Source organism: Sphingobium sp. WTD-1 (assembly GCF_030128825.1).
GTDB lineage: Bacteria > Pseudomonadota > Alphaproteobacteria > Sphingomonadales > Sphingomonadaceae > Sphingobium.
Map to the genome: position 1 here is coordinate 398,381 of NZ_CP119128.1, position 51,605 is coordinate 449,985.

At 63.6% G+C, this 51,605-nt stretch carries 56 protein-coding genes (1 of these 56 cut by a window edge); 24 read left to right on the forward strand and 32 right to left on the reverse strand.

Annotated elements, in window-relative coordinates; genetic code table 11:
* Both ampC and N6H05_RS27120 read right to left on the reverse strand, forming a co-directional pair.
* A protein-coding gene (gene ampC, locus N6H05_RS27115; protein WP_048709300.1) for a class C beta-lactamase crosses the window boundary here: on the reverse strand, positions 1–1,115 show its 5' portion. It extends 49 nt beyond the left edge of the window; the window shows 1,115 of its 1,164 coding nt (coding positions 1–1,115); the start codon lies at positions 1,113–1,115; its stop codon lies beyond the left edge, outside the window.
* Positions 1,116–1,408: 293 nt separating this feature from the next.
* Positions 1,409–2,041 carry a type B-3 chloramphenicol O-acetyltransferase CatB3 gene (locus N6H05_RS27120; RefSeq protein WP_000186237.1) on the reverse strand — a complete coding sequence of 211 codons (633 nt, stop codon included), beginning with the start codon at positions 2,039–2,041 and terminating at the stop codon, positions 1,409–1,411.
* A gap of 183 nt (positions 2,042–2,224) precedes the next feature.
* Between N6H05_RS27120 and N6H05_RS27125 the strand changes: the two genes are divergently transcribed.
* Together N6H05_RS27125 and N6H05_RS27130 are read left to right on the forward strand one after the other, a co-directional pair.
* A complete protein-coding gene (locus N6H05_RS27125) occupies positions 2,225–2,476 on the forward strand; it encodes a type II toxin-antitoxin system Phd/YefM family antitoxin (protein ID WP_032492621.1) in 252 nt (83 codons plus the stop codon).
* Positions 2,473–2,727, forward strand: a complete 255-nt coding sequence (locus tag N6H05_RS27130; protein ID WP_032492620.1) for a Txe/YoeB family addiction module toxin — start codon at positions 2,473–2,475, stop codon at positions 2,725–2,727. The genes N6H05_RS27125 and N6H05_RS27130 overlap by 4 nt, the downstream gene beginning before the upstream one ends.
* 72 nt (positions 2,728–2,799) lie before the next feature.
* Here N6H05_RS27130 and aac(6')-Ib read toward each other — a convergent pair whose 3' ends face one another.
* Positions 2,800–3,354: an AAC(6')-Ib family aminoglycoside 6'-N-acetyltransferase gene (aac(6')-Ib, locus tag N6H05_RS27135; RefSeq protein ID WP_012695458.1), complete on the reverse strand. Its 555-nt coding sequence runs from the start codon at positions 3,352–3,354 to the stop codon at positions 2,800–2,802.
* 128 nt (positions 3,355–3,482) lie between these two features.
* Entirely contained in the window at positions 3,483–3,719 is a 237-nt protein-coding gene (locus N6H05_RS27140; RefSeq protein WP_024167031.1) for a trimethoprim-resistant dihydrofolate reductase DfrB4, read from the reverse strand.
* A 203-nt stretch (positions 3,720–3,922) separates the two neighbouring features.
* On the opposite strand from N6H05_RS27140, the gene intI1 reads away from it, so the two are divergent.
* The 3 genes from intI1 (at position 3,923) to N6H05_RS27155 (ending at position 8,741) form a co-directional block, all read left to right on the forward strand.
* Complete coding sequence (intI1, locus tag N6H05_RS27145) at positions 3,923–4,936, forward strand: class 1 integron integrase IntI1 (protein WP_000845048.1); 1,014 nt, start codon at positions 3,923–3,925, stop codon at positions 4,934–4,936.
* A gap of 297 nt (positions 4,937–5,233) precedes the next feature.
* Positions 5,234–8,125: a Tn3 family transposase gene (locus N6H05_RS27150; protein ID WP_016746447.1), complete on the forward strand. Its 2,892-nt coding sequence runs from the start codon at positions 5,234–5,236 to the stop codon at positions 8,123–8,125.
* Positions 8,126–8,174: 49 nt separating this feature from the next.
* Positions 8,175–8,741, forward strand: coding sequence for a DUF6118 family protein (locus tag N6H05_RS27155; protein ID WP_007016080.1), 567 nt, complete (start codon positions 8,175–8,177; stop codon positions 8,739–8,741).
* 3 nt (positions 8,742–8,744) lie between these two features.
* On the opposite strand, the gene lgt is transcribed toward N6H05_RS27155, so the two are convergent.
* From lgt to N6H05_RS27190, 7 genes are read right to left on the reverse strand one after another with little or no spacing between them, the layout of a single operon-like run.
* Positions 8,745–9,620 carry a prolipoprotein diacylglyceryl transferase gene (gene lgt, locus N6H05_RS27160; protein ID WP_007016079.1) on the reverse strand — a complete coding sequence of 292 codons (876 nt, stop codon included), beginning with the start codon at positions 9,618–9,620 and terminating at the stop codon, positions 8,745–8,747.
* Between the two features lie 46 nt (positions 9,621–9,666).
* On the reverse strand, positions 9,667–10,053 hold the full coding sequence (locus N6H05_RS27165) for a rhodanese-like domain-containing protein (RefSeq protein ID WP_004213269.1): 387 nt from the start codon (positions 10,051–10,053) through the stop codon (positions 9,667–9,669).
* 36 nt (positions 10,054–10,089) lie between these two features.
* Positions 10,090–10,839: an MBL fold metallo-hydrolase gene (locus N6H05_RS27170; RefSeq protein WP_007016078.1), complete on the reverse strand. Its 750-nt coding sequence runs from the start codon at positions 10,837–10,839 to the stop codon at positions 10,090–10,092.
* A gap of 19 nt (positions 10,840–10,858) precedes the next feature.
* Positions 10,859–11,638: a sulfite exporter TauE/SafE family protein gene (locus N6H05_RS27175; RefSeq protein ID WP_004213267.1), complete on the reverse strand. Its 780-nt coding sequence runs from the start codon at positions 11,636–11,638 to the stop codon at positions 10,859–10,861.
* On the reverse strand, positions 11,635–12,078 hold the full coding sequence (locus N6H05_RS27180; protein ID WP_004213266.1) for a DUF6691 family protein: 444 nt from the start codon (positions 12,076–12,078) through the stop codon (positions 11,635–11,637). Before N6H05_RS27180 ends, N6H05_RS27175 begins: the two co-directional genes overlap by 4 nt.
* A 3-nt stretch (positions 12,079–12,081) precedes the next feature.
* Positions 12,082–12,507, reverse strand: coding sequence for a YeeE/YedE family protein (locus N6H05_RS27185; protein WP_004213265.1), 426 nt, complete (start codon positions 12,505–12,507; stop codon positions 12,082–12,084).
* 2 nt (positions 12,508–12,509) lie between these two features.
* Positions 12,510–12,830 (reverse strand): ArsR/SmtB family transcription factor, encoded by a 321-nt coding sequence (locus N6H05_RS27190; protein WP_007016076.1) that lies wholly within the window; start codon positions 12,828–12,830, stop codon positions 12,510–12,512.
* Positions 12,831–13,054: 224 nt separating this feature from the next.
* On the opposite strand from N6H05_RS27190, the gene N6H05_RS27195 reads away from it, so the two are divergent.
* Together N6H05_RS27195 and N6H05_RS27200 are read left to right on the forward strand one after the other, a co-directional pair.
* Positions 13,055–14,527: a multicopper oxidase family protein gene (locus N6H05_RS27195; RefSeq protein ID WP_007016074.1), complete on the forward strand. Its 1,473-nt coding sequence runs from the start codon at positions 13,055–13,057 to the stop codon at positions 14,525–14,527.
* 27 nt (positions 14,528–14,554) lie between these two features.
* Positions 14,555–15,139: a DsrE family protein gene (locus N6H05_RS27200; protein ID WP_004213260.1), complete on the forward strand. Its 585-nt coding sequence runs from the start codon at positions 14,555–14,557 to the stop codon at positions 15,137–15,139.
* Between the two features lie 16 nt (positions 15,140–15,155).
* On the opposite strand, the gene N6H05_RS27205 is transcribed toward N6H05_RS27200, so the two are convergent.
* Both N6H05_RS27205 and N6H05_RS27210 read right to left on the reverse strand, forming a co-directional pair.
* A complete protein-coding gene (locus N6H05_RS27205; RefSeq protein ID WP_004213258.1) occupies positions 15,156–15,377 on the reverse strand; it encodes a GDCCVxC domain-containing (seleno)protein in 222 nt (73 codons plus the stop codon).
* Complete coding sequence (locus N6H05_RS27210) at positions 15,377–15,793, reverse strand: mercuric transporter MerT family protein (protein WP_004213257.1); 417 nt, start codon at positions 15,791–15,793, stop codon at positions 15,377–15,379. The genes N6H05_RS27205 and N6H05_RS27210 overlap by 1 nt, the downstream gene beginning before the upstream one ends.
* 63 nt (positions 15,794–15,856) lie before the next feature.
* On the opposite strand from N6H05_RS27210, the gene N6H05_RS27215 reads away from it, so the two are divergent.
* Together N6H05_RS27215 and N6H05_RS27220 are read left to right on the forward strand one after the other, a co-directional pair.
* A complete protein-coding gene (locus tag N6H05_RS27215; RefSeq protein ID WP_021224446.1) occupies positions 15,857–16,273 on the forward strand; it encodes a MerR family transcriptional regulator in 417 nt (138 codons plus the stop codon).
* A 94-nt stretch (positions 16,274–16,367) separates the two neighbouring features.
* Entirely contained in the window at positions 16,368–17,792 is a 1,425-nt protein-coding gene (locus N6H05_RS27220) for a transposase (RefSeq protein ID WP_021224445.1), read from the forward strand.
* Between the two features lie 6 nt (positions 17,793–17,798).
* On the opposite strand, the gene N6H05_RS27225 is transcribed toward N6H05_RS27220, so the two are convergent.
* Positions 17,799–18,365 carry a recombinase family protein gene (locus tag N6H05_RS27225; protein ID WP_004212894.1) on the reverse strand — a complete coding sequence of 189 codons (567 nt, stop codon included), beginning with the start codon at positions 18,363–18,365 and terminating at the stop codon, positions 17,799–17,801.
* A 199-nt stretch (positions 18,366–18,564) separates the two neighbouring features.
* On the opposite strand from N6H05_RS27225, the gene N6H05_RS27230 reads away from it, so the two are divergent.
* From N6H05_RS27230 to N6H05_RS27265, 8 genes are all read left to right on the forward strand, one after another.
* Positions 18,565–18,963: a DUF305 domain-containing protein gene (locus N6H05_RS27230; protein ID WP_420878317.1), complete on the forward strand. Its 399-nt coding sequence runs from the start codon at positions 18,565–18,567 to the stop codon at positions 18,961–18,963.
* Position 18,964: 1 nt separating this feature from the next.
* The gene (locus N6H05_RS27235) at positions 18,965–20,404 is read left to right on the forward strand and encodes a YncE family protein (RefSeq protein WP_021224443.1); all 1,440 of its coding nucleotides are present in this window, start codon (positions 18,965–18,967) and stop codon (positions 20,402–20,404) included.
* A 1-nt stretch (position 20,405) separates the two neighbouring features.
* Positions 20,406–20,915, forward strand: coding sequence for an RNA polymerase sigma factor (locus N6H05_RS27240; protein ID WP_021224442.1), 510 nt, complete (start codon positions 20,406–20,408; stop codon positions 20,913–20,915).
* Positions 20,912–21,682 carry an anti-sigma factor family protein gene (locus N6H05_RS27245; protein ID WP_021224441.1) on the forward strand — a complete coding sequence of 257 codons (771 nt, stop codon included), beginning with the start codon at positions 20,912–20,914 and terminating at the stop codon, positions 21,680–21,682. The genes N6H05_RS27240 and N6H05_RS27245 overlap by 4 nt, the downstream gene beginning before the upstream one ends.
* A gap of 337 nt (positions 21,683–22,019) precedes the next feature.
* Positions 22,020–22,892 (forward strand): LysR family transcriptional regulator, encoded by an 873-nt coding sequence (locus tag N6H05_RS27250; RefSeq protein WP_021224438.1) that lies wholly within the window; start codon positions 22,020–22,022, stop codon positions 22,890–22,892.
* Positions 22,889–24,040 carry a TDT family transporter gene (locus tag N6H05_RS27255; protein WP_021224437.1) on the forward strand — a complete coding sequence of 384 codons (1,152 nt, stop codon included), beginning with the start codon at positions 22,889–22,891 and terminating at the stop codon, positions 24,038–24,040. The genes N6H05_RS27250 and N6H05_RS27255 overlap by 4 nt, the downstream gene beginning before the upstream one ends.
* Before the next feature lie 89 nt (positions 24,041–24,129).
* Positions 24,130–25,365, forward strand: a complete 1,236-nt coding sequence (locus N6H05_RS27260; RefSeq protein WP_021224436.1) for a molybdopterin-dependent oxidoreductase — start codon at positions 24,130–24,132, stop codon at positions 25,363–25,365.
* A 12-nt stretch (positions 25,366–25,377) separates the two neighbouring features.
* Complete coding sequence (locus tag N6H05_RS27265) at positions 25,378–25,860, forward strand: c-type cytochrome (protein WP_021224435.1); 483 nt, start codon at positions 25,378–25,380, stop codon at positions 25,858–25,860.
* Between the two features lie 130 nt (positions 25,861–25,990).
* Here N6H05_RS27265 and N6H05_RS27270 read toward each other — a convergent pair whose 3' ends face one another.
* The 12 genes from N6H05_RS27270 to N6H05_RS27325 all read right to left on the reverse strand — a co-directional run bounded on the left by N6H05_RS27270 (position 25,991) and on the right by N6H05_RS27325 (position 39,889).
* Positions 25,991–28,492 (reverse strand): heavy metal translocating P-type ATPase, encoded by a 2,502-nt coding sequence (locus tag N6H05_RS27270; protein ID WP_004212886.1) that lies wholly within the window; start codon positions 28,490–28,492, stop codon positions 25,991–25,993.
* Positions 28,489–29,097 carry a cation efflux transmembrane domain-containing protein gene (locus N6H05_RS27275; RefSeq protein ID WP_004212885.1) on the reverse strand — a complete coding sequence of 203 codons (609 nt, stop codon included), beginning with the start codon at positions 29,095–29,097 and terminating at the stop codon, positions 28,489–28,491. Before N6H05_RS27275 ends, N6H05_RS27270 begins: the two co-directional genes overlap by 4 nt.
* Positions 29,094–29,780 carry a ZIP family metal transporter gene (locus tag N6H05_RS27280; protein ID WP_004212882.1) on the reverse strand — a complete coding sequence of 229 codons (687 nt, stop codon included), beginning with the start codon at positions 29,778–29,780 and terminating at the stop codon, positions 29,094–29,096. The genes N6H05_RS27275 and N6H05_RS27280 overlap by 4 nt, the downstream gene beginning before the upstream one ends.
* 3 nt (positions 29,781–29,783) lie before the next feature.
* Positions 29,784–30,197, reverse strand: coding sequence for a hypothetical protein (locus N6H05_RS27285; RefSeq protein ID WP_004212881.1), 414 nt, complete (start codon positions 30,195–30,197; stop codon positions 29,784–29,786).
* Between the two features lie 47 nt (positions 30,198–30,244).
* Complete coding sequence (locus N6H05_RS27290; protein ID WP_009824022.1) at positions 30,245–30,622, reverse strand: hypothetical protein; 378 nt, start codon at positions 30,620–30,622, stop codon at positions 30,245–30,247.
* A complete protein-coding gene (locus N6H05_RS27295) occupies positions 30,619–31,107 on the reverse strand; it encodes an SRPBCC domain-containing protein (protein ID WP_013849881.1) in 489 nt (162 codons plus the stop codon). The genes N6H05_RS27290 and N6H05_RS27295 overlap by 4 nt, the downstream gene beginning before the upstream one ends.
* 53 nt (positions 31,108–31,160) lie before the next feature.
* Positions 31,161–34,406 carry an efflux RND transporter permease subunit gene (locus N6H05_RS27300; RefSeq protein WP_004212878.1) on the reverse strand — a complete coding sequence of 1,082 codons (3,246 nt, stop codon included), beginning with the start codon at positions 34,404–34,406 and terminating at the stop codon, positions 31,161–31,163.
* A gap of 3 nt (positions 34,407–34,409) precedes the next feature.
* Positions 34,410–35,588 carry an efflux RND transporter periplasmic adaptor subunit gene (locus N6H05_RS27305; protein WP_004212877.1) on the reverse strand — a complete coding sequence of 393 codons (1,179 nt, stop codon included), beginning with the start codon at positions 35,586–35,588 and terminating at the stop codon, positions 34,410–34,412.
* The gene (locus N6H05_RS27310) at positions 35,588–36,865 is read right to left on the reverse strand and encodes a TolC family protein (RefSeq protein WP_004212875.1); all 1,278 of its coding nucleotides are present in this window, start codon (positions 36,863–36,865) and stop codon (positions 35,588–35,590) included. The genes N6H05_RS27305 and N6H05_RS27310 overlap by 1 nt, the downstream gene beginning before the upstream one ends.
* Positions 36,866–36,925: 60 nt before the next feature.
* The gene (locus N6H05_RS27315) at positions 36,926–37,222 is read right to left on the reverse strand and encodes a hypothetical protein (protein WP_007406840.1); all 297 of its coding nucleotides are present in this window, start codon (positions 37,220–37,222) and stop codon (positions 36,926–36,928) included.
* A 73-nt stretch (positions 37,223–37,295) separates the two neighbouring features.
* Entirely contained in the window at positions 37,296–39,263 is a 1,968-nt protein-coding gene (locus N6H05_RS27320) for a cytochrome c/FTR1 family iron permease (protein WP_004212871.1), read from the reverse strand.
* Positions 39,263–39,889 carry a cation efflux transmembrane domain-containing protein gene (locus N6H05_RS27325; RefSeq protein ID WP_004212870.1) on the reverse strand — a complete coding sequence of 209 codons (627 nt, stop codon included), beginning with the start codon at positions 39,887–39,889 and terminating at the stop codon, positions 39,263–39,265. Before N6H05_RS27325 ends, N6H05_RS27320 begins: the two co-directional genes overlap by 1 nt.
* A 75-nt stretch (positions 39,890–39,964) precedes the next feature.
* Here N6H05_RS27325 and N6H05_RS27330 point away from each other — a divergent pair, with 75 nt between their 5' ends.
* Positions 39,965–40,384: a MerR family transcriptional regulator gene (locus tag N6H05_RS27330; protein ID WP_007406847.1), complete on the forward strand. Its 420-nt coding sequence runs from the start codon at positions 39,965–39,967 to the stop codon at positions 40,382–40,384.
* On the opposite strand, the gene N6H05_RS27335 is transcribed toward N6H05_RS27330, so the two are convergent.
* Positions 40,378–41,580: an aspartyl protease family protein gene (locus tag N6H05_RS27335; protein ID WP_013039112.1), complete on the reverse strand. Its 1,203-nt coding sequence runs from the start codon at positions 41,578–41,580 to the stop codon at positions 40,378–40,380. The genes N6H05_RS27330 and N6H05_RS27335 overlap by 7 nt on opposite strands.
* 289 nt (positions 41,581–41,869) lie before the next feature.
* The gene (locus N6H05_RS27340; RefSeq protein WP_021224432.1) at positions 41,870–42,442 is read right to left on the reverse strand and encodes a recombinase family protein; all 573 of its coding nucleotides are present in this window, start codon (positions 42,440–42,442) and stop codon (positions 41,870–41,872) included.
* A 191-nt stretch (positions 42,443–42,633) separates the two neighbouring features.
* Here N6H05_RS27340 and N6H05_RS27345 point away from each other — a divergent pair, with 191 nt between their 5' ends.
* From N6H05_RS27345 to N6H05_RS27355, 3 genes are read left to right on the forward strand one after another with little or no spacing between them, the layout of a single operon-like run.
* Positions 42,634–43,164 (forward strand): helix-turn-helix domain-containing protein, encoded by a 531-nt coding sequence (locus N6H05_RS27345; protein WP_226018256.1) that lies wholly within the window; start codon positions 42,634–42,636, stop codon positions 43,162–43,164.
* Positions 43,149–44,033, forward strand: a complete 885-nt coding sequence (locus N6H05_RS27350; RefSeq protein WP_226018257.1) for a TnsB C-terminal domain-containing protein — start codon at positions 43,149–43,151, stop codon at positions 44,031–44,033. The genes N6H05_RS27345 and N6H05_RS27350 overlap by 16 nt, the downstream gene beginning before the upstream one ends.
* Positions 43,960–44,838 carry an AAA family ATPase gene (locus N6H05_RS27355; protein ID WP_009824028.1) on the forward strand — a complete coding sequence of 293 codons (879 nt, stop codon included), beginning with the start codon at positions 43,960–43,962 and terminating at the stop codon, positions 44,836–44,838. The genes N6H05_RS27350 and N6H05_RS27355 overlap by 74 nt, the downstream gene beginning before the upstream one ends.
* Before the next feature lie 314 nt (positions 44,839–45,152).
* Here N6H05_RS27355 and N6H05_RS27360 read toward each other — a convergent pair whose 3' ends face one another.
* Positions 45,153–46,391, reverse strand: coding sequence for a site-specific integrase (locus N6H05_RS27360; RefSeq protein ID WP_039335349.1), 1,239 nt, complete (start codon positions 46,389–46,391; stop codon positions 45,153–45,155).
* Positions 46,392–46,537: 146 nt separating this feature from the next.
* On the opposite strand from N6H05_RS27360, the gene N6H05_RS27365 reads away from it, so the two are divergent.
* From N6H05_RS27365 to N6H05_RS27375, 3 genes are all read left to right on the forward strand, one after another.
* Positions 46,538–47,704, forward strand: a complete 1,167-nt coding sequence (locus N6H05_RS27365; RefSeq protein ID WP_284114386.1) for a hypothetical protein — start codon at positions 46,538–46,540, stop codon at positions 47,702–47,704.
* Positions 47,705–47,800: 96 nt separating this feature from the next.
* A complete protein-coding gene (locus tag N6H05_RS27370) occupies positions 47,801–48,199 on the forward strand; it encodes an antitoxin Xre-like helix-turn-helix domain-containing protein (RefSeq protein ID WP_017183655.1) in 399 nt (132 codons plus the stop codon).
* Complete coding sequence (locus N6H05_RS27375) at positions 48,199–48,882, forward strand: RES family NAD+ phosphorylase (protein ID WP_284114387.1); 684 nt, start codon at positions 48,199–48,201, stop codon at positions 48,880–48,882. Before N6H05_RS27370 ends, N6H05_RS27375 begins: the two co-directional genes overlap by 1 nt.
* A gap of 44 nt (positions 48,883–48,926) precedes the next feature.
* On the opposite strand, the gene N6H05_RS27380 is transcribed toward N6H05_RS27375, so the two are convergent.
* The 3 genes from N6H05_RS27380 to N6H05_RS27390 form a co-directional block, all read right to left on the reverse strand.
* A complete protein-coding gene (locus tag N6H05_RS27380; RefSeq protein ID WP_017183653.1) occupies positions 48,927–49,277 on the reverse strand; it encodes a hypothetical protein in 351 nt (116 codons plus the stop codon).
* Between the two features lie 64 nt (positions 49,278–49,341).
* On the reverse strand, positions 49,342–50,355 hold the full coding sequence (locus tag N6H05_RS27385) for a ParB/RepB/Spo0J family partition protein (protein WP_284114506.1): 1,014 nt from the start codon (positions 50,353–50,355) through the stop codon (positions 49,342–49,344).
* A gap of 47 nt (positions 50,356–50,402) precedes the next feature.
* On the reverse strand, positions 50,403–51,605 hold the full coding sequence (locus N6H05_RS27390; RefSeq protein WP_103000448.1) for an AAA family ATPase: 1,203 nt from the start codon (positions 51,603–51,605) through the stop codon (positions 50,403–50,405).

Here is a 51,605-nt window from a genome sequence, read left to right on the forward strand (position 1 = left end):
CGTTCAGCATTGGGGTAGTTTTTATTGGCCAGCAACACAACCCCGAAGCGCTTTTCAGGCACAAACGCAACATAAGCACCGAAGCCGTTGGTAGCACCAGTCTTGTTAACCCACACATTGCTGTTAGGTGTGGCTGCAGGAACCTTAGCGCTTACTGGGGTTGGATTCAGGATAAGTTTGGGAGCATTGCCTTCTTGCAGCATAGGCAAGTCAACAGGCATTGCATACTCCTCCCAGATGAGGTCTTGAGTCATCTGGCCTACGCTGAAATAGCTCTTGCGGGTATTGTTTAAAGCCGATTGCAGCATGCTATCCAAGGGCAACATGCCCATGTTGGCCTTCACAAAGGTGATCAGGTCAGTAGCCGTGGTTTTGATGCCGTAGGCTTCACTGTCCAACATGCCTGGATTGACACGCACAGGCTTCTTATCGTTGTTGTAGCCCCAAGCGTAGCTGGACATCTTCTGTGCAGGGATGCTCAGATAAGTGCTAGTCAAACCGAGGGGCTGGAAAATGGTTTGAGTCATGGCGGTGCTGAAATCTTGCCCCAAACTTTTCGCCGTTATCCACCCTAAAGCACCGATGCTTGGGTTTGCATAAGTACGCATCGTGCCGGTTTTGTACGCAGGCTTCCAGGTGCGGAGGTATTCCAGAAGCTGCTCCCGAGTTTGGACTTCATCAGGCACCTGCAGAGGAATGCCGCCAACGGTGTGCGTTCCAAGATGGAAAAGCTGCAAGTTACCGAAGTCCGTACCAGACAACTCAGGCAAATACTTTGCTGCTGTATCGGTCAGTTTCAGCTTCCCAGTGGCTTCTGCGTGCGTCGCCAGTGTGGCTGTGAAGGTCTTACTGATAGAGCCAATCTCAAAAATCGTCTCGTCAGTTACCGGTGTTTGTTTCTCAACATCTGACACGCCATAGTTTAAGACATAAGTCTTGTCCCCCAATACCAATGCCACAGCCATACCAGGAATCTGGTTCTTTTCCATGGCAGGCAGCACGGCTGCAGAGATGGCTTTCATTGCTTCAGCACTGGAAATTTCAGCAGCATTGACAGCCGAGCCAAGACCAAAGACAGCGGCTGTCAGAAGGACAGTAAACAGACGGTTTTTCAATTTTTACCTTACGGGTGAAGGAGGAAAGCCAACGCTGGCACTTGCGATGCAATTGAGTGCTGTAGCGCTACGAGCTGGGGATTCTAAAAAATTTGATAGCAAATTGGCTCGGCATCGCGGAGCGATGAGTGACTGCTTCTGGCCGGACTGAGACTCTCACTTGTGATGCGGCACGGCCGACCGCCCCCGAGCGTCTCGACCCGACCCAGAGCAGCCGTAGAGCTTTTGGGAAAGCTGTCGTTCAACGCCTGAAATAAGCCGTGCCGCGAAGCGGCATCGGCTTGATTGAATTGTTAGACGGCAAACTCGAGCCAATACTTGTGCAGGCCAACAATATTAGACGAGCACAGCATGGGCATTGCCGCTTTGATCTTCTCCAGTGACCAATTCCACCACTCCATCTCCAGAAGCAATGAAATTTCCTCATCGGTGAAGCGTTTCTTAATCTTCTTAGCGGGATTGCCGCCAACGATAGCGTAAGGCTCCACATCTTTTGTCACCAACGAGCGGCTGCCTATCACCGCACCGTGCCCGATCTTGATTCCGGGCATGACCATTGCCTCAGAGCCGATCCAAACGTCATTGCCAATGACAGTATTACCTGCTTTTTGGAAGGCATCGAGTGCGCTTGAGAATGCAGGTTCTTCCTGCATATAAAAGAACGGGAAAGATGATGCCCAGTCGTACCGATGCCCCTGATTGCCAGCCATGATAAAGGAAGCCCCACTCCCGATAGAGCAGAAACTACCGATGATCAACTTATCAACGTCATCACGGTCCGGAAACAGATACCGTGCGCAGTCATCGAATGAGTGCCCATGATAGTAGCCAGAGTAATAGCTGTACCGCCCAACTTTGATATTGGGGTTCTTCACTTGCTCAGAAAGCAGCTTGCCTTTGAAGGGGCTATCAAAGTAGTTGGTCATAAGAGATCCCGCGGTCTGTGACTTTGCCGTCTAACGTTTGAAATAAGGGGCGCCGAGCGCCAGCGAGGGGAGCCAAAAGCTTGCTTTTGGCCGTCCCGACTTGATTGAAGGGTTGGGCGTTTTTTTGCCTCGCCTTCGAGTTGCTCTTGTTGTACAATTTTCTGTACATGTACGGAGGATGTTATGGACGCTATCACTTACACACACGCCCGCGCCAACCTGGCTGGAACCATGGATCGTGTTTGCAACGATCATGAGCCGGTGATCATCACACGTAACGGCGACCAATCGGTTGTGATTCTCTCGCTGGAAGATTTCCAGGCGCTGGAAGAAACTGCGTATCTGCTGCGCAGCCCCGCCAACGCCAAGCGGCTTTTCAAGTCGATCGAGCAACTTGAAGCGGGCCGAGGACAGGCGCGGGAGTTGGCCGAATGAGATTAATTTTTTCCGATGATGCATGGGAAGATTATCTGTTCTGGCAAAAACAAGACCGCCGCATGGTTGATCGAATTAACAAGCTAATTAAAGAAACCACCCGAGAGCCTTTCTCTGGAGTGGGCAAGCCAGAGCCATTAAAACATGCTTTGGCCGGTTATTGGTCTCGTCGAATTACGGATGAGCACCGAATGGTTTACAAAGTGGCGGATGATGCCCTTTGGATCGTTCAACTCAAGTACCACTACTGAAAAGACGCCCAACGTTTGACATGAGGGGCGGCCAAGGGCGCCAGCCCTTGGACGTCCCCCTCGATGGAAGGGTTAGGCATCACTGCGTGTTCGCTCGAATGCCTGGCGTGTTTGAACCATGTACACGGCTGGACCATCTGGGGTGGTTACGGTACCTTGCCTCTCAAACCCCGCTTTCTCGTAGCATCGGATCGCTCGCAAGTTGCTCGGCGACGGGTCCGTTTGGATCTTGGTGACCTCGGGATCATTGAACAGCAACTCAACCAGAGCTCGAACCAGCTTGGTTCCCAAGCCTTTGCCCAGTTGTGATGCATTCGCCAGTGACTGGTCTATTCCGCGTACTCCTGGATCGGTTTCTTCTTCCCACCATCCGTCCCCGCTTCCAAGAGCAACGTACGACTGGGCATACCCAATCGGCTCTCCATTCAGCATTGCAATGTATGGAGTGACGGACTCTTGCGCTAAAACGCTTGGCAAGTACTGTTCCTGTACGTCAGCAAGTGTCGGGCGTGCTTCTTCTCCGCCCCACCACTCGACGATATGAGATCGATTTAGCCACTCATAGAGCATCGCAAGGTCATGCTCAGTCATGAGGCGCAGTGTGACGGAATCGGTGCTGTTGGTCACGATGCTGTACTTTGTGATGCCTAACGAATTAGCTCAGCGGGCGGCGAAGCCATCCGCTGGAGCGACTAGTTGGGCTGTGGACGGTGCCGCATGATTTGGCCGTCAGGCGGTGCATTTCAACCGTGACTTCAGGCCACCCGTTCAAGCGCAGTCATGGGATAAATCTGGACTGAGCCTGGGTGAGATTCGGACTCGACGGCGTAGCCTTCAGGGGTAAGTGTTGTGCAGTACCACCCGACAATGCGCCCCTGCCAAGCAGCGCCAGACTTCTTGCGTACGCGATCCCCCAAGGCAAACGTGGCGTTTGATGGGAATGCGAACCGGCCAGCAGCTGAAGTACTGACCTCATTTTTTCCTTCATTCATTTCAAACCTCTTTTTAATGTTTTAGGTTATCGCCAGCTCGGCAACTTGATACTCTGGTGAAGCCCAACTTTGTTTTAGGGCGACTGCCCTGCTGCGTAACATCGTTGCTGCTCCATAACATCAAACATCGACCCACGGCGTAACGCGCTTGCTGCTTGGATGCCCGAGGCATAGACTGTACAAAAAAACAGTCATAACAAGCCATGAAAACCGCCACTGCGCCGTTACCACCGCTGCGTTCGGTCAAGGTTCTGGACCAGTTGCGTGAGCGCATACGCTACTTGCATTACAGTTTACGAACCGAACAGGCTTATGTCCACTGGGTTCGTGCCTTCATCCGTTTCCACGGTGTGCGTCACCCGGCAACCTTGGGCAGCAGCGAAGTCGAGGCATTTCTGTCCTGGCTGGCGAACGAGCGCAAGGTTTCGGTCTCCACGCATCGTCAGGCATTGGCGGCCTTGCTGTTCTTCTACGGCAAGGTGCTGTGCACGGATCTGCCCTGGCTTCAGGAGATCGGAAGACCTCGGCCGTCGCGGCGCTTGCCGGTGGTGCTGACCCCGGATGAAGTGGTTCGCATCCTCGGTTTTCTGGAAGGCGAGCATCGTTTGTTCGCCCAGCTTCTGTATGGAACGGGCATGCGGATCAGTGAGGGTTTGCAACTGCGGGTCAAGGATCTGGATTTCGATCACGGCACGATCATCGTGCGGGAGGGCAAGGGCTCCAAGGATCGGGCCTTGATGTTACCCGAGAGCTTGGCACCCAGCCTGCGCGAGCAGCTGTCGCGTGCACGGGCATGGTGGCTGAAGGACCAGGCCGAGGGCCGCAGCGGCGTTGCGCTTCCCGACGCCCTTGAGCGGAAGTATCCGCGCGCCGGGCATTCCTGGCCGTGGTTCTGGGTTTTTGCGCAGCACACGCATTCGACCGATCCACGGAGCGGTGTCGTGCGTCGCCATCACATGTATGACCAGACCTTTCAGCGCGCCTTCAAACGTGCCGTAGAACAAGCAGGCATCACGAAGCCCGCCACACCGCACACCCTCCGCCACTCGTTCGCGACGGCCTTGCTCCGCAGCGGTTACGACATTCGAACCGTGCAGGATCTGCTCGGCCATTCCGACGTCTCTACGACGATGATTTACACGCATGTGCTGAAAGTTGGCGGTGCCGGAGTGCGCTCACCGCTTGATGCGCTGCCGCCCCTCACTAGTGAGAGGTAGGGCAGCGCAAGTCAATCCTGGCGGATTCACTACCCCTGCGCGAAGGCCATCGGTGCCGCATCGAACGGCCGGTTGCGGAAAGTCCTCCCTGCGTCCGCTGATGGCCGGCAGCAGCCCGTCGTTGCCTGATGGATCCAACCCCTCCGCTGCTATAGTGCAGTCGGCTTCTGACGTTCAGTGCAGCCGTCTTCTGAAAACGACAGAACATGAGCACATAAGATTGGGCTATTGTGTATCTTAACCAGCATCTCAATCAAGCTATCTCAAACCGTAGCTCGGAAAGAATAAGGAGCATGTATGCCGCGTCGCGTGACCCTGACCGATCGACAGCGCGAGGCGCTGCTTCACTTGCCGGTCGATCAAGGTGAGCTGCTGCGGCACTATACCCTCAGCGATGAGGATCTCGGGCATATCCGCCAGCGCCGGCGCGCCCACAATCGTTTTGGCTTCGCGCTGCAACTGTGCGTCCTGCGCTACCCGGGCCGGGTGCTCGCTCCTGGCGAGTTGATCCCGGCGCAGGTATCGGATTTCATCGCGGCCCAGCTCGGCCTGACCAGCGACGATCTACTCCTCTATGCCGCGCGCGAGGAGACCCGGCACGAGCATCTGGCGGACCTTCGCCGAATCTACGGCTATCGCTCCTTTTCGGGGCGGGGCGCACGGGATTTGCGCGAATGGATCGCTCGGGAAGCCGAGGCGGCGACATCGAATGAGGATCTTGCCCGTCGCTTCGTTGCGGAGTGTCGCCGCACCCGCACGATCCTTCCCGGCTCCTCGACGATCGAGCGCCTTTGCGCCGATGCGCTGGTTGAGGCCGAGCGCCGGATCGAGGATCTTATCGCCCATCGCATCACGCCAACCCTGAGCGAGAATTTGGCTCACCTGTTGGAGGATACGGTGGATGGTCGCGTCACGCGCTTCGTATGGCTGCGACAGTTCGAGGTTGGCGCAAATTCAGCAGCCGCTAACCGGCTGATGGATCGACTGGAATATCTTCAAAGGTTCGATCTTCCGGCGGATTTGCTGGACGGCGTGCCGGCGCATCGTGTGACCCGGCTTCGCCGGCAGGGCGAGCGCTATTACGCCGACGGCATGCGTGATCTGCCCGAAGACAGGCGGCTTGCGATCCTCGCTGTCTGCACCCTGGAATGGCGGTCATCGCTGGCCGATGTCATCGTGGAGACCCACGATCGCATCGTAGGCCGTCTCTATCGGGCCTCCGAACGCCTTTGCAACACCAGGATCGCCGACGAAAAGGCGGCCGTTCGGGACACGCTGAAGTCCTTTGCCGAAATCGGTGGTGCTTTGCTTGGAGCGCAGGACGATGGCACGGCCCTGGACGGGATAATCGCCACCGGGCCTGGCTGGGAACGGTTCAGAACCCTTGTCGCCACGGCCTCCGCGCTGACCAACGTGCTCGCGGCCGACCCGCTCAGCCGTGTGCTGGACGGCTATCACCGTTTCCGCCTCTACGCGCCCAGGATGCTGCGCCTGCTCGACATGCAGGCGGCGCCGATCGCCACGCCTCTTCTGGCGGCCGTTGCGATGCTGCGTAACGGGATCAAGGTCGATCCGCCGGTGGATTTTCTACGTCCCAACTCGAAATGGCATCGTCATCTTCGCGCTGAGCCCAGCGGCGACCACCGGCTTTGGGAAATCGCGGTGCTGTTCCACATCCGCGACGCCTTCCGGTCCGGTGACATATGGTTGGCGGGATCGCGCCGCTATGGCGACCTCAAGCAGCTTCTGGTCCCGCCACAGGCGATAGAGCAGACCGCGCGGCTCGCCGTGCCGCTGCGGCCCGGCGAATGGCTGGCCGAGCGCAGGGCTCGACTGGATACACGGCTGAAGGAGTTTGGCCGCGCGGCGCGAACCGGCACGATCCCAGGCGGCATCATCGAGAACGGCAAGCTGCACATCGACAAGCTGAGGGCCGACACGCCCGAAGGGGCCGAGGATCTCGTGCTCGATCTCTATCAACAGCTCCCGCCCGCGAGGATCACCGATCTGTTGCTGGAAGTCGATGAGCGAACCGGATTTTCCGAGGCGTTCACGCATCTGCGCACCGGCGCGCCCTGCAGCGACCGGATCGGCCTGATGAACGTGTTGCTGGCGGAAGGCGTCAATCTCGGTTTGCGCAAGATGGCGGCGGCGACCAACACGCACAGCTTCTGGGAATTGCTGCGGATCGCGCGCTGGCATGTCGAAGGCAGCGCCTATGATCGGGCGCTCGCCATGATCGTGGAGGCCCACGCCGCCCTGCCCATGGCCGCCTTCTGGGGACAAGGGCAATCGGCATCCAGCGACGGGCAGTTCTTCCTTGCTACCGAGCAGGGCGAGGCGATGAATCTGATCAACGCGAAATATGGCAACGTCCCGGGCCTCAAGGGATACAGCCATGTGTCCGATCAATATGCGCCGTTCGCAACCCAGGTGATCCCGGCAACGGTCAGCGAGGCTCCCTATATCCTGGACGGGCTGCTCATGAATGACGCGGGCCGCCGCGTTCGCCAGCATTTTGCCGACACGGGCGGCTTCACCGATCATGTGTTCGCCGCCTGCGCCTTGCTCGGCTACAGGTTCGCCCCCCGTATCCGCGATCTCCCTCAGAAAAGACTCTATGCCTTCACGCCCAACGCGACGCCGGCCAATGTGCGAGCGCTGGTCGGAGGTAAGATCAATGAACCGCTCATCGAGCGCAACTGGCCCGACATCCTGCGCATCATGGCGACGATCGCAGCGGGGATCGTCGCCCCCAGCCAGATTCTTCGCAAGCTCGCCTCTTACCCGCGCCAGAATGAGCTGGCCCTCGCATTGCGAGAGGTGGGCCGCATCGAGCGAACCCTGTTCATGATCGACTGGATTCTTGATGCCGGCCTCCAGCGCCAGGCTCAGATCGGCCTCAACAAGGGTGAGGCCCACCACGCCCTAAAGCGCGCCATCAGCTTCCACCGCCGAGGTGAAATCCGGGATCGATCCGGCGAAGGCCAGCACTATCGCATCGCCGGAATGAACCTGCTCGCCGCCATCATCATATTCTGGAACACCATGAAGCTCGGCGAGGTCGTCAATACCCGGGCCGCCAGCGGTACCCATATCGCGCCTGATCTACTCGCCCACGTCTCGCCGTTGGGATGGGAACACATCAATCTAACCGGGGAATATCGCTGGCCCAAATCCTTAGCGTAGGATTCCGCCCCCTCCCGCAAACGCCCCCTATAGCGAGACGCTGGCGGGCATGGTGCAGAAGATCGACGCCACCTTGCAGCGCGCCGACGCGCTGGTGACGGCAGCCAGGGACGGAGCAACGCCGCGTCACGTTGTTGACCGGATCGTAGCGGCAGGCGGTGACGCCCGCGCCGAGGACCGGCGGACGATCGCGACCGCAGCCGCAGAGCTGAAGGATGCAACTCGGGCGCTTCAGGGCGTCACCGCATCGGCGCGGCGGGGCTACGAGCAGAACCGCTGGTTGATGTGGACGGCGATCGGCGGAGTGGTGCTCGGCATGGTGCTTTGGGCGGCGTTCGCCGGCGTCGTCGCGCGTGCCGTGCCGGCGAGCTGGCAATGGCCGGAAAAGATGGCGGCGCGAGCGCTCGACCTGTCAATGTGGGAAGGCGGGCAGCGGATGATGCAGGCTGCCTCGCCCACCGCGTTCCGCGCGATCATAGCGGCCGACAGGATGGTGTTGGCCAATCGCGAAACGATCGAAGGGTGCAGCAAGGCCGCAGCCCGAACGCGCGAGACGGTGCGATGCACAATCAAAGTTGGTGCTAGCCTTGAGGAGCAGCAGGATAGCGACCGCTAGTTCCTATTCACTGCAACTCGATTTTGGCATGATTGCTGGCTCACTTTTTACTGATTTGCCCTGCTGGTTGCGCGAGCCGGCGCGCCAAGCTGCGACTATCAAATAGATACCTGCGGCAATCATCGGCACGGTGAGCCACTGACCCATATGAAGCCCTGTTCTGGCTGTGAAGCCGACAAGCTGGGCATCCGGCTCCCGGAAGAATTCGACAATGAAGCGAGCGAGCCCATAGCCAAGAAGGAACACGCCGACGAGCATGCCAGGGCGACGTCGGGCGTTGGTAAACCAGAAAAGGCACGCGAGCACGGCAAACAAGACCAGTCCTTCCAGCCCGGCTTCGTAGAGCTGGCTCGGGTGACGCGCGAGGCCATCGCGACTTCCGGGGAACACAATCGCCCAAGGCACATCGGTGGGCTTTCCCCAAAGCTCACCATTCACGAAATTAGCGAGGCGGCCGAAGAACAGGCCGATCGGCACGGTGCAGGCGACATAATCATGGACCCGCAGCCATTCGAGGCCGTGTCGTCGCGCGAACAGGATCAGCGCGAGCGAGACGCCAGCTGCACCCCCGTGGAACGACATGCCGCCGTCCCACAGCTTGAGGATTTGCAGGGGGTCGAAGATCATCTCAGGACCGTAAAAGATCACATAGCCGAGACGGCCACCGAGGATAACGCCCAACGTCGCGTAGAACACGAGATCGTCGGCTTGTGCGCGGTTCATCGGGGCCGCTGGTTGGGCCAGCAGCCGCAGCAGATACCACCACCCGGCAATGATGCCGGCGATATAGGCCAGCGAGTACCAGCGGATGTCGAGCGGGCCTATGGAGATGGCTATCGGGCTCAATCCGAGGCTGGCGAATGCGATATGGCTATCCAAGGATTGTATCCTGCCTGCGAGAAGCGGCGCTCGAGCGCGCCATGGGTTATTCCGGTGCGATTGAAGCGCCGGCATCCTTGAGCGCCGCAAACCCGCCGGGGACGTGGGCGACATTCTCCACGCCCATCTCCTTGAGTGATTTTGCGGCCAGCGCCGAGCGGGCGCCGGACCCACAATAGAGCACCAACCGCGATCCACTGGCGAGTTTGGCATTGTGGGTGGGGCTTTCAGGATCGACCTGGAATTCCAGAAGGCCACGCGGGACATGCACCGCACCAGCCACCAGCCCCGATTTTGCGACTTCCCCTGGCTCGCGGATGTCAACGAACTGGACCTTGGGATTGCCGACAAGTTTGGCTGCATCGTCAGGCGCGATAGTTTCGACAATCGCATTCGCTTCGGAAACGAGTTGTTTCGAGGTGCGTGTTGGCATCGACTTTCTCCTGTAAATGAACCTGTATCGGATGGCTCAGCCCTGCTCGGACTTGCCGCCTATCTGGCGCAGCATTTCCGGCAAATCTGTCGGGCAATCACCGCAAAGCTTGTTTGCCGGAACGGCAACGTCGATCTTCTTTGGGTAGGGAAGATCGAGAGCGGCCATGATCGCGACGAATTCCTGAACGGTCTTGCCCGCAAGGCGCGGGTTCCGTTCACGCTCCTGCGCCACTGTCGTGATGTGGCGATGATTGTAGTCGTGAGCCGGGTAGATCAGACCATCGCCCGGCAGCGTGAAAATCTTCTGCGTGACGGAGTGATAAAGGGTGGCGGCGTCACCGTTTTGGAAGTCGGTGCGGCCACAGCCGTCGATTAGCAGGGCGTCGCCGGTGAAGGCGCGAAGACCATCGGGCTGCTCAACCAGGTAGGTATGGTGGGCGTCGGTGTGCCCCGGCGTAAACAGCGGCTGAAGCTTGAGCGCGCCGACAGTCAAAGGCTGGTCCTCGGCGACCCCCACGTCAGCACAGGGAAGGCCGTCCATGGCGGGGTACGCGATCTTGGAGCCGGTAAGGCTGCGCAGATAGCAGGCCGATGTGACGTGGTCCGCATGCACATGCGTCTCCAACGTATAAGCCAGTTCGAGATCCAGTTCCTGAAGCGCGGCAAGGTCGCGTTCGATCGTTTCGAGGACAGGATCGATCAGGACGGCTTTGCGCGTCTCCGGGCAACCGAGGAGGTAGGTGTAGGTCGAGGACTCCGGCTCGAACAACTGACGAAAGATCATGATCGGTCTCCAATGGTGTCTAGCCGCCGATCCCGCCCAGGCTGCGGAACAGCATGTAGGCGGCCACGGCCAGCAGGACGAAAGCGAAGATGCGGGTGAGCAAGCCCTTATGATCGGCGAGCCGGATGGCGGTTTGCATGCCGGCGACGCCGCCAGCGACCCCGCCAGCGATGAAGAAGCCGGCCACGCGCCAATCCACGAGTCCTGACAGGGCATAGTTGAGGGCTGTCGCCGATCCGAACGTTCCCACCGAAAACAGCGACGATCCGACCGCGTTGAGGATGGGCATGCCGCTGCCGAGCATGATGCCGGGCACAATCAGGAAGCCGCCGCCGATGCCGAAGAACCCTGACAGGAGGCCGGCGAGAAGGCCGATCGCCACGAGCCGCACAGCGATGGGGCGCGTGATCCGCACGCCCGGGTCGCCGCCGCCGGATTTGCCGCGCAGCATGGAAACCCCCACCACGATCATCACGCCTGCGAACAGCACCAGGAGATGCTGACCCGCCACCATCTTGCCCAGGGTGGAGCCGATCAGGGCGCCTATGACGCCCGATGCCCCGAAGACGAGGGCGCAGGGCCACTTCACGGTTCCGGCCCGGGCGTGCTGGATCAGGTTGGCGAAGGCATTGGCGGCCACCGCCAGCGCGCTCGTGCCGATCGCGACGTGCGGGTCCTTCATGCCCACGACATACAGCAGCAACGGCAGGGCAAGGATCGAGCCGCCGCCGCCGATCACCCCGAGGGTAAAGCCGACGACGACACCGGATATGAGCGTGAGGATGTCGACCGGCGTCATGGGTTTGCCCCGGGCCTGGCTGCGCGATAACGTTCCTGAAGGGCGAAGACGCCCATGCCCGCCAGCATCGCCACGACGAACACCAGCGCCGCCGGCGCTCCGAGGCTCAGGGCGACCAGGGCCGGACCAGGGCAGTAGCCGACGAGGCCCCATCCGACGCCGAACAAAGCCGCGCCCGAGAGAAGCTTCTTGTCCAGGGACCGGGACGATGGCCCATTGAACGCCGGTGCGAAAAGCGGAGCATCGCGCCTTCGGCCGAGTGCAAATCCCAACGCTGAAACCATGACGGCCGAGGCCAGCACCAAGGCAAGGCTCGGGTCCCACGACGGCGCGGCGACATCAAGAAACGCCAGAACCTTGCTGGGGGCTATCATGGCGGAGACGATCAGGCCGAAGCCGAAAATGAGCCCCGAGGCGAGCGCGATGAGCAGCTTCCTCATTGCTCAGAGTCCGATGACGTGTCGGGCGACGTACACAGTCGCGGCCGCTGTGATGAGGAAGACGCCTGTCGCGGCGAGCGAGCGGGGCGAGAGCCTCGCTATTCCGCAGACGCCATGCCCGCTGGTGCAACCACTCCCGAGCCGAGTCCCAAATCCCACCAGAAGGCCGGCTGCGATCACGACGGCGACTGGGGCCGGCGACGTGAGGTCCGGTAGCAGGCCGCCCGCCGCCCGGTAGAGCAAGGGCGCGGCGAGCAGGCCGACCAGGAATGTTGCGCGCCAGGCCATCTCGCCGCGGACAGGCGCAAGCACCCCGCCGACGATGCCGCTGATTCCAGCGATGCGCCCATTGGCGATCCACAGGAAGGAAGCCGAGAGGCCGATTAGCGCGCCGCCCACGATGGCCGAGAATGGGGTGAAACCCTCCATCGTCAGGATTCTCTGCTCTCAGCTTCGTCACCGGCGCAAAAGAGTGCGTAGAGTTCCGTCAGGATCGGCAGCACGCGCTCGGACGTGATGCGGTAGAATATCGTCGTTTTCTCCCGCCGTGTTCCGACCAGGCCTTCGTCGCGCAGCGTGGCCAGATGGCGGGACAAATTCGACTGTGTCAGTCCGAGGCGTTCGCCCAGATCGGTTACCGACAACTCCCCGCCGAGCAGGCTGCACAGGATCATCAGACGGTGCCGGCTCGCAAGCGAACGGAGGAACGCTTCCGCTTCGCCGGCCTTTTCCTCCAGAAGCTCCGGAGACATTTTAACGAGGGAAGGTGGCACAGTTGCTCCAAACATCTTATATGTAGCATATATGATGGAGTGGTGTTCGATCAAGCGCCAGCTAGGAGGTTCCCCCCGTGAGCTACTATTTCGCCAAGCCATCGAGGCTCCTTCGAAGCGCCGGAGTGCGAGGTAACCCCATGCTGATCGACCAGGCTGTCCGTATCGCTTCCGAGCTGCGCTGCACGCTGGGACAGATTTAGATGCTCGATCGACGTTCGCTGTTGGCTGGCGGAGCGGCATTGTTCGCAACCACCGCTTGCTCGCGCTCCACGCCGGGCCTCGGCGGGGGAGGTGCAAACCCGCTTCCGATGCCGCCGCTGTTGGACGCACGGCCTGGCCGCTCATTCGCGCTACGGGTCCAGTCCGGAACGACTTCATTTTATCCAGGCCGGCCGAGTGACACGCTCGGGTATAATGGCAGCTATCTCGGACCGACGATCAGGGTGCGCCGTGGCGACGACGTGGCGGCTGTCGTGACCAACGGGCTCAACGCGGACACGACTGTGCATTGGCACGGGCTTCTGATCCCCGGAGAGCTGGATGGCGGCCCCCATCAGATCATCGCGCCGGGCGCGACCTGGCGGCCCACGCTCCCGATCCGGCAGCCCGCAGCGACCCTCCTTTATCACTCACACGTCCATGGGTTGACGGCCGAGCAAGTCTATTCGGGCCTGGCTGGGGCGTTGCTGGTAACCGACGACGAAGAGCAGGGCCTGGGGCTCCCGTCAGAATATGGCGTGGACGATCTGCCCCTGCTCATCCAGGATCGCCAGTTCGAAAATGGTCGCCTTGTCATGCCAGGCGGCATGATGGTCGCCATGCAGGGCCGGCGCGGCGACACGATCCTTGTGAACGGCGCGGTGAATCCGCTGGCGGCGGTGCCAAATCGGTTGGTTCGCCTGCGGCTCGTCAACGCATCGAACGCGCGGATTTATGAGCTGTCGTTTTCCGATCGGCGGAGCTTTCACTGGATCGGAACCGAAGGGGGGCTGCTCGAACACGCAGTGGCATTGGAAGCCATAACCTTGGCGCCGGGCCAACGTGCCGAGCTTCTCGTGGACTTCACGGACGGTAGGTCCGCCTCGCTGGTGACGGCGGCTGATACCAACAGCTCGATGATGGGCGGCATGGGTATGATGGGGCGTGGCGCCCGAAGGACCGATGCCGCGGCACCAGCGACCGTGCTGCGGTTTGAACCACGGCCGTTGGGACAGGCTCGTGCCAGCGGCGTCGTGCCGACCCTTCTGGCATCACGAACTGGGCCCGACGCCAGCAAGGCGGTGCGCCGTCGCCGTCTGAGCCTCAACATGGGCATGGGCGGCATGATGGGCTCAGGAAGCGGCGGTGGCGGCCTTACGATCAATGGCAAGCCATTCGACATGAATCGCATCGATGAGACGGTGAAGCTAGGCTCCACCGAAATATGGGAGGTGTCTGGCGAAATGATGCGCCACCCGATCCATATTCACGGCGTCCACTTTGATGTTCTCACCCGCGGTGGCGGGCAGCCCGATGTTCTCGACCAGGGGCCGCGCGACACGGTCCTCGTCAAGGAACCGGTGGAGCTTCTCATCCGATTTGATCAGCCGGCCAAGAGCGCTCCCTTCATGTATCACTGCCATATCCTTGAACATGAGGATAATGGAATGATGGGCCAGTTCAGTGTTGCGTAGGCGTAGGCTCCCACTTCTGGAGAGTTTATGCAGCGCCTACCGTCCAACAGGAGAGCAAGGTTGCCAAAAAGAGCTTTCGCCACATTTCTGCTCGCGGCAACGATGCTGACCGGCGGCACCTCGCTAGCTGCACAGGATAATCTGGTTTATCCCGTAATACCGGGATTTGGCGGGATCGTGGCCGTGCCCAGTGCTGCCGAGCGGCCCGATCCCAAGCTTCGCTACCGCGTCTTGTTCAATGTCACCAAGGCCGCAAGCTCTCCCGACAAAGTGAATCCCAGCCTTGAGAAGGTCGCGCGCTTCGTGAACCTGCTAGGCGCGGACAAGGTCCATCCGGCTGGTGACATCGCCGTCATCATTCATGGTCCCGCGACCCCGCTCGTCCTGCAGAACGCGCCATATGCGGCGCGTATGAAGGTAGCGGCCAACCCGAACGCTGCGCTGATTGCCGCTCTCCAGAAAGCCGGTGTTTCAATCCGCGTTTGCAGTCAGGCCATGGTCGGAAATGAGATCATGCCGAACCAAGTGGCTTCGGGCGTTGAGATCGATGATTCGGCGCTTACAACCTTGGCGAATCTACAAATCCGGGGTTACGCGCTCATCCCGGATTGAAAGGTGCGATACCCCCTCACCCGCAGCAGCCCGCCACGGTCCCGTTCGCCTTCGCCTCCTGAATCGGAGGGCATGGGACATCGCCGAACGAGCAGAACACGCAGCAGTCGCCGGCCAGGGGCCGCAGCACCGCCGCGCAATGTCGGCAATCATAGAAGAACTGGCAGGCGTTGGTGGGCATCGTCTCGGTCGCGACACCGCCGCACTCGGGACAGGTCAGCGTGGAGGTGAGCTGCATCAGGAAAGCGCCTTTATAAGCGGCGCTTCAATGCGATCCCATATCAGCGCGGTCAGCGTCAGGGTCGTGCCGATCGTGAGCATGATCGGAGTTGCGCGGGACGGTAGGGTCACGGTGCAGGACCGATCCGCAGCGCAGGTCCTCCGACGCCGCACATACGCCCACCACCCGGCAGCCAGGCCGACGAGGGAAAGCGCCGTCAGGGCCCAGCGCAGAGGCATCAGCGCGGCGAAGGTGCTCGACAGGCCCGCCCCCACGCCCAGCGCCGCCAGCGCGAGCGGCAAGACGCAGCAGGATGCGGCGGCTAGGACCGCGCCGAAGCTCGCCAGCGCACCCAGGGCGGATAGCCCCGCGTCGGCGCGGCGTGGCGATGCGGAAGCGGCCAGGGTTTCGTGCGGCAAAATCCTTTTATTCATCAGTCGTCTCCGGCGGAATAACCCCCTAATGCCTCCTGTAGCGGCTACAGGAGCAAGCGAATTATGAGGGATGAGAAAGGCCTAGCTATCGGCGAGTTGTCGCGCCGAACCGGCGTGAACATCGAGACGATCCGCTATTTCGAGCGCGTCGGCATTGTGGCGACCCCACCCCGCACGAGCGGGGGCCGGCGAGTATATGGGGCCGGCCACGTCCGCGTCCTTGGATTCATCCGTGGCGCGCGTGAACTCGGCTTCACCCCGGCCGAGGTGCGCGCGATCCTGTCACTTGGCGGTCCCGCGCAGGCGTCGTGCAGTGAGGTCCGCGAGATCGCGGCCCACCACCTGGAGCGGGTTCGCGCGAAAATGGCAGACCTAGCGCAACTCGAAAGCCTGCTTGCCACGACGATCGACCGTTGCGAGGGCGACGGGGCGGCGAGTTGTGCCGTGATCGAATTGCTTGACCAATATACAACCACTTAGGTGTCAAAACCGGTCGGGGCTGTTGAAAAAAGGCCGGGTGATCCGATCGCGTTCCTAACGGGTTCCCTGCTTCGACACATCGGGAGCAGCGGCCATGATGGGTGAGCAACAGCGAGGCGGCAAGGGCGCAAGCTGGCGGGCGCTGGGAGCGATGATCCCCGCCGATCATATGCTGCACAGGATAGACGGGCTGATCGACCTGGGTGAACTGCGCGATGCGCTCGCGCCGCACTACAGTTGCCGTGGGCGTCCCTCGATCGCGCCTGAATTGCTGGTCCGCATGGCGCTGATCGCTCGCCTCTATGGCATCACGTCGGAGCGCCGTCTGTGTGAGGAAGTCCGCTTCAACCTCGCCTATCGCTGGTTCTGCCGATTGCCGCTCAACGCGCCGGTGCCGCACCACTCGACGTTTAGCAAGAACCGGCATGGCCGCTTCCGCGATGCTAGCATCTTCCGCATCCTGTTCGAGCAGACGGTGCGGCGCTGCGCCGATGCGGGGCTGATCGCCCACAAGGATGCCGCAATCGATGCATCGTTCGTCGCGGCCGATGCGAGCTGGCAGCGCAAGATGCGGGACGCCGACATGGCCGCGCCCCGGCTTCCCCGCCCGGTTTGTGAATGGCTGGCGGATCAGGCCAATGCTCCACCGCAGGAACATGGCGTACCGCGTGGCAAACCGGCCGAGGTGTCACGCACCGATCCGGCGTCGGCATGGTCGGCGCGCACGGCGCGGGGCCGGTTCGGCTATGCCTTCAATGTCCTGATTGACACGCCGGGAGGGGTGGCGATCGACGTGGAGGCCAGTCCCGCCCGCTTCGCCGCGGAAGTCGATGCGGGGCGGACCATGCTGGCACGGGCCGACAATCGGTTCGGCTATCGGCCAAAGCGTGTCGCGGCCGACACCGCCTATGGCAGCGCTGCGTTCCTGGCGTTCGTCACCGATCGCGGCACCATCCCGCATATCCCGGTGCTGGAACGATCCGAACAGACCAAGGGCAAATTCCCCCGCGAAGCCTTCCGCTATGAGCGGGAGCAGGACCGCTATGTCTGCCCCGCTGGGAAGATACTGCCCTTTCGCGGTGCCGATCGTCGGGCGGGCTTTCTCCGATACAGCGCCAGTCCTGCCGATTGCCGCGCCTGTCACCTCAAACGGAAATGCACCGCAGGCAGCAACAGGTCGGTCACGCACAGCGAATATGAGGACGTGCGTGAGATGGTGCGCGGCGAGATGCAGACGCCGCTATTCAAGCGGTCGATGCGGCTGCGCCGGGGTGTCGAGCGGGTGTTCGCCGATGCCAAAGGCAAGCGAGGGCTGACCCGCCTGCACCTTCGCGGACTGCGCGGTGCCGAAGAAGAGTTTCTGTTGGGCGCGGCCATTGCCAATCTCGTGCTGTTAGCCCGCACCGACGCAAGACCGGCCCGGAACCGTCGCCCGCCCCCGGTGCCGGAACGCATCGAGCGCATGGCCCGGATCAGCCGTGGCCGGTTCGAGCAATCCTACTACGCGACGATCTTCTGACGCCGGTTAGCCGGGTTCGCGCTCGGCCGCAGGGAAGTGGCGATAGAAGGTAGAACGGCCGACCTGGAGCAGCTTCGCGACCTTCGCCGGTTTGTCGCCAGCCTTGAGCAGCTTGCGGGCGGTATCGAGCATGTCAGGCGTCATGACCGACTTGCGGCCTCCGCCCGTGCCGCCCTTGGCCCGTGCCGCTGCCAAACCGGCAATCGTCCGTTCCTTTATCAGTTCGCGCTCCATCTCCGCGACAGAAGCGAGGATATGGAACAGCAGACGGCCCGATGGGGTTGCCGTGTCGAACCCGTCCGTCAGGGACCGGAAATCAATCTTCCGAGCGGACAAGTCCGCCGCCAGTTCGATCAGGCCCCCGATCGATCGGCCAAGGCGATCGAGCTTCCATATCACCAGCGTGTCACCGGCCCGCACGAAATTGAGAGCTTCGGTCAGACCGGGACGGTTCAGCTTCGCGCCGCTCACCTTGTCGGTGAACAGCTTTTCACAGCCAGCCTTGGTCAGCGCATCGGTTTGTAGCGTCAGGTCCTGGTCGGAGGTCGAGACACGCGCATAACCAACCAGCATGAGTCCCGTTATCCCATCTCAAACAGCGAATTTCGGGACTCATATTTCGGGAACATATTTTGGGAAAGCCCCGGCGGGCATACAGCGGATTTTTGTGTCGGTCACGGTCGTCCCGTTGGAGGTTCCCAATCGGGAAGGCTGATAACCGGCTCACCCATGGAATAAACCCGGACGAGCGTCGTCTATGCTTTCAGGACTGATGCGCCGGAGGCTTATGCGTAGACGATATTGGATGCTCGGTCTGACTGCTTCGGCCCTGCTCACAGGCGCAGTCGCGGCCGCCCCTGCCGGTGGTTACGCCAGCATGGTGGCTGCCGCGATGGACCGGATGATGGCGGGCATGATGGTCAAGCCGTCCGGCAACGTCGACCGCGACTTCGTCACGATGATGCTCCCGCATCATCAGGGTGCGATCGATATGGCAGTGGCGGAGCTGCGCTACGGCCATAACGAGCAGCTCAAGCGCATCGCGCAGGAGATCATCATCGATCAGCAGCAGGAGATTGCCGCTATGAAGTTGGCGATCGGTCAGCCGCTACCGCCTTCGACGCCGGCCCCGACGCAGGGCGGCGACCACCACAGCCCTATGGAGCACTGACATGATCCGGACCATCCTGCGCTCGGCCGCCTTGCTGATGAGCGCCGCACCGGGCCTCGCCATGGCGCAGCAGGCGCCGTGGAACGCCAAGGACATGCCCGTCAGCCACCGCGACCGCGTCTATGCGTCCGAACAATTCTCCAACACGGTGTCGGTGACGGACCCTGCCGACAACCGGCTGCTCGGCGTCATCAAGCTCGGCGATCCGCAGCCGATGAACTTCTCCCCGCTCTACAAGGGACAAGTGCTGGTCCACGGCCTGGGCTTCTCGCCGGACGGGAAGACCTTGGCGGTCGTGTCGATCGGATCGAATGCCGTGTCGTGGATCGACACCGCCACCAACACGGTCAAACACACGACCTATGTCGGGCGCAGTCCGCACGAGGCGTTCTTCACGCCGGACGGAAAGGAGGTCTGGGTCACCGTTCGCGGCGAGGACTATATCGCCGTGCTCGATCCCGCGACGTACAAGGAAACCGGCCGCATCAAGACGCCCGGTGGTCCGGGTATGACGATCTTCTCGCCCGATGGGCGATACGGCTATGTCTGTTCCTCGTTCAATCCGGTGCTGGCCGTGTTCGATGTCGCAACCCACGCACAGGTCGGACAGGTGGCGCAGCCGAGCCCATTCTGCCCCAACATCGCCGCGACGCCGGACGGCAAGCAGGCGTGGTTTACGCTAAAGGACATCGGCAAGACGGTCGCATTCGATGCCAGGCCACCCTTCACAATCCTCAAGGTGCTGGATACCGGGCCGATCACCAATCACGTCAACTTCGCCCGCACGGCCAAGGGGCAGTTCGCCTATGTGACGGTCGGCGGGGAGAATGCGGTGAAGGTGTTCCGCACGTCCGACTTCACGCTGGTGGCAACCATTCCAGTCGGCAAGATGCCGCACGGTGTCTGGCCGTCCGGCGACGGTCGGCGCATCTATGTCGGGCTGGAGAATGCCGATGAGCTGGCCGCGATCGACACCGCTGGCAACACGGTCGTCGCTACCGTGCCGGTCGGACAGGCACCGCAGGCGATCGCCTATGTGCCGAACGCTGTTCCGACAGGCCCCGGCACCGACAATCTCCAGCCGCTCGGCACGGCCGGCAAGGCGTTGCATCTGACTATGGGGCCGATCGGCGGCAAGGGTGCGGCAAGCAGCATCACCCTCTTCGACCAAGGCATCATTCAGGTCGTGCAGAGTGCCGTTACCGGTTTGCAGCCCAAGAAGCCCTACATGCTCGTGCTGACCGCCAACGCGGATGGTAGCGGCGCTGTAGAGCCGCTTGCCAACTTCATGAGCAACCCGGCGGGTGCGGCGATCGTCAACGCGTCGGGTCCGATCCGGCAGATCGTTCAAGGCAGCACCGCGACGCCCCGCCGTTTTCTGGCGGTCGCTGAGGTGGTGAACGGCGCGCCGGGACGCATCGTGCAGGTACAGCGCGACTGACATGGACCCGCTTGCCGCCGCGATCGAGCCCCTGATCCCCGGTCTGCGCCGCTATGCCCGGTCGTGGTTGCGCGATCGGGCAATGGCAGATGACGTGGTGCAGGATTGTCTCGAGCGCGCGGTCGGGCGCTGGCGACAACGACGCGGGGCGGAGGTGCGCCCATGGGTCTATACGATCCTGCACAATCTGTTGGTCGACCATCAGCGGCAGCATAGCCGGCGAGGCACAGCGGTTCCGCTCCACCTCGTGGACGACGCCACGCTCGGCCGTCCGGCCGATCAGGAAACAGGCCTACACCACCGCGACCTGCTGCGCGCCCTTGATGCGTTGCCCGAGGAGCAGCGAACGGTGCTGCTCCTCGTATCGGTCGAGGGCCTGCCCTATGCGGAGGTCGCTGCCGTTGTCGGCGTGCCGCTGGGCACGGTGATGTCGCGCATATCCCGGGCGCGCGACCGACTGGCGACCCTCCTCCGGGAGGGTGAACGGCCGCGATTGAGGAGCGTGCAATGACCAGCCCGATCGGCGAGGACGATCTGGCCGCATGGATCGATGGCAGGCTGTCGCCCGAGCGGCAGCGCCTGGTCGATGCCTATCTTGAAGGCCAGCCGGACCTGCATGCCCGTTTGCGGGAACAGGCGGAGCAGGCGCGAGCCCTTGCATCCCTGTTTGCCCCGATCGCGGATGAACCGATCCCGGCGACGATGCGCGTCGCAGCCATCAGGGGGCGGCAACGTCAGCCGCGATGGCAATTCGCCATCGCCGCGTCACTTCTGCTGGCGGTCGGGTTTGGCGGTGGTTGGTCGAGCGCGAAGTGGAGCGGTGAACCCCGCGCAGGCATCGCGGCGCTGGCCAACGAGGCGAGTGACAATTTCCGTGTCTATGCCGCCGACCGGATACGACCGGCGGAGATCGGTCCGGATCAGCGCGCCATGCTGATCCGATGGACCTCCGCCCGTTTGGGTGAGCGCGTCACCATCCCGGACCTCAGCACAGCCGGCTATCGCTATGGTGGGGGGCGACTGGTCGCGACGCCTCACGGCCCTGCGGCACTGCTCCTCTACGACGGACCGCAAGCGTCGAAACTCGCGGTGCTGACGAGGCCTATGCAGATCGACAAGACTGCGAGCATGACCAGCACGTCCAGCGGGACCATGGGCCGGGTCACATGGGCAGTCGACGGGATCGGCTATAGTGTGGTGGGCGAGCGGCCTGCGGCCGAGCTGCATCCGATTGCCGATGAAGTCCGGCGGCAGGCCGATGCGGCGCTGGTGTCCTGATAGCGCCCTTGCTGCTCCTCAGCGCCGACAGGCACCGGGCGGGCCAGCGCGATCAGGGCTTGCGCTCGGCATCCTTCCTGGCGGCCTCGGCCGGCGTCAGGCGGGCTCGCTCGCGGATGTGGCGTTCCAGCGGCGCGCCGACGAACAGGACGAGCATCGCAAGGATCACCCCGCCAGTGATGAGCGGTCATGGACGATCAAACGTCGCAGGCCCGCCTAACGCTCCAAGTCTTCGAGACCATCGCAGACGAAAGGCTGCCGATCATTCCGATATCCAGATTGGAATGACCATATCAAACGGTTGGTCGTATCGATCTAAGTACGCGATATATGCTGCATGACCCTGGAGCAGCTCAGAATCTTCGTCGGTGTCGCGGAGCGCGAACACGTCACCAAGGCAGCGGAGGTGCTGAACGTCACGCAGTCCGCTGCCTCCGGCGCGATTGCTGCCCTCGAAGCGCGCTACGGGGTTCCTCTGTTTCACCGCGTCGGGCGTGGCATCCAGCTGACCGAAGCAGGCCGCGGCTTTCTGGAGGAAGCGCGCGCGGTGCTGGGGCGGGCAGCGCATGCCGAGACGATGCTGGCGGACTATGCCGGGCTTGCCCGTGGTTCATTGCGGATCGTCGCCAGCCAGACGATCGCGAGCTACTGGTTGCCGGCAAAGCTAGCCGCCTTCCACGAACGCCACCCGCAGATCGCGGTCGAACTGGCGATCGACAACACCGAAGGTGCGGCAGCGCAGGTCCTGAGCGGCGCGGCGGAGCTCGGTTTCGTCGAGGGCGAGGTGGACGAACCGGCGCTCGCCCACTGGCATGTCGGGCGTGATCCGATGGTGCTGGTCGGCCGCGAGGACACCGGGCGCGTCGACGAGGACTGGCTGCGCACTGAACGCTGGATCGTCCGTGAGCTGGGATCGGGTACGCGCTCGACCTTCGAGGACGTGCTGCGAACGCGCGGGTTTGATCCGGCCCAGCTGACGATAGCGATGACGCTGCCGTCCAACGAGGCGGTGCGCACCGCCGTCGAGGCGGGTGCCGGCGTTGCCGTCTTGTCGCGATTGGTCGTCGCGCGCGCGCTCAAGGCCGGTGACCTTGTCGAGCTGCCGCTCGGGCTGCCCGACCGCGCCTTTCACGCGCTGCGCCACAAGGAACGCTATCGCACCCGCGCGGCCGACGCGCTGACGGACCTCATCAAGGAGCAGGTCGCATGACTGCCGACACGCACTCCGTTCTCAGCGGCCTCAAGCCGCTCAGCCGGCTCGATCATCCCCGCGAGATGATTCGTCAGTTCACGCCCAACTGGTTCGCCGCGACGATGGGCACCGGTATCCTCGCGCTCGCGCTGCCGCAGGTGCCCGGCATCGGGCCTTCGCTTAAACCCGTCGGCGAGGTGTTGTGGTTCTTCAATATCGCACTCTTCGCGCTGTTCGCCGGCCTTTATGGCGCGCGCTGGGTGATGTTCGGGCACGAGGCGCGGCGCATCTTCGGGCATAACACCGTGTCGATGTTCATCGGCACCATCCCGATGGGCCTCGCGACGATCATCAACGGCTGCCTCGCCTTCGGCATCGCACGGTTCGGGAATGGCATCGTACCGGTCGCACACGTCCTGTGGTGGATCGACGCCGCCATGTCGCTCGCCTGTGGCGTGCTGATCCCGTACATGATGTTCACCCGTCACGAGCACAGCCTGGACGGCATGACCGCGGTATGGTTGCTGCCGGTCGTCGCTGCCGAAGTGGCGGGCGCCAGCGGCGGGCTGCTCGCGCCGCATCTGGCCGATCCTCACGCGCAGCTCGTCACGCTTGCGACCTCCTATGTGCTGTGGGCCTATTCGGTGCCGGTCGCGTTCGGCATCCTCGCCATCCTCATCCTGCGCATGGCGCTCCACAAACTGCCGCAGGAGAGCATGGCGGCGTCCTCCTGGCTGGCGCTGGGACCGATCGGCACGGGTGCTCTGGGCATGCTGGTGCTCGGGGCGGACGCGCCGGCTATCCTCGCGGCGCACGGGCTGGCCGGTATCGGTGCCGTCGCGCAAGGGATCGGCGTTGTGGCCGGACTCTGCCTGTGGGGCTTCGGCCTGTGGTGGCTGGCGCTCGCGACGCTCATCACCATCCGCTACTGGCGCGCCGGCGTCCCGTTCAACCTGGGCTGGTGGGGCTATACCTTTCCGCTCGGCGTCTACACCGTCGCCACCTTACGCCTAGGCACGACGCTGAACCTCGGTTTCTTCGGTTTCGTCGGCACGGTGCTGACAGTCGCGCTTGCGGCGATGTGGCTGCTCGTCGGCGCCAAGACGCTGGCCGGCGCATGGCGCGGCAACCTGTTCGTCTCACCCTGCATCGCCACCCCGAACTGATCCGCCATGATGATCGGATCAGTCGGTCCGATCACTTGCGAAACGCCCCTTCGATCCGCCAGCGTGGCTGGCCACAGGAGAGCCTTGTCATGGACAATTTCGACGCCGAACTGGCGAGTGAGACCAGCCGTCGCCGCTTTCTCAGGCATGCCGCGCTCGGTACCGCCGGCCTTGCCGCCGCGCCGGCACTGGCGCAGCAGCTCGTCGACCTGAAGCTGCCTGGCGGCAATGCCGAACGGCCGATGACCAGCGCCTTTCCCGGCAAGGGCAGCATGATCCTCCAGCGTGTCCATCCGCCCTTGCTGGAAACGCCGATGGACGTGTTCGACAAGTCGGTGTTCACGCCCAACGACCAGTTCTTCGTCCGCTGGCACTGGGCCGACATCCCGACCTCGATCGATGTCGAGACTTTCCGCCTCAACGTCTTCGGCCACGTCAACCGACCGCTGTCGATCAGCCTCGCCCAGCTGCTGCGCCTGCCGCGGGTCGAGATGGCGGCGGTCAACCAATGCTCGGGAAACAGCCGTGGGCTGTTCCAGCCACGTGTTGCCGGCGCGCAATGGGGCAACGGCGCGATGGGCAATGCCAAATGGCTCGGTGTGCGCCTGCGCGACGTGCTCGACCTCGCCGGGGTCAAGACAGGCGCGGTGCAGGTGCGCTTCGGTGCGCTCGATCAACCGGTCGTGGCGGGCGCCCCTGACTTTGAGAAGGCGCTCGACATCGACCATGCCCGCGACGGCGAAGTGATGATCGCCTTCGGCATGAACGGCGAGCAGCTGCCGCTCCTCAATGGCTTTCCCTGCCGGCTGATCGTGCCGGGCTGGTACTCGACCTATTGGGTCAAGATGCTGAACTCGATCGAGGTACTGCCCGGCCCCGACGACCAGTATTGGATGGCCAAGGCCTACAAGATCCCCGCGACGCCGGGCGCGAATGTCGCGCCCGGCGCCAGAGACTTCCCGACTGTCCCCATCAACCGCATGATCCCGCGCAGCTGGATGACCAGCCTGCCCGATGGCCAGACGATAGCCTATGAGGCATCGATCCCGGTCGGCGGCATCGCGATGGGCGGCGACTGCGGCGTCGCCAAGGTCGATGTATCGTCGGACGGAGGCCGCACCTGGTACAGGACGACGCTCGGAGCGGACGAGGGCAGGTACAGCTTCCGTCGGTGGGATGGTCGCGTGCCGCTGCGACGCGGTGCCAACCCGATCATGGTGCGCTGCTGGAACACCAACGGTGTCGCCCAGCCGATGAAGCCGATCTGGAACCCGGGCGGGTTCATGCGCGGCAATATCGAGACCACCACCATCATCGCGGCCTGAGGAGCGAGTAGCATGAAGACCCCGTCTCCCGGCATCATGGCCGCTGGCCTGATCGGCCTGACCGGCATTATCCTCGTCTCGATCGGGGCGCCGAGCAGCCGCAAGGCGCCTGCCCCGATCTCCGAGACATCCGAGCCGGCACCGCCCACCAGCGTCTCAGCCCGCGGCTTTTCGCTCGCCTCGACCAGCGTCGACCTGCCGGTCGATGACGCTACCTACCCCGATGGTCCGCACGCCGACGTCATCAACGCCAACTGCACTTCGTGCCACTCGGCCAGCATGGCGCTAACTCAGCCTGCGCTATCGGCGGACCAGTGGAAGGCGACCGTCACCAAGATGCGTGAGGTGTACAAGGCGCCGGTGGCCGAGAAGGACGTTGACGCGATCGTTGCTTATCTCACCGCTATGCCGAGCCAGAAAGCGGCACCCGCAACCGGCAAGGCACAGGATCCCGACCCCAAGGTGGCTCCTGATGTCTCAGGTGGAACCGGATAAGCAAACCTCTCGCATAATCTAAAAAGGCGATTTCGACAGACGATCGGCAGCCTTCAGTAGGACTTTTTCAACAGCCACGGCCGCTTGCTCTCGGCAAGCGTGCCGTCGAGGTCGAAGGCGATCAGCCACTTCATGCCGCCTTCCCTGCCGGATCGCGGTAGGCGAGCAGCCTGAGCGCATTGATGACGACGAGCAGCGTCGATCCCTCATGAACCGCCACCGCTGGCCCAATGCCGAGGCCGAGGATGGTAGCAGGCACCAGGAAGGCGACGACACCCAGGCTGACGAAGACGTTCTGCCGGATGATTCCACGGGTATGGCGGCTAAGACCGACTGCGAATGGCAGGTGCGCCAGATCGTCGGCCATCAGCGCCACGTCGGCTGTCTCCAGCGCAACGTCCGACCCCGCCGCGCCCATCGCGATGCCGACCGTGGCGCTTGCCATCGCCGGCGCATCGTTCACGCCGTCGCCCACCATCGCGACCTTGTCTTCGCCGGCGAGCTTCTTGATCGCGGCAACCTTGTCTTCGGGCATGAGGTCGCCCCACGCTTCGTCGATCCCGACTTCGTCGGCGATCGCTTCGGCGACTTTCTGGTGATCGCCGGAGATCATTATCATCCGCGACACGCCCATCTCGTGCAGCCGACGCAACGCGGTCTTGGCAGCTTCGCGAGGCGTGTCCATCAGGCCGATCGCGCCCAGGTCGCGGTCCCCCTTGCGGACCACCATTGTCGTGCGGCCGTTCTCGCGCAGCTTCGCGATTGCGTCCTGCGCGCCCTGCCCCAGCGCCGGAATGCCCTCACTTCCGAACATCTCGGCCTTGCCGATCCACACCGTCTCGCCATCCACGCTCGCGGTGACGCCCCGACCGGTCAGGCTCTTGAGGTCGCCGGCAGTCGGCACGGCACGATCGTTCAGACGTTCGCGGCCGTCCTTGACGATCGCTTGGGCCAGGGGATGGTCGCTCAACGCTTCGACGGCGACAGCCAGCGCCAGCAACTCGCCTTCATCGGCGCCATCGACGGGCACGACATCAGTGATGCGCGGACGACCTTCGGTCAGCGTGCCCGTCTTGTCGAAAGCGATCGCTTTGAGCGACCCGAGGTTTTCGAGCGGTGCACCGCCCTTCACGAGCACGCCGCCCCGCGCTGCACGGGCAACGCCCGACAGGACCGCGCTCGGCGTTGCGATCGCGAGCGCGCACGGGCTTGCCGCCACCAGCACCGCCATCGCGCGATAGAAGCTGTCGCGGAACGGCTCGTCGACGACCACCCATGCGAACAGCAGGAGCACTGACAGGACCAGGACGGCGGGCACGAAGATCCGTTCGAACCGGTCGGTGAAGCGCTGCGTCGGCGACTTCTGCGTCTCCGCTTCGCTCACCATCTTCACGACCTTGGCAAGCGCGCTTTCATTGGAACGGCGTGTCACCTCGATCTCGATCGCGCCGCCGCCGTTGATCGTACCAGCAAAAACCCGGCTTTCCGCGTCGACTGCATCGGGCTTGGCGCGTGCCGCTGCGGCATCTGCGACCGGCACCTTGTCGACCGGGATGCTTTCACCCGTGACCGGGGCCTGGTTGATCGCGCTGGTGCCCTTGATGACGAAGCCGTCGGCAGGCAGGCGCTCGTTCGGGCGGACGATGGCAATGTCCCCGACGACCATCTGCTCGACCGGGATTTCGCTGGTCTGCCCGCCGCGTCGCACGGTCGCGGTTTCGGGCGCGAGCTTCGCCAGCGCCTCGATCGCCTTCTTGGCGCGGCCCATTGCATAATGCTCAAGCGCATGGCCGAGGCTGAACAGGAACAGCAGCAGCGCACCTTCGGCCCATGCGCCCAGCGCAGCGGCGCCGGCCGCAGCGACCAACATCAGCGTGTCGATCTCGAACTTCTTCATCCGGAGGTTGTCGATCGCCTCGCGCAGCGTGAAGAATCCGCCGAAGAAATAGGCTGCGATATAGCAGGCGGTCGGCAGCCATTCGGGCGCGCCAGCGACCAGCCTCTCGATCGCGTAGCCGATCCCCAGCAGCGCGCCACAGGCGAGCGCGAAGATCAGCTCGGTATTGGGGCCGAGAAATTCGGCGTGGCTATGGTCGTGGCCATCGCCGGGGCCGTGCTTCTCTTCGCCCGCGCCGTGGCCCCCGGGGCCGTGGTCGTGGCCGGCATGTTCATCGGCAGCGACCCGCTTGCCCACCCTCACCTTCAGCTTGCGAAGCGCAGCGCGCACCTCCTCTTCGGTGGTTTCGCGGCGATCATATTCGACCCGGACAGACCCGCTGGTGCTGGCGCTTGCCTGGACCACGCCGGGCAAGGCGCACAGCGCATCGCTGACCGTGCGCGCCCGACGTTCGTGGTTGATCCCCGTCACCTGCCAGATCGCATGGCCGTAGCGCTCGGTGATTTCGGCACCTGCGGCGCGCACCATTTCGCGCAACCGTGGCAGCGGCAGCTTGGCGGCATCGAAATGGATGCACAGCGCCGCTGGCGTGTTGCCGTCGAGACAGATCACATGCGCCCGCTCGACACCTTCGCGCTTTGACAGGGTTGATACGAGACGGTCCAGGCAGGCATCGGCCGCGTCAGGAAGGTCCGGCAACAACACTGGAATGTCGAGTTCGAGCTTGTCGTTCATGACGACCTCCTTTCGCTTTTCTTGGTTTCGGCGCGCGCGTCGCGCAGGATTTCGACACCGCCCTTGATGGCGATGATGGCGGTGGCGAAGCCGACCAGCAGGTCCGGCCAATTGGTACCCAACCACAGCACCAGCACGCCGGCGATCAGGATGCCGCCGTTGGAAATGAAGTCGTTGAAGCTGAAGGTGGTTGCGGCCCGGAGATTGACGTCCGGATCCTTGAGGCGCTGGAGCAGCCGCAGGCAGAGGTAATTCACGACGCCGGCGATCGCGGACATGACCATCATGGTAGGTCCGATGGGCTCGCTGCCCTGCACGTAGCGCCGTCCGACATCGATCAAGATGCCGCCCGCGAAGATCAGCAGCATGACGCCCGAAGCGACCGCGGCGCGTGTCTTCCATGTCTGGCCCCGGGTGAGCGCCACAAGGCTCAGCGCATACACAGCCGTATCGGACAGGTTGTCGACGCCGTTGGCGATCAGCGCGCTCGAATCCGCGAAGAAGCCGGAAACGAAGAAGCCCGCAGCGATCGCCGCGTTCAGCAGCAGGACGATCCACAGTGTGCGGCGCTCCTGCCCGCCATTGTTGTCGTTGCCCGGGATCATCCCATCATCTCCTCAAGTGTCAGCAGGGCCAGGAAGCCGACGAAAAACATCGAGCTGATGAGCGGGGTGTCGGGTTTCTCGTGCGCCTCGACCAGCAACTCCTCCGTGACGAGGTAGAGCAGCGCCATCAGCCCGAAGCTGAGGAAGCCGGCGATCATCACCGGCGACAGCGCGGCGACCGGCACGGCAGCGAGCGCGCCGATCGGCAGCAGCAGGGCCAATGCCGAGACGATCACGATGATGCGCAAGCGCGAGCGATAGGTTTCCGCCAGCTCGTCGGTCAGCGTCAGTCCCAGAAATAACACTTCCAGAGTGAGCGCGATCGTCAGCAGGAGACCTGCCTTCTCGCCCGCCACGAAAGCGAGGCCGAGCACCAGGCCGTCGACCAGAATGTCGATGCCGATCGCGGCGAGTAGCGCCATCGGCCCCTTGAAGCGGGCCTCAAGAGCCTTGAGCCCCAGCATGGTCGCGACGCCCGCCGCCCCGCCGATCAACGTCGCGCTGGGCGATGCCTCATGCTTGACCTGCGGCAGGATTTCGGTCGCTGCCGCCGCGAACACGACGCCGGCAGCGAGATGCTGTAGGCCCGCCACGAGGCCAGGTTTCAACTTGGTGCGGCTCGCGACAATCGCGCCGAGCACGACCGCCAGCACAGGCGCAAGCGTATAGAGCAGTGCCTGCATTTCCTAGGACTCCTCCGGGGTTCGGTGGCAGACGCGGATCTTCCCGCGTCGCGTGAACGCGATCGATCCGCCCGCCACGACAGCCCGCGAATGGTCGCCGCGAAACTCGTCACCGGTTCGCTGCGCGCGCAGGATCTCGGTCCTGCCCTTCGGCAGCCAGGTGACGGCCATTTTCAAGCCGTCATCGATGAAGTCGACATCGGCGCGTGTGCCGTCGTCGCAGTACATGATGCGCTGCGCGATTAGTTTCGACGTCAGATGCTTTTCATGCGCCGGCTCGGTAGGCTGGGTCGGCGCTGGATTACACGCCCCTATAACCGCCCCGGAGACGAGAACGACGCCGAGGCGCGCGATCGCCAGACCGGCCCGATTCAGGCCGCACAAGGTTGTCACATTTGAAATCGACGTGTCAGACATCGGTCTCTTCCGACGAAGCGCCCTGTGGCGTTCGAAGGCAGGGCAGTTCATCGCGTGCCTTCCTGCTCGCAGATCCGGGTACGGCCATCGCCTTCCACGATGGTGAGCTGCGACCCCTTGAAGGTCGCGGTGGCTGTTTCGCCGACATATTGCAGGCCCTGCGCTGGCGCGGTCAGCATCATCGGCGGTCCCCCGTTGGAGCGCCGCAAATCGATCTGCAGGCCGTTGTCCTTGTAATCGACGAACAGCGGTTCCCCGTCGGAACAGCGATATCTATGCCGCCCCATTTCCCCGGTCGCCACGGCGCTGTCGGACGAATGGATCTGCTGCTCCGTTGGCGGGGCTGGCGGCTTTCTTTCCGAGCACGCCGCGAGCCCGACAACGAGGATGACGGCGGGCAGCACCCGCTTACAGTGCATCATCATCGCGCCTTCCTCCTGCAGCGGAAGGGGACGCGCTGACGATTGATAGCCCGGGCAGGCTGACCTACCCGCCAGCGGAGATAGGTTGCGAGGCGATCGTCAGATTCGACCATCAGGGATCGCAGGCGGCGCAACATCATCGCCGCGAACGGCAGGGAGAGCGCCCCGCGCAGCGTGCAGCTATGCGTTAGCCTGGTGCCGCCATCGTCCCCCGCCAGCTCGTACCGCTCTTCGAGCGTGAACAGATAGGGGATGCCGCAGGACCAAGCGAAGGCGTGCGGTTTATCGAATCGATCAATCCGTGCTGGCGTCCGAATTGGCCGGGTGATGCCCTGGATCGCAAAGGTGCATTCTGTGTCGCCGAGCCGGGACGGATCATCGAGAAATACGAGCGGACTCCACGCCCGGCGATGATCCGGATCGGTGAGTGCCGACCAGATGCGCAGTGGCCCGCCGTGAAGCATCGAGCTGGTTATGGTGCGAGGCATATCCCCATCTCCCAGAGATGGGCGGGGCGATCGCGGATCGCCCCGCCCATCCATCAGGCCAAGTTGTTCACGAAGGTCTGACCGTGGTCGTCCCCTTCATGCTCCTCATTGTAGTGCTCGGGTTTCTCGATCACTTTCTGCCCGAACCGGGCATAGAGTGTCGGCAGCACGAACAGCGTAAGAAGCGTCGCCGAGATCAGACCGCCGATGACGACCGTCGCCAAAGGCTTTTGAACCTCTGCGCCGGCGCCTTCGCCCAGCGCCATCGGCACGAAGCCGAGGCTGGCGACTAGCGCGGTCATGATGACGGGTCGCAGACGCTGCATCGCGCCAACATGCGCGGCTTCCTCGCGGCTCATCCCTGATCGGATCAGATCTTGGATCGAGCTGACCATGACGAGGCCGTTGAGGACCGCGATGCCCGAGAGGGCGATGAAGCCCACTGCCGCCGAGATCGAGAAGTCCATGCCCCGCAGGAACAGCAACAGGACGCCGCCCACCAGCGCGAAAGGCACGCCGGTGAACACGATCGCGGCGTCGCGGACCGATCCCAACGCCCCGTAGAGGAGCAGCAGGATCAAAATGAAGCAAGCCGGAATGACCAGCTTCAGCCGTTCGCTTGCCGATTGGAGGTTCTCGAACTGGCCGCCCCATTCGAGATAGGTGCCGGCAGGCAGCCGGAGTTGGCTGCCGATCGCCGCCTGCGCATCCGCCACGACGGATCCGACGTCGCGGCCACGCACGTTGGCTTGCACCACCACGCGCCGCTTGCCGTTCTCGCGGCTGATCTGGTTCGGACCATCGACCACCTTGATCTCGGCGACGCTGGACAGCGGTACATAGCCGCCGCCTGCCACCGGCACCTGCACCTGTTGGAGCAGGCCGATGTCGGCACGCTGCGCCTCCGACAGGCGGATCACCACGGGGAAGCGACGGTCGCCCTCGAAGATCTGGCCCGATGTTCGCCCGCCGATCGTCGCAGTCACGGTGTCCTGCACATCCTGAGCCGTAACGCCCAACCGCGCCATCGCGTCGCGGTTGACGCGAATGTCGAGCATGGGAAGACCGGTCGTCTGCTCCACCTTCACGTCCGCTGCGCCTTGCGTTCTGCGCAGCACCGCCGCGATTTGCTCGGCCGTCCGGTTCATCTGGTTGAAGTCGTCCCCGAACACCTTCACCGCGATGTCGCCGCGCACGCCGGCGATCAGCTCGTTGAAGCGCATCTGGATGGGCTGGGTGATCTCGTAGGCATTTCCCGGAATCTTCGCGAGATTACCCTCGATCCGGCTGACCAGCTCCTCCTTGGGAAGCTCAGGATCCGGCCAATCCTTGCGCGGCTTCAGGATGACGAACATGTCGGTCGCGTTCGGCGGCATCGGGTCGGCCGCCAGCTCGGCGGTGCCCGTCTTGGAATAGACGAATTGCACCTCCGGCTGCTTCGACATCATCCGCTCGATCGGCACCTGCATCGCCTGGCTCTGCTGGACCGACGTTGCCGGAATGCGGAGCGACTGGATCAGCAAATCGCCTTCGTCGAGCTGCGGCAGGAACACCGAGCCGAGCGTAGTGAAAGCAAGCGCCGCCACCACAAGGCTTCCCACACCCGCACCGATCGTCAGCGTCGGGCGCTTCATGGCCCGGTCGAGACCGGGTTCGTAGCGCTTCTTCAGCCACGTGATGATGCGGCCGTCCTTCTCCTCGACCTTCTTCGACAGCCAGATCGCAATCATCGCCGGCACGAAGGTGAGAGAGAGGATGAAGGCGAAGGCGAGCGCGATGATGACGGTCAGCGCCATCGGTCCGAACGTTTTACCCTCCACGCCGGTCAGCGTGAGCAGCGGTACGTAGACGAGGATGATGATTGCCTGCCCGTACACAGAGGGACGGATCATCTCACGCGCAGCGGCTGCCACGGTCGCGAGCCGTTCCTTGACGCTGAGCAATCGGCCTTCATGATGCTGTTGCTCGGCAAGCCGGCGCAGCGCGTTTTCGACAATGATGACGGCGCCGTCGACGATCAGACCGAAGTCCAAAGCCCCAAGGCTCATCAGATTGGCCGAGACCCCAGCGCGCAGCATACCAAAGCCTGTCAGCATCATGGTGATCGGGATGACCAACGCCGCGATCAGGGCCGCACGGAAGTTGCCGAGCAGCAGGAAGAGCACGACGATGACCAGCACCGCGCCTTCGGACAGGTTTTTCGCGACCGTCTTGATCGTCGAATTGACCAGCTCGGTGCGGTTCAGCACCGGCTGAATTACGACGTCAGGAGGCAGCGAAGCGTTGATCGTCTTCAGTTTCTCAGCGACCGCGGTCGACACGATGCGGCTGTTCTCGCCGATCCGCATGATCGCCGTGCCGACGACGACTTCGGTACCGTTCTCCGATGCCGAACCCATGCGGATCGCCTGACCCGTCTTCACAGTCGCAACTTGTTCGACCGTGATCGGCACGCCGTTACGTGTCGCGATCACGGTCCTGGCCAACTCGCTGGCATTGCGAACGAGCGCATCCGAGCGAACAGCCAGACCTTCGCCATTGCGATTGACGAAGCCACCGCCGACGCTGGTGTTATTGCGCTCCAGCGCATTTCCCAGGTCCGTCAGCGTGATGCCGAGCGAGGCCAGCTTCTGCACGTCGGGCACGACGAGGAACTGCTTGGCGTAACCGCCAATCGAGTCGACACCGGCGAGGCCCGGTGTGGTCTTCAGAAGCGGCGTCACGATCCAGTCCTGCGCGGTGCGCAGGTAGGTCGCCTTGTCCTCTTCGGTCGTCAGTCGCTCGCCCTCTGGCGTGATGTAGCTGCCATCGGGCTGTTGGCCCGGTTCACCGGGCTTGTGCTTGTCGTCCTCGCGATGATCGAGACGAACGGTGTACATGTACACCTCGCCCAGGCCTGTCGCGATCGGACCCATTTCAGGGTTCACGCCGTCGGGCAGATTCTCTTGCACGCCCCGCAGACGCTCGCCCACCTGCTGGCGGGCGAAATAGATGTCCGTCGCGTCCGAAAAGACCGCCGTGATCTGCGCGAAGCCGTTGCGGCTCAACGAGCGCGTATATTCCAGGCCGGGGGTGCCGGCGAGCGCGGTTTCGATTGGAAACGACACCTGCTTCTCGACCAGCTCGGGCGAGAGGGCAGGCGCGCGGACGTTGATCTGGACCTGATTGTTGGTGATGTCCGGCACCGCGTCGATCGGTAGCCGGTAGAGGGAAAAGGCGCCGATGGCGGCGACGATGACGGTGAGGAGCAGGACTAGCCAGCGCTTCTCGACCGCCCAGGTTACGATACGGGCGATCATGGCTTAATCCTCGTGGCTCGCTTCGCCCTTGCCGATCTCGGCCTTGAGCGTGAAACTTCCGGTGGTGGCGATCTGTTCGTTGCCGGTCAGGCCCGACCGGACGATCACCGTGTCGCCCGACGCATCGCCGAGCTGGACCGGGGTCGCCTTGAAGCCGGTGGGCGTGCGCACGAACACGACCGACTTGCCCTCGAAACTCTGGACCGCCGTCGTCGGCACGCGGACCGCCCCGCTCCCGCCGCTGCCCGTGAGCTGCACGGCTGCCGTCACAGGCTCGCCGACCCGCCATTCGCCACCGCGATTGTCGAGGGTGGCGAGCGCAGGCACGAGCCGCGTCTGCGGATCAAGCGCCGGCGACACGAAGGTCACGCGGGCGGTCGCCTGACGGCCTGCCGCCTTCACCAGCACCGTATTGCCGGGACGCACCCGGCCCGCATCCTCGGGCTTGAGATTAAGCGCGATCGACACCTGGCTCAGGTTGGCGATGCGATAGAGTTCGGCATCCGCCGCGACCGTTTGTCCCAGCGTCACGGGGCGCGCAATGATCTGGCCCGAGATCGGCGCGGCAATGCCGAGCCGGTTGAGCCCGCCGCCGCCGACACCCGCCGCCGAAACCATGCTCTGCGCCTGCGTCAGGGCGATCCGCGCCTCCGTCGCCGCTGTGCGGGCGGCGATCAGATCCTGTTCAGGGGAGACTCTCTGCGCGAACAGCCGCTGTTCGCGCGCGAGGTTCGAATTAGCGAGCTGAAGCCGCGCCCGCGCCGCCTCGACCTCGCCCTTGATCTGCGCCGCCTCGCGGCTTTCGATGACCGCAATGGTCTGGCCGCGTCCGACCGATTGGCCGAGGTTACGGGTGAGCGCGACCACGCGTCCCGCAATTGCGGCCGAGACGACCTGCGTTCCCTGTGGGTCGCCCTCGATGATCGCGGGCAGCTCGATCGTCCCGGCCCCGCCGATGATCGGCCGTCCGACCTGGACGCCCGCTGTGGCGATCTGGTCGGCACCCAATGTGACGACGCCTTCACCGGCATGACCGCCTTCAGCACCGCCCTTTTCCGTGCCCGCTGCCGTCTCATTGGCAGCTGCGCCTTCGGCAGTTGCCTCGTTTCCGCCATCCTTGCCGCCGCAGGCAGCCAAGAGCAGGGCGAGCGACGCCGCGCCCGCGAGATAAAAGCTCTTCATCACTGATTCCCCCCATTGGGCGCACGAGCGGTCAGTCGCTCCACTTGCGCGCGGGCATTCTGGTAATTGGCAAGCGCGTCGATCGCGGCGACCCGCGTTTCGGCGAGCGTGCGTTCAGCATCGAGCAATTCGAGCTGGCCGAACTTGCCCTCGCGATAGCCGATCCGCGCGATGCGGGCGGCCTCCTGTGCAGCCGCCAGCGCCGGCCCCGACGCCGCACGAGCCGTCGTTGCGGCATTGGCCGCCTGCGCCTGCGCGTCCGTGATCGCCTGTTCGATGTCGAGCGCGGTCACGCGGCGCTGCGCATCCGCCTGGGTCCGCTGCGCGGTCGCCTGCGCAATCGCGGCGCGACCATTGTTGAACACCGGGATCGGGATCGACACGCTGAACACCGCCGCCATGTCGTTGGTCGCTTCCAGGCGGCGGATCGACGGCCCGACGTTCAGGTCAGGCACGCGATTGGCGCGCGCGAGCCGCACGCCGGCTTCGGCAATGGAGAAATCCGCGTTGGCTGCCGCCAGCGCGAGTGTGCCGGTCGTGTTGACCGGTGCCAACGGCCCATAGACGTTCACACCGGGAAGGCGATCGAGCAGCGTGTCATCGAGCAGGCCGTCGATCGGCCGTCCGATCCGACGCGCCAGATTGGCGCGGGCCGCCTCGGCCAAGCGAAGCTGCCGCTCCACATTGGCGTCGGCATTGATACGCGCGACATCCGCGCGCTGTTGCTCGAGTGGCGATGCCCGCCCTGCCTGCACGCGAACGCTCGCGGCCCGCAGCGCATCGCTGGCGATCCGGGCCTGATCGCGGGCTGTCATTACCCGGCGATCGGCCGCGACCGCTTCGACATAGAGCTGCGTTACCTGAAGCCGGACATCCGCCGCGATGATCGCGGCCTGGATCTCGGCCCGGGACAATTGCGCATTGGCGACCGCGACGCGGGCGCCGCGCTTGCCGCCTAGCTCGATCGGGATCGCAAAGCCGACCGTGGTTTCCGCGCTGCGGACCCCCCGATACGGCCCGGAGCCGATGACATTCTCGACTTGGCCTTGAACCACCGGATTGGGCCGCAAGCCGGCGACTGTGCGACCTGCACGGGCCGCGTCGATTCCAGCTGTCGCCGCTTCCGCAGCAGGGGCCGAACCGCCCGCTGCACTGACCGCTTGGTCAAGCGTGTAGACCGGCGCATCCTGCGCAACAGGCGCGGACGGTCCGACCTGCGCCTGCGCCATCGTGGCGCAAGACGCTGCGGCCAGCATGGCCGCGAGGATACGATTCATGAAAATAGGACTCCTGACGATGATCGACAGGGGCGCGCCAACGCACGCCCAAATCGGACGTCAGGCTTGGGGGGGCCTCAAATGGACCATGCCGGTGCGGCCGTCGAGCGACGCAGAGGCGGAGATTGTCGGCTTGGGCACTGTGAGGACGGGGGTATATTCCATCGTCGTGCGCGCAGGCGCGCCGACGTCGTGTCCGTGACAATAATTGTGATGATGCGGGACATTCTTGTCCGAGTCCGATGGCACCTGATCGATGTCACCGGCGGTATGGACCGTGAACTCAACGCCCGCGATGCTTCCCCCCGCCAGATCGGCGGCATGGGCCATGCCGGAGAAGCTGGTCAGGACCAGCATCAGGCATGTCAGGAAAGGCAAAAAGGCTCGCACTAGCTTGCCTCTATCACGGAAGGGTTTTCATGTCATTGCACTAATTCGAACCAAGGGTCACTGAGCCGGAACCCGAGCGGGATCGGTCGCGCCCGTTCCAGGCGAACCCGACCGCAATGGCGACCGCCATCAGGAGTTGCGCCAGCACCGATTGCCAAGTGGGAAACACGCCGAGCATCGACAGCCGTGGCACGTCCGCGAGCGGTGCGATGTTGATAAGGCCGGCTTCCTGGAGCGCGGCGACGCCTTTACCCGCCAGCACGACGGTCAGGACCGCCATGAGCCAGGAGCTATAGCGGAAGAACTGCGCGATCGGCAGCTTGCGACTGTAGCGAAGCATGGCCCAAGCGATCAGGCTGAGCAGTCCAATCGCCGACCCGGCCCCCGCGAGAAGCATCCCGTTGTCACCTTGCGCCGAAAGCGCGGCATAGAACAGGATCGTCTCGAAGACCTCGCGATAAACTACGACGAACGCCAGCCCGAACAGGAACCAGCCCGACCCGCCCGAGAGCGCCCGCGACATCTTCTCGCGAATATAGCGCTGCCACTGATCGGCCTGCGCCTTGCCGTGCATCCAAATCCCGACCGAGAGCAGCACGACCGCGGCGAACAGCGAGCCAAACCCTTCCGTCAGCTCCCGGCTCGCACCGCTGATCCCGATCGCATAGGTGGCGACCGCCCAGGTGATCCCGCCCGCGATGATCGCGCTGACCCAGCCGCCATGCACGTACCGCAGCGCCTCGCCGCGCTCGGCTTTACGCAGGAACGCGATCATGGCGACAACGATGAGCAGGGCTTCGAGCCCTTCACGCAGCAGGATCGTGAACGCGCCCAGGAACGTGGACGCTTCGGTGGCGGCATCAGGCGCGAGCGCCGCTTCCGCATCGTCGAAAAGGCCGCCCAGTACTGCGACCTTCTCCGCGAGATCATCGGGCGACGCGCCCCGGTCGATCGAGGCGCGGAACTCCCCCATCGCGCCCTCGATTCGACCCATCAGCGTCGCGTCGCGCGCGGTGAGTGTTGGCTCGATCGGCTCGAACCCATCGAGATAGGCCGACAGCGCCAGCTCTTTCGCCATGCGCGCATCGCCGCGCCGCGCAGCCGCCACGCTTTCGGCGAGTTTGGCGCGGGCGACCGCGAGCGAGCCGGGAGCCTGTTGTATCACCTGTTCGGGATGACGACGCAGGAACGCGAGCACTGGGTCAGCCTTGGCGTCGCCGATCGCCGCGCCGAGCGCGGCCGGGGTGAGCGCGACCAGGGTTTTCAGGTCCGGAATGCGCCGGCGAAGGGTCGGGTCGGATTTCCAAAGCCGCTCGCCTTCGCGCGCCTGCGCATCCGTGAAGGCGAAGCTCCCGGCTCGGAATGCTAACGCCCAGCGCTGATCGTTGGGCAGATCGGCGAAGCTCTGCATCGCGGTCCCGTCGATGCCTTGCGTCACCACCTGATAGAGCGCGAACACGCTGCGCTGGCGCGCGCGCTCGGCATCGGTGAAAGCAATCGGGGGCGTAGCGAGCTTGGCGGCGTCAGGGCCACGGCCGTTGCCCGTCATCCCGTGGCAGGACGCGCAGGATTGTCGGAACAGGGCATCGCTGGAGACGAGGTTCGGAGCCTTATCGGGCGCGAGCGGCACCGGGTAGGCGCGCAACAGATCGGCCGCGAGCCCGTGCGCCAATGTTGCCACCTGTTCAGTCGGTCCCTTTTCCGCGATCACCGCCTGGAGGTTGGCAGCCCGCTGGATGAGGGCTTGACGCTCCGGCTTCGCCGGCAGGCCCTGAAGCCGTGTCGAGACCGACGCGGCGAACTCCGTCATCTCGGCATATTCCGACGTGCTCTTGATCCGACCGTTGGCGACCGCGCCGCCATAATCGACGGCCATATAGTCGAGCAGCCGCCATGCGGTTTGCACGTCGCCGGGTTCGGCGATTGCCGCAGCAGGGATCAGCAGCGCCGCGAGCGCGGAGAGCAGCCGCAACGAGAGCATTGCCCGGATCAACGCGAGCAGACGCACTACCGCTCTCCCAATTCGCGCCGAGCGCCAGTGACGATTTCATAAGCGGAGTGGAGGAACAGGAGGGCGATGAGGCCGGCGACGGCGAGGTCCGGCCAGGCGCTTCCTGTCCACGCCACCAGACCGGCCGCGGCGATCACCGCCACGTTGGCGAGCGCGTCGTTGCGGCTGAACAGCCAGATCGCGCGAACATTGGCGTCCCCTTCCCGGAAACGCGCAAGCACCAAGGCGGACACGACATTGATCGCGAGCGCGACAACGCCGATTGTGCCCATCAGTTCGGCATCGGGCGCGGTTGCGTTCAGGGCGCGCCAAATCGCGAAACCGATTACGCCCACGCCAAGCGCACCGAGAAACAACCCCTGCGTCAGCGCGACCTTTGCCCTCGCCCGTGCGGACCAGGCAAGCGCGAGAAGACCGATAAGGCTGATCGACCCGTCCCCGAGAAAATCGAGGGAATCCGCTTTCAGCGCTTGGCTATCGGCGATGAACCCGCCGAACAGCTCGGCGACTCCGAAGCCGAGGTTGAGCACCACGACGGTCAGCAGCGCACGGCGATAGGCCGGATCGGTTTGCGCGCGCGCGGGCTCCCCGTGGCACCCGCAGCTTTCGGTAGAAGCATTCATGCGGCCTTCCTTACCACCTCCAGTCGCTGTAGAAGCAAGCGAAATGTGCGACACGTTCGCATAAGCAAGGATGGCATGATGAAGCCGGTGATGATTGGGCAGCTCGCCAGCGAGACCTCGACGAAGGTGACGACGATCCGCTTTTATGAGTCGATCGGGTTGCTCCGATCCGCCCCTCGCACGGCGTCGGGTCGCAGAACCTACGATGCCAGTGACATTGAGCGTTTGCACTTCATCCGCAACGGTCGCCGGCTTGGCTTCTCCGTCGACGAGATCCGTTCGTTGATGGGGCTGGCGCAGAACCCGGACCAGGATTGTGGTGCCGCCTCAGCTATCGCTGCTCAGCACCTCAAGGATGTGGAGGAGAGACTGGCGCAACTCGCGGTGTTGCGGGATGAGTTGGCAATGCTCAGCCAGAGCTGCACCAAGGCGCGCATGGCCGATTGTCGGATCATGAAGGCGATCGGCAAAGGCCACCCTCAAGCCGATCAATAATAATCGGCCAGCCTGAGCTCGCGCACATCACCCGAGGCCATCGTCAGCTTTACGAGGGTGCCAGCAGGCCGGGAGCGCACTTGCCAGAGCTCCCCACGCGTATAGTTCGCATCGATCGAATGGCCGTTCACCGCCACGATCCGGTCGCCGACCGCCCAGCCAGCCTTTTCCGCGGGACTGTTCGCCGCCACATGAACAACGGTGAGCGCCGTTGGTGAGGCTGCGAGGCCAAGGCCGCTACGGTCCTTCAGCATCGGCAGGCGACGACGAGGACCGAGTGGCCGGAGCCACACGAATCCGGCGGTCACGTCGAACACCACGTCGAATTGAGCGATCAGCGGTAGGCCGACATTGCCAACCGTGCTGGTGGAGAGCCAAGCTCTCATCCCGAGTGTGGGGACGTTCGAGACGCCAAGCCCTTCGATGTTGATGTTCTGGATCGTGAAAGCATCGTTGATACGCACACCATCGACGCCGCCGATCGCCGCGGTCGAGACGAGCTTCCCGTTCAACAGCCCTTGATCGCGGGCATAGGCCGACGAGAGCATCAGCGCGGCCGAGCTGCCAAGATCGATCATCAAGGGCACGGGAGGCAAACCCGAGACGGAAGCTCGAATGAACAGCTCCTGCTTGGCACCGCGCCCGAGCGCGACAGCGCGCCAGTCGGGACCGGCGAGAAACGTGCCTGACTTGACGACCGCCATACGCCTTTTCGCGAAATCGAGCGCGATGCAGCTACCCGTGAACATATCGGCACCGAGGAGGATATCGATCGGTCGTCCGAAGGCCGCCGACACTGAACTCAGATCACCAACGACGGCAAAGGGTAAGCGACGGGTTTCGCGGGCGAGCTGTACGTCGATGTCGCGGACCAGCAGCACCGGGGCCTTGGCGCTCAGCCCGCTAATCATGCGCCGCTCACCATCGTTCAAGCCGAGCTTCGCCGCGAGCGCCGTGCTCATGATCGACGCGCCGCTGCCACTGTCGAGCACCGCCCGCACCGGCACTCCGCGCACTTGTGCCGAAACAAGGAGGGTATCACCCGTGCCGACTTCCAGCGGCTCCCATTCGAGGTGAGCCGCACCGAAGTTCCACGAGCCCGCAGACCGGGAAGTCTGTCGCGCGAGCGTTGGAGAACCGAGCACCAAGCCGGTTCCACAGGCCACCAGCCGCGCCACTAATGAGCGTCGAGACATACCGATTGCTTCAACACGGGCCGTCAAAAAGCCACCTCCAGCCCCCCGTCCGCAGGAGAGCAAATTGCGGTTACATGCTCCAGCCACTGGAGGAGCAAGTGCTTTTGGTGCGCCCGAAAATCCTCAGAAGCGCTTGGAGAACTTTAGATGAAGGATGGTGCAGACCGCTTAGATGCCTTCCCGATAACGAACGGTTCCGGGGGACGCTGGGCCGATCGGGACCGCAAACGGTGTAAACGCTCGCGCTAAGTGGCGGCATTCTGATCGCGCTATTTGTCGGCGAGCGTCGCTACGCGGCTACCGGCTTGGTCTCGGCCGATCGCACATAGGCGTAGAGTTTTGGCTTGGAGATGCCGAGCATCGAGCAAATCTTGGCGATCGGCATCGTGTTCTCGTGGTAGAGCCTGACGGGCAGGTCGCGCTTTTCCTTGCCGAGTGCGGCCGGCCGGCCACCCTTCTTGCCGCGAGCGCGGGCTGCGGTGAGACCGGCCTGGGTCCGCTCGCGGATCAGGTTGCGCTCGAACTCCGCCAATGCCCCGAACAGGTGGAAGGTAAGCTTGCCCGACGTGGTGGTCGTGTCGATCGCCTCGTGCAGGCTCAGCAGCCCGACCTTTTCCTCGTCGAGGTAGGTCATCCATCCGATCAGATCACGGAGCGAGCGGCCGAGCCTGTCGAGGCGCCAGACCACCAGTGTGTCGCCGGCGCGAAGCAGCTCCTTCACCTTTTCCAATCCAGGGCGAGCGGCAGTCGCCCCGGAGGCCTTGTCGGTGATGACCTTCTCGCAGCCGGCAGCCTTCAGCGCATCACGCTGGAGGTCCAGGTTCTGCTCGGCGGTCGATACGCGGGCGTAACCGATTTTCATGCGTAGGGCCGGTGGCGCCCCGATCGGGCGCGGTTTGGGAAGAAAGTCGTCATCGGCAGGTCTATGTTGCCCTAGTTTTCTTTACCGGGTAGATTTACGTCGAACAGGCCGGTTTGGCAACGCGAGCGGACTCGCATGGCGATGGGCAGGCAAATCTCCGTTTTCCTTACCTGCGACACGGACCGTCGGCGGTGACGCATCCGGCGCTTGTCCCGCCGCTGGCGATCGAGCGCTACCGCGTCCTTGAACCGCACCTCGCCGATGGCATCCCGCTCGCGGACCTCGCCCGCACCGGCACGCTGAGCGAGCGGACGTTGCAGCGCTGGCTCGGGCGCTACCGTGCCGAAGGACTTGCCGGTCTCGCGCGTCTGCCGCGCAACGATCGGGGCAGGCTGCACCTGCCGGAACATCTGGTCGAACTGACCCGCACTCTCGCCACCAAGCGCCCGCGACCCCCGGTCGCCGCCATTCACCGAAAGGTGCAGGAACTCGCCATCGCGCATGGACACCGAACCCCCAGCTATGCGGCCGTCGCGCGTGTCGTCAGGGCGATACCGGCAAGCCAGATCGCCGCAGCCTCCGATCCGGCCGTCTACCGCGACCAGCACGAGCTAGTGCATCGGCGCGAAGCCGCGACCTCGAACGAGATGTGGCAGGCCGATCATACCGTTCTCGACATTCTCGTGCTCGATGATGCCGGAACCCGGTGCGTCCTTGGCTGACCGTCATCGTTGACGATCACAGCCGAGCCATCGCCGGTTACTTCCTCAGCCTCGATGCCCCCAGTGCCCTCAACACGGCGCTCGCCTTGCGGCAGGCGATCTGGCGCAAGCCCAATCCCGAATGGATCGTCAGCGGCATTCCCGAACAGCTTTACGTCGACAACGGCTCGGATTTCATCTCCGAGCATATCGAGCAGGCGTGCATCGCCCTCAAAATCCGCCTCATCCATTCGCTGCCGGGGCGTCCTCGCGGGCGCGGCAAGATCGAGCGGCTGTTCCGCACCATCAACGACATGTTCCTGCCCGACCTGCCCGGCCACCTGATCGCGGGCAAGCCGCTGTCGGCGCCAGTGCTCACGCTCGACGAGCTGCGCGCCCGCTTCGAGGCGTTCGTGTGCGGCGTCTATCATCGTCGCCCGCATGGCAGCACCGGCGAACCGCCGATCACGCGCTGGCAGAAGGGCGGGTTCCTGCCCGCAATGCCCGACAGCCTTGAACAGCTCGACATGCTGCTCGTGCACGTGCCCAAGCCCCGTAAAGTGCTGCGCGACGGCATCCGTCTGATGGGCAGGCGCTATGTCGAACCCACGCTCGCGGCCTTCGTCGGCGAGCAGGTCGAGGCGGTCTATGACCCCCGCGACCTGACCGAGATCCACGTCTACCACCAGGGCCGGTTCGTCTGCCGTGCGCTCAGCTCCGAGCACGCTGGGCACCCGTCGTTGCGCGCGATCCAGCGCGCCCGGCGCGGCGCGAAGGAGCGCGACAAGCAGGTGCCTGCCCCCACGGAGACCTTCGATGGCGACCAAGAGGATACGGCTTCCCGGCCCACCACCTACCGAGGGCTCCGGCTCTACGCCGCTGACGATTGAGTTCCTGGTCGAGCAGCCGTTCCTGGCGACCCGCGAACATGCCCGGTTCGTCGAGTTTGCCGAAGCCTGCGCGCACTACCGCTATATCGGCGTGTGTCATGGCCGGCCGGGCGTCGGAAAGACGCGATCGGCGCGCGAGTTTTCCAGCTTCCCCGACCTGGGGGAATATGCCGCGCTCCGTCCCATTGCCGCGCTCCTTGGCGAAAAGGTCGCTCGCTGCCGCGCCGTCTTCTACACCGTGTCGGTCAGCAACACGCCCAAGACGATCGACGCGGTGTTGGGCCTCAACCTCATTAAGCTGGGCTATGCCCGGCTGACGGTCGCGGGCGGCTCGCAGGACGAAATCACCCATGACGCCGCCCGCATCGCCTGCCCCCTCGTCATCGTCGACGAGGCCGACCGCCTGACCATAAAGTCGCTCGAACATCTCCGCGACATGGCCGATCGCCACGGCTTCGGGCTGATCCTGATGGGTATGCCGGGCTTGGAGAAGCGCCTCGCCCGCTATGCCCAGCTCTACTCGCGGATCGGCTTCGTCCACGAGTTCAAACCGCTTACCGAGACCGAAATGCGGCTGCTGCTCGCGACCCACGCCGGCGATTTCGGGATCAGCTTCGACCCGGCCCAACTCGACGCGATCGAAGCGCAGGCAGCCGTGATCCGCATCACGCGCGGCAACTTCCGGCTCATGGAGCGCCTGTTCGCGCAGATGCGGCGGATCATGACCCTCAACCGCGTCGAGGAGGTCACCGCTGACATCGTTCAGGCCGCGCGCGATTGCCTCGTCATCGGACCCGGCAACTGACAAATAGCGCGATCAGAACGCCGCCATTTAGCGCGAGCGTTTACACAGGATAAGATCCATACCGTTTCCGGAACCACTTTCTTGTTTCCTCTTCGAAATTAGACTGTGCTGATGAGTTTGAGCGATGGTGGCTTCGCTCATACACTACGCGCTACCAGGCCCCTGCCCGTTTCTTAGGCTTAACGTTGTAGCTCAAGACCCCGGGGGCTCAGCCTCCCTTCTCCGGTTCTTGCCGCTGCGCAAATCCCTCGATCTACCTGCCGCCGTCGTGTGGTCGCACGGCATCATCCAAAGACCTATTTAGGCCGTCATGACTAGCCAATCTTCGCCATAAGGCGCCCCGCCGCCCCCTGCTCTGCCGCGAGATTGCGATTATAAGCGAGCGGCATCCGCGGCGACTTCCACCGCAGCGCGTCCATGATGCCGGCCAAATCCTCCCCGCTGGCGAACAGGTCCTGATTGAGCCCGATCCGCGTCGAGTGCGCACTGATCCCCTTCAGCAACCGCGCCAGATCGTCCGCCGTCAAATCGGGCAGCGCGCCACGGTCGAACGCGCGGCCGATGATCGACCGAAAGATTGGTCCGATCGAGCCCGGGTGCAGCGCCACGGCGCCGATGTCATACTCGACCCGCGCCTTCACAGCGGGCTTGGACAGCGTCTTGCGCAGATCCCAAGTCTCACGGCCCGAGATGCTGTCGATCGAACGACCCTTCACAGCCGCCCGCGCTTTGTAGCGCCGTACCTGCACCCGCCGGAACAACGGCCCCGCGTCGATCCCAGCGGCCTCTCTCCACGCCGCGACAGCCCGCACAGAGCGGGGCGACAAATAGGCTGTGGCTCCCTCGCCCTCCTGATCGCCTTTGCTTCGCGCGATGGCGAGGAGGCGCGCTTCGGGATCAAGCGCCTCGAGAATGTCATTGATGCTGATTGCGACGAGCTCCGATGCACGGAGCCCCGTGTCATAGGCCACCGACAACAGGGCTCGGTCCCGCAGGCCTGGCAGATCGCCCGCGCACGCCTCCAGCAAAGCTCGCACATTCAGTCCGCGAGGACTGTCGCGCTCCACGTCTCGCACTGGCCCCTTGAAGCGCAAGGGACGCGCCTGAGCCTGCGCGGTGCCCTTCTCGCGCCGGATCGCGCGTAGCCGCAGCTTCACGAGATCAGCCTGGGTGGGATCCTTGAGATCAAGCAGCTGATGGATCTTGGCGATCGACGCCTTGTAGCGGCCAAGCGAGGCGGGCTTGGCCCCCTGCCCTGCCCGCGCGTCGAGATAGTCGGCGACGATCTCGGGCGTGGCCGGCAGTGCAATCCGGTTGTTGCGCCTACACCACGCATCGAACGCCTCGACGTCGGACTTGAGCGCACGGATGCTATGGGGCGATGAAGCGGCCTGATAGGCGGCGATCAGGCCCTCGTTGACGGTGATGCGCTCGCCGGCGCGCATCTGCACGATCGTCCACGCAAGGTCGGCCGGCGCCCTGACGGCCGGCAGGACAGCCTCAGGCGGCGCTACGGGGATTTCTGGCCCTTCCCGGGCGGTTTCGGTGCTCACGACGCGCCTCGCTCCTCAGCCGCGCTTGTAGCCCACCTTATAAAGAACGGTCAAATCTGCTTATGTGATAACTGCAATTATCACATGTTGATTTACCAACCATCCGAGCAGTTGTGCAGTGTTTTGACATTCACTACACATTCGGCATGGAGCGCTTCCATCCCCTCGCCGCCGACACCGACGCCCCACCCGAAGAGCTGGCGCTCGCGCAAGGCGAATGCGCGCTGGCGCTCGGCCGGCTCGACGGGCTCCTCACCGGCCTCACCGATACCGAGAAGCGGCTGTTCTGCGTAGGGCTGCTGCGCGAGGTGCTCCTCTCGGCCTTGGCGCAGGCGGGATTTGCTGACGCCGAACACCGGTTCAACGCCTGGTTCGCCGGGCTCGATCGCGGCCCCCAAGAGACGCCCCTCACCGCCTGCTCCGCCTATGCCGTGGTCCGCGCCCTTCTGGGCGAACTCAGCCATCATCCGTGGGAACCGCTTGCCGACGCCGCGCAGACCATCGCTCTGGCCGCTCGCTTCGGGGCCGATCGCCCGATCCAAGCCGAAGATGCGCTGGCGGAGGAGGCGATCGGCAGAGCGATCACGCTGGTGAAACAGGCCGGCGCGGATGACGAGACCCCCCTGCCCTTCGCGCGTCTGGGCCACCTGTACGCGCTGCTGCGCGCCGATCCGCTGTTCGCGCTGCTGGAGCGCACCGTGCACATCCGTTCGCTTGGGAACCGCGCGGTGGCGATCGAGCAGGCCGCCCCGCGCACACCGCTCTGGGCGGTCGATGCCTCGCTGGGGCGGCTGCTGACCGCGTGCGGCGCGTGGCAGCTTGCCCTCCCCTGCCCCGGCGCGGTGACCGCCGAAACGCTTCAGCCGCAGCTCTGGCCGGGCGAACGCGCCATTGTCTCAGCGCGGACTCTCCACGCCAGCGCTACCCGGCTTGCAGAGCTGGTCGCGAAAGCGCGACGGCGCGCGGCGCTGATGCGCGAGCAGCTGGGGCACCTGCGCTCGAGCGCGCGGGCACCGCAGGTGTGGATCCTGCTCGCTGGTTTTGCGCCGCTCGGGCTCGATCAGATGACCTCGGCGTTCGGGATCAGCCGGCGCGGCACCTATGCGATCGGCGACGCGCTAGTCACAGCGGGCCTCGCGCGGCGCGCGAGCATCAAGGGCAAGGTTCTGCTGGTCGCCGAAGCGCCGCGAAGGGATCGGTTGTCGGCACCCCTGGACCACGCTCTCGCGCTCCCCCATCCGGCCCTCGCCGAGTTCGACGCGGCGATGGGCGAGATCGACCGGTTGCTCGCCGGCAGTTCTGGCCATCCCTGACGCGGCCTCGCGCGCATTAGGCGTGTATGAAAACTGATCTCCTCTTGACGTTATGTACAGATATCATACATAGACAGAGAAAGAAGGAGATGGCCAATGGCCACAGCTGCACATTCCGGCGTCCCCGCCAAAGCGCCTAGCCGCAAGGATCTGAGCGGTCCGGCGCTGCGCACCTTTTTCCGCATTGCCGACGCCTGGGGCCTTAAGGAAGCCGAGCAGATGAAGCTTCTCGGGCTCGAAAGCCGCTCGACCTTCCAGACCTGGAAGCGCGGCGCCGTCGCGGCGATTCCCAAGGATGCGCTGGAGCGCATCTCCTATGTCATGGGGATCTACAAGGGGCTGAAGATGCTCCTGCCCCGTACCGCCAACGAATGGGTACGCAAACCCAATGAGGCGCCGCTGTTCGCCGGACGCCCGGCGATCGAGCGGATGGCCTCGGGCAATGTCGCCGATCTCTACGTGGTGCGCCAATATATCGACGCGCAGCGCGGCTGATGGATGCTATTGCGACGACGCAAGTGCGGTGGCAACCGTGCTATCGGATCGTCGCAAGCCGGTTCCCGCCCATATCGCTGTTTGAAGACGTAGCGGATCCGGCCGATTTAGAAGCGGTCTATGCGATCGAGGCGATGACCAACGACCGGCTTCGCGACGAGGTCGGGGACCTCGCGCTCGTCCCATCGGAGGACCGCGTATCGGGACCCGGGACATCGGCAATCATGGCAGCCTTCACCCACCTCAATCCAGATGGCAGCCGATTCTGTGACGGCAGTTTCGGGTTGTTCTATGCTGCCAACACCATCGAGACAGCGGTTGCCGAGACGAGCCATCACCGAACCCGCTTCATGGCGTACACCCACGAACCGGCGCAGGAACTCGACATGCGCGTCTACGCGGTCGACTTGGAAGCCATGCTCCACGATATTCGCGGCCTGCGCGATGAACGCCCTGCCCTCTACGCCCCGGACAGTTATGCCGCCGGCCAGGCGCTTGGCCGACACCTGCGTGAGCAAGGTTCGGATGGCATCGTATACCAAAGCGTGCGCGACACCGACGGCGAGTGCGCCGCGGTGTTCCGCCCTCGCCTACTCGCAAACTGCCGACAGGAGCGGCACCTGTGCTACGTTTGGGATGGCCAGGCGATTGTCACCGTCTACGAGAAGAAGACATTCACCTAAAGATCCTGTGGACAAGCTAGCCTTTCGGCATCGAGTGACGCCTGTCAGGAATAGACCCCGGCAGCCATACGATCGAGATCTTCCATGACGATATCGATATCGCCATTCGCAACCAATTCCGCAGCCGTTTTCCCAACTCCAGAAAGGGGTTGATGCTTGAACCAGATAACCGCCTTGCCTTCTTCGCCTGCGAGCTCTGCCGCTCGCGTTATAACTCGGGCTATTTCCTCCAGTTTAATCTGCACGGTCGGGGCGGAGGGATACAGAGTCATGGCCTTACGATCCAGGCGAGCAACGCGAGCCAAATGCGCCATGGAGAAGCGCAGGCGCTCCGCCAGACGACGGGGCGCGATGATCTCATTCTCGCGAATGTCATCCTGGAAGGCTGCAGTCATTGGGCAGTCCATATTCAACATGTGAAGACAAAACTCTCACATCTCAGAACCGCTGAAGATTGTCCTAGCTCCAATGCTGATCGAGCAGGGCTTTCAACGCGGCCTCCGCTTCAGCCCGCGTACCACCGGCATGCGGGAGCAAGGTCAGTTTGAGCCCCTTGCGATCCACCCCCTCCACTTTCAGCAATGGTTTCCCCCCTTCGGACACGATCGTTTCTGGCTTTCCTGACTTCTTGGGGGATCCTGACCTCTTGGGGGGATCGGCGGCCAGAGCGAGAGCGCGTATGATATCGGGAACCGGCATCGGTGCTGCGCGGTCGGACTGCACCTGAGCGAGACGTCCCGCTTCCGCGAACACACGCTGCCGCCGGTCCTCCGGTTTCAAGAGAGGCTTGATCGCGGTGACATGCTTGATCCTGAGATCCTGTGGGATGGCAAAGGCCGCCATCAGTTCTGCCGGCAGTCGGGCAAGGTCGAGATAGCGGCTGAGCCAGCTTTCCGTGACGTTGATCCGCTCGGCCATGACCTTCTGGCGACCTTCATAATAGGCGTCGAGCGCGCGCAGATAATCGCGCGCGCGCTCCAGATCGCTAAGGTCGTCGCGCGCCCGGTTTTCCAGGTCCGCAAGCCGGAAAGCCTCTTCGTCGGTAAGGCTGCGGATATCGACGAGAAAGCGGAAATCCGGATAGTTGTGGGCGCGCAGCCAACTGATCGTCCAATGCCGGCGCGCGCCACAAATCACCTCGAAATCGAAGGCAGGGTCGTCCTTCACGCGGCGAACGATGGCGGGCATTTCCTGTTTACCCTGCGCCTTGATGCTCTCGATGAGATCGGCGCACCGCTCCTCGTTAAGCAGCGCATATTCGCGGTTATGGCCGACCCACATCCGGCAGCGTGCCGGATCAACGAGTTCATGTGTGCGTGAGACGACACTGCCCGTCGCCAATTCGGCAAGTCGGCTTTCTCGACCCGCCAGGACGCTCGCACCGATGCCAGGGCGCCGCGCCGCTGGGGCTTGCGCCCCCGGGTCGATTCCGGCGACCAGATCAGCCGCGAAGTTGGCGTTTTTCTTGCTCATCATCCACCCCTTCTACCCAGAATTGCACCGGTGCAATTTTGCTCGCATCAGGCGAGGCCCTCCTTGCGCAAACGCGCCAGATGGCTGGGCCACATCGACCGGATGTCGACCTCGATTTCACTGTTCACGCCGTCGAGATAGGCGAGGCAGCGGTTGCGCACCGCCGAACTGGTGACAGGTCCGTCAAGCTCATAGACGGTCATTAGCCGCGCCGTCGCATTGTCGATTTCCGCCGAATCCTTGAGCGGTGTGCGCACGATCGCGTGGCCGAAAAGGGTCCGCATCAGGTTCAGCAATTCCTTCTGCATCGACTTGTTCTCGTCAACCTTGGAGGCGACGAAGCGCAGAAACTGCAGCGACGGGGCCAAGCCGCGATCGGCCAGCGTCTCGATGGTCTCGTCGAGCATGGCGAGGAAGGCTGCAGTCGACGAGAAGTCCATCACCGTCGGCGGGACCGGCACGACCAGCGCATTGGCCGCACGCAGCACCGAAAGCGAGATCGCGCCGAGCGCCGGCGGCGGGTCGAGAACGACGACATCGAACCGATCGGCTATGCTCGCAATGCCTTGTGCCATGCGGTCGATCAGGTTCCCCTGCCCGCGCGCCATACGCGCCGCGATTTCATATTCCGACTGGAAGAGCCGCAGATTAGCCGGGACAAGCTCGAGGCCGTCGAAGTGAGTCTTGCGCAGGGCGTAATCGAGCGACTCCATGTCGTCGTGCCGCAGGAACGGATAGAGCGTGTCCTCCTCGGTTAGGTCGAGGTCGGGAACATAGCCGAACAGGGTCGTTGCCGACGCCTGGCTGTCGCAATCTATGAGGGCCACCCGGTAACCCTTGATCGCGAGATATTGGGCCAGATGCACCGACAGGGTCGATTTCCCGACCCCGCCCTTGAAGTTCTGCACCGCGATGACGCAGCAGGGGTCGTTGGCAGCCCGCCAGGGCCGGGTGCCGAACAATCCCCGCATGTCGTTGAGCTGAGCCAGGGTATAACCGACGCGCCGATTATTTTCGGTTCGCGGAGGCGGCGGCAAGCGGCCGTCCTTCTCGGCCTCGCGAATGGCCGCCGCGGTCCGGCCGACCAGTTCGGCCGCTTTACCGATCGGGAAGGTGGGCTCGCGCCGTTCGTCCGCCCGGGCGCTACGCGCAGAGTCGCGAAGCCGCTCGAGAACAGAGCTGGTCCGTTGTGCAAGCGTTGAGACGGACAGCAGATCCTGCGTGCCCTCAATATCGAGTGATGCAGCCAA

Bases quoted from the DNA above. Each gene is read 5' to 3' on its own strand.
- intI1 (WP_000845048.1), top strand. From the start codon at position 3,923: ATGAAAACCGCCACTGCGCCGTTACCACCGCTGCGTTCGGTCAAGGTT.
- N6H05_RS27295 (WP_013849881.1), bottom strand. From the start codon at position 31,107: ATGCCTCGCACCATAACCAGCTCGATGCTTCACGGCGGGCCACTGCGC.
- N6H05_RS27235 (WP_021224443.1), top strand. From the start codon at position 18,965: ATGATCCGGACCATCCTGCGCTCGGCCGCCTTGCTGATGAGCGCCGCA.
- N6H05_RS27315 (WP_007406840.1), bottom strand. From the start codon at position 37,222: ATGCTGGTCCTGACCAGCTTCTCCGGCATGGCCCATGCCGCCGATCTG.
- N6H05_RS27195 (WP_007016074.1), top strand. From the start codon at position 13,055: ATGCTCGATCGACGTTCGCTGTTGGCTGGCGGAGCGGCATTGTTCGCA.
- N6H05_RS27220 (WP_021224445.1), top strand. From the start codon at position 16,368: ATGATGGGTGAGCAACAGCGAGGCGGCAAGGGCGCAAGCTGGCGGGCG.
- N6H05_RS27275 (WP_004212885.1), bottom strand. From the start codon at position 29,097: ATGATCCCGGGCAACGACAACAATGGCGGGCAGGAGCGCCGCACACTG.
- N6H05_RS27340 (WP_021224432.1), bottom strand. From the start codon at position 42,442: ATGAAAATCGGTTACGCCCGCGTATCGACCGCCGAGCAGAACCTGGAC.
- N6H05_RS27285 (WP_004212881.1), bottom strand. From the start codon at position 30,197: ATGTCTGACACGTCGATTTCAAATGTGACAACCTTGTGCGGCCTGAAT.
- N6H05_RS27215 (WP_021224446.1), top strand. From the start codon at position 15,857: ATGAGGGATGAGAAAGGCCTAGCTATCGGCGAGTTGTCGCGCCGAACC.
- N6H05_RS27255 (WP_021224437.1), top strand. From the start codon at position 22,889: ATGACTGCCGACACGCACTCCGTTCTCAGCGGCCTCAAGCCGCTCAGC.
- N6H05_RS27190 (WP_007016076.1), bottom strand. From the start codon at position 12,830: ATGTCTCCGGAGCTTCTGGAGGAAAAGGCCGGCGAAGCGGAAGCGTTC.
- N6H05_RS27280 (WP_004212882.1), bottom strand. From the start codon at position 29,780: ATGCAGGCACTGCTCTATACGCTTGCGCCTGTGCTGGCGGTCGTGCTC.
- N6H05_RS27375 (WP_284114387.1), top strand. From the start codon at position 48,199: ATGGATGCTATTGCGACGACGCAAGTGCGGTGGCAACCGTGCTATCGG.
- N6H05_RS27365 (WP_284114386.1), top strand. From the start codon at position 46,538: ATGGAGCGCTTCCATCCCCTCGCCGCCGACACCGACGCCCCACCCGAA.
- N6H05_RS27150 (WP_016746447.1), top strand. From the start codon at position 5,234: ATGCCGCGTCGCGTGACCCTGACCGATCGACAGCGCGAGGCGCTGCTT.
- N6H05_RS27140 (WP_024167031.1), bottom strand. From the start codon at position 3,719: ATGAATGAAGGAAAAAATGAGGTCAGTACTTCAGCTGCTGGCCGGTTC.
- N6H05_RS27245 (WP_021224441.1), top strand. From the start codon at position 20,912: ATGACCAGCCCGATCGGCGAGGACGATCTGGCCGCATGGATCGATGGC.
- N6H05_RS27165 (WP_004213269.1), bottom strand. From the start codon at position 10,053: ATGCCAACACGCACCTCGAAACAACTCGTTTCCGAAGCGAATGCGATT.
- N6H05_RS27205 (WP_004213258.1), bottom strand. From the start codon at position 15,377: ATGCAGCTCACCTCCACGCTGACCTGTCCCGAGTGCGGCGGTGTCGCG.
- N6H05_RS27260 (WP_021224436.1), top strand. From the start codon at position 24,130: ATGGACAATTTCGACGCCGAACTGGCGAGTGAGACCAGCCGTCGCCGC.
- N6H05_RS27130 (WP_032492620.1), top strand. From the start codon at position 2,473: ATGAGATTAATTTTTTCCGATGATGCATGGGAAGATTATCTGTTCTGG.
- N6H05_RS27225 (WP_004212894.1), bottom strand. From the start codon at position 18,365: ATGCTGGTTGGTTATGCGCGTGTCTCGACCTCCGACCAGGACCTGACG.
- N6H05_RS27155 (WP_007016080.1), top strand. From the start codon at position 8,175: ATGGTGCAGAAGATCGACGCCACCTTGCAGCGCGCCGACGCGCTGGTG.
- N6H05_RS27325 (WP_004212870.1), bottom strand. From the start codon at position 39,889: ATGAATGCTTCTACCGAAAGCTGCGGGTGCCACGGGGAGCCCGCGCGC.
- N6H05_RS27240 (WP_021224442.1), top strand. From the start codon at position 20,406: ATGGACCCGCTTGCCGCCGCGATCGAGCCCCTGATCCCCGGTCTGCGC.
- N6H05_RS27270 (WP_004212886.1), bottom strand. From the start codon at position 28,492: ATGAACGACAAGCTCGAACTCGACATTCCAGTGTTGTTGCCGGACCTT.
- N6H05_RS27305 (WP_004212877.1), bottom strand. From the start codon at position 35,588: ATGAAGAGCTTTTATCTCGCGGGCGCGGCGTCGCTCGCCCTGCTCTTG.
- N6H05_RS27300 (WP_004212878.1), bottom strand. From the start codon at position 34,406: ATGATCGCCCGTATCGTAACCTGGGCGGTCGAGAAGCGCTGGCTAGTC.
- N6H05_RS27185 (WP_004213265.1), bottom strand. From the start codon at position 12,507: ATGGAGGGTTTCACCCCATTCTCGGCCATCGTGGGCGGCGCGCTAATC.
- N6H05_RS27120 (WP_000186237.1), bottom strand. From the start codon at position 2,041: ATGACCAACTACTTTGATAGCCCCTTCAAAGGCAAGCTGCTTTCTGAG.
- N6H05_RS27370 (WP_017183655.1), top strand. From the start codon at position 47,801: ATGGCCACAGCTGCACATTCCGGCGTCCCCGCCAAAGCGCCTAGCCGC.
- N6H05_RS27380 (WP_017183653.1), bottom strand. From the start codon at position 49,277: ATGACTGCAGCCTTCCAGGATGACATTCGCGAGAATGAGATCATCGCG.
- N6H05_RS27200 (WP_004213260.1), top strand. From the start codon at position 14,555: ATGCAGCGCCTACCGTCCAACAGGAGAGCAAGGTTGCCAAAAAGAGCT.
- N6H05_RS27335 (WP_013039112.1), bottom strand. From the start codon at position 41,580: ATGTCTCGACGCTCATTAGTGGCGCGGCTGGTGGCCTGTGGAACCGGC.
- N6H05_RS27310 (WP_004212875.1), bottom strand. From the start codon at position 36,865: ATGAATCGTATCCTCGCGGCCATGCTGGCCGCAGCGTCTTGCGCCACG.
- N6H05_RS27180 (WP_004213266.1), bottom strand. From the start codon at position 12,078: ATGAGGAAGCTGCTCATCGCGCTCGCCTCGGGGCTCATTTTCGGCTTC.
- N6H05_RS27125 (WP_032492621.1), top strand. From the start codon at position 2,225: ATGGACGCTATCACTTACACACACGCCCGCGCCAACCTGGCTGGAACC.
- N6H05_RS27250 (WP_021224438.1), top strand. From the start codon at position 22,020: ATGACCCTGGAGCAGCTCAGAATCTTCGTCGGTGTCGCGGAGCGCGAA.
- N6H05_RS27175 (WP_004213267.1), bottom strand. From the start codon at position 11,638: ATGACGCCGGTCGACATCCTCACGCTCATATCCGGTGTCGTCGTCGGC.
- N6H05_RS27355 (WP_009824028.1), top strand. From the start codon at position 43,960: ATGGCGACCAAGAGGATACGGCTTCCCGGCCCACCACCTACCGAGGGC.
- N6H05_RS27385 (WP_284114506.1), bottom strand. From the start codon at position 50,355: ATGAGCAAGAAAAACGCCAACTTCGCGGCTGATCTGGTCGCCGGAATC.
- N6H05_RS27230 (WP_420878317.1), top strand. From the start codon at position 18,565: ATGCGCCGGAGGCTTATGCGTAGACGATATTGGATGCTCGGTCTGACT.
- N6H05_RS27170 (WP_007016078.1), bottom strand. From the start codon at position 10,839: ATGATCTTTCGTCAGTTGTTCGAGCCGGAGTCCTCGACCTACACCTAC.
- N6H05_RS27290 (WP_009824022.1), bottom strand. From the start codon at position 30,622: ATGATGATGCACTGTAAGCGGGTGCTGCCCGCCGTCATCCTCGTTGTC.
- N6H05_RS27330 (WP_007406847.1), top strand. From the start codon at position 39,965: ATGATGAAGCCGGTGATGATTGGGCAGCTCGCCAGCGAGACCTCGACG.
- N6H05_RS27210 (WP_004213257.1), bottom strand. From the start codon at position 15,793: ATGAATAAAAGGATTTTGCCGCACGAAACCCTGGCCGCTTCCGCATCG.
- N6H05_RS27265 (WP_021224435.1), top strand. From the start codon at position 25,378: ATGAAGACCCCGTCTCCCGGCATCATGGCCGCTGGCCTGATCGGCCTG.